Genomic DNA, 57,671 nt, shown 5'->3' with positions numbered 1-57,671 from the left:
TGCCGACAATCCGCCTCCATCAACCGGTCGGCCTGCGTAAGACCGGAATCTGGAGGACGAAAGTGCAACGCAAGACGAAGCCCCTTGTCGGGTCCGCCGCAGCCCTGCTCGCTGCCGGATCCCTGTTTATCGCCGCCCCGCCAGCCTTGGCAGCCAGCCTGGTATGCCACAAGGTCGTCTCCGACACCGTGACCGGCGAGGGTCGCAACACCGCCCAGGGCTCGCGGGTCAAATGCCCCCCCGGCGAAATGTTGACCGGCGGCTCCTGCTACCCCGAAGTACGTCCCGAAGACGACGGGAGTTGCCAGACATCGGCGATGGGGATCATCCAGCCGGTGGTCGAGCACGGCGGCACCAACGAGGAGGCGTTCTTCACGTGCATGCAGACCGGCGGCACCGACTGCCCGGTCAAGGCGCGCACCCGCGCGATGGCGGTCTGCTGCAAGATCGACGACTCGGCCCCGGGCGACGCCGCCAAGAAAAAGTAGCCGGCCTCGCGAGAAGGAAGAAAAAAAGGGCGGTCGCCGTGAAGCGACCGCCCTTTTTTTTCGATCCGCACCGCCGGCGCCGGGCCGGCGGTGCGCGGCGTCAGAATTGCCAGGTGAACTGGACGCTGGTCTCGGAGCGGCCCCTGCTGCCGCCACCGAGGAACCACGGATCGAAGATCTGTCCGTTGTCCACGTCGTTGGCGTTCTTGTGCCCGTCGTACGGGTTCCACGGGGCGCCCACCCAGATCAGCCTCGTCGTCAGGTTGAGCGCGAGGTCGGGCGTGTAGAACCAGTCGAAGCCGAGCGCCAGCTCCTGCGAATAGCTGTTGACGGGGTCCATCAGGTAGATCAGTGCCGGGACCAGGGTGCCGCCGCGGTAGAAGCCGAGGGCGGCGAACGTCATCAGCACTTCCCACTGGTGGATCGTGTCGCGGCCCTTGCCGGCCGGTGCATCCAGCTTCGGAAGATCGAGTGGTCCGATGAAGCCGGTCTGCTCGCCCGGCAACAGGAAGTTGTTGTCGTCACCGCAGTTCTCGGTGGGACTCGCGGTGTACCCGATGAAGTTCGGATTCTTCGCACCGTCGGCCACGCCGCTGCATCCCGCCCCGCCTGCGAAGCAGTACTCGGGAATGTCGTTGATCGCGCAACGACGGCTCTTCATGTCGATGATGTAGTGCCAGAACAGCTGGCCGGACAGGAAGAACGTCGTCTTCTTGTTGAGCCAGCGGATCCACGTCGGGCGGTCGAACGCGAGCATGCCCTTCCACATGTTCCGCTTGGTGATGCCGGGCAGGAGGATGGGGCCGTTGGGCGCGCGGCCGAACAGCGCGTTCTGCTTGTCGCCGTCGTAGAACGGAAGATCGAAGTCGACGATCGTCTCGACGCGCCACACCGTCTGCGTCCACTCGCCTTCGAACCAGTTGAACGACAGTCCGACCGTGTGGATGTACGGCGCGAAGTACTCGGCGCAGAACTGGTTCTTCGCCCACGGGATCTGCGCGGCAATGTTCGGGTCGTTACCGTTGAACGAAACGCCGTTGCAGAAGTCGGTCGAGCTGATCGACGTTCCGAGCTCGGGCACGAAGACGTTCTTGTCTTCGGGGATGCCGCGCACGATCGCCGTCGGCGAGCCGTCGGGCGCGAACCTCTGGTAAAGGTAGTTGACGGTCCATTCGGTGGAGCCCGCCAGGAAGTGGAAGCGAACGCCGAACTGCGAGTTTTCGGCCGGGTTCTTCTTGTAGTTGCCCTGGTTGAACAGCTTGGTGCCGTTCAGCAGCGAGTCGCAGGTCGAGTCCGACGCGTTGATGCAGAACGACGACTGGAACACGCCGGTTCCCTCGGCGTTGCTCAGGGGATCGAGAAGGCGCGCGCCCCACGGACGCGGCAGGAACGCGATCTTGCCGGGATTCCAGTCGAAGCCCGGATTCCAGTACGCCTCGAGGAAGGTCTGCGAAAGCGGTCCGACCTGCTTCAAGTCCCACAGGCCCTTCACCATGAAGAACGGCTGGCGCAATTCGTCGAAGCCGTAGCCCGGCGGCGGCAGTTCCTGGAAGAAGTGCCACGAAAGGTCGAGCGTGTTCGCGCGGTCGAGCATGCGGAAGCCGTCGCTCTCTCCCCAGACCACCTGCTGCTTACCGATGCGCATCGTCAGCGGGATGCTCTTGAAGTACACGTCGGCGTACGCCTCGCGGATGAGGTTGTTGAACTTCAACTCGTCGCGCGTGTGCTTGGGAATCGAATCGAGGCTGGCGAACTGCGCCGGAATCGGATCACCGGAGATGTCCTTGCGGTCGGACATGCCGGGCGTGTAGTCGTAGACCGAGTCGTAGACGCCGCGGTACAGGACGAACAGGTCGGAGCGCTCGATGAACGGCATGTTCCACGAGTTGAACGCCTTGCCGCGCTGCAGCCACTTGTACTCCAGGCGCAGCTTCAGCGTGTTGCGCTGCATGATGAAGTACCACTTGTCGATGTCCGGAGTGCGGAAGATGTTGGTCGTACGCAGGCTTCCGCCGAAGTCGACGTTCGCGTCGCGGTAGATGGCGTGAGCCGGTGTCGGCGCCAGGATCGCCAGACAGACTGCTACCTTCAGGAAGGTCGATAGCCTTTTCATTCCCAAAACCCCTCTCTTTCTGGTCCGGAACCGCCTCAGACCCTCTCCTCGGCGATCCACAACAATCGGAAGTGAAGGCATTAGAACATCCGGACCAAGGTTGGGCAACCCGTACGAAAGGACGCCAATCCGCCGACTTGCGCATGGCGGCGTTCGTTGGTGAATGGGATCCACGTGTGCGAGGGCGCTGTGCACAGGCGCCGCCGGCTCAGTCGGAGAGGGATCGGGTCCGGTGGCCCGGCCGGTCTTCAAAACCGTGATATCGGTCTCAACGGCCGATGGAGGGTTCGACTCCCTCCCTTCTCCGCCAGTCGCCGCCCTCTGCGAAACGTTCGGCGAGGCTTCCGCCGACGACGAGCACCTGTCCGTCGGCCGACCCCCAGGCCACGCTCATCCACGACGGCATCGGCTCCAGTCCGAGCTCCGGTAGAAATTTCGCCCTCGTGAGCAGCGCTGCGTCGTCGCCTGCGACGAGCTCCGGCACGGCCGACTCCGGATCGTCGGCACGCCGGACGTATCTTCCTGCGTAGAACGCCATCGCGTGCGGCGCGACCCTGTAGCTCGTCAGCGCCGCATGCGGCGGAAGCAGGACCTTGATGATTTCGGCCGCTCCTTTCTGGCTTTCGCGCGCATTTACCGCGTCGGCGGCGCTGCCGTAGACCATTGCGATCAGCGCCAGCGACGACAGCACCATCGCCGAAGGAACGGACTGGTCGTCGTGGGCATGGCGGTACGTCCATACCGCGACGGCGACGGCCGCCGCCGCCAACGGCGTATGGTGCCAGTCCGACGGTCTTGCGATGATCACCCACATGGCGCCGCCGACGGCCACGGCGGCGGCGACGAAAGTCCAGCCGACGGCGGCGAATTCCATCGCGCGAGGCAGTTCGACGCGTCGCGTCAGGCGATCGTCGATATAGACGGCGACGAGGGCGAGCAGCGGCGGGAATGCCCCGAGCACGTAGGTGGGAACCTTGGTCTGCGAGAAGCTGAAGAAACCGATGATGACGGTCGCCCACGCCAGTGCGTGGCGAACGCCGGCCGAAGGGTTCTTCCACGCTGCGGCGACAGCCGTCGGCACGAGGATGCTCCACGGCAGCATCACGATCGGCATCGCGAGAAGGTAGAAGTACCACGGCTCCTGGTGGGCGAGCGCGCCCGGCACGGCGTAGCGCGCGAAGTTGTGCTCCCAGAGGAAGGTGCGGATGTACGCGGGATCGATCGCGTACGCAGCCGCGTACCACGGGCCGGCAAGCGCAGCCATGAGCAGCAGGCCGCGCACCGGGTGCAGGCGCAGCAGCAGCGTCGGTCGCCGCTCGAAGACGGCAGCGACGACGGCGACTCCGCCGACGATGACGAGCGCTACGGGTCCCTTGGCGAGTACCCCGACGGCCGTGCAGGCGTACATCGGCCACATGGGGCGGCGCCGCGACGGGGGATCGGCAAGGACGACGCCGAGCCAGCACAGCGCGCCGGTCATCGCGGCCGTCAGCAGCATGTCGATGACGACGTAGCGACCGACGGCGACGAAGAAGAGCGTCGTACCGAGCAGAAGGACGACCCAGTGCGCGGCGCCGCTTCCCCAGGCTCTTCGCACCCACCACGACGTCATGCCGACCGAAAACAGCGCGCCGAGCACCGACGGAAGCCTTGCTGCCCACGCGGTGGTGCCGAAGGCCCAGATCGACGCTCCGGTCAGCCAGTAGAAGAGGGCCGGCTTGTCGTAGTAGCCCTCGCCGTAGATGCGGGGGGTCAGCCAGTGGCCCTCGAGGAACATCTCGCGGGCGATCTCGGCATGACGGGCTTCGTCGGGAGTCAGCAAGTCGACGCGCCCGAGCCACGCAACGAGCGCGAACAGCACGACGAGCCACGGCAGGATCGCCGCCCACGGTCTGTCGTCCCGCACCGCGAACACCGCGGCGCGATACCGCGCCCCGCCCGCGCTTGCCACTCATGCAATGGGTGTAATGGGGTCAGGCACCAGGGGAATGGGGTCAGGCACTAGAGGAATGGGGTCAGGCACCATTCCTCTGGCGCCTGACCCCAGGGCTACTCCCCGCGCTATTGCACGAAGGCTAGCGTGAATGGGGCCTGGCCGAGGGCGATCGGTTTGGCGGTCAGCTCGGCGTCTTCGCTCTGGCGGTCGTTGCCTGCGCGGAAGATCCGCACTCCGGCCGGATCGTCCTTCTTGCCGCGGTAAGCGACCCACACCTCACCCGTTTCGGTCATCTCGATGTCGGAGATCACCGCGGTGCTCGAGAGCACCGTGCGCCGCACCGTGCGAGTCGACAAGTCGATGTCGACGACGGAGTTCGACTTGTCGTCGGCGATGATCGCGAACGCGCGGCTGCTGCCGACGATGACGAAGTCGAAGATGTTGGCGCCGAGATCGGCGCCGGACAGCACCAATCCCCGTGACGTGAACGTCGCCGGATCGATGGCCTCGATACCGCCGTCGTGCAGCACATCCTCGCCTTGATGGGTCGGTACGATCTTGCCGGGGCCGCCGGTGAAGAGCAGCTTCTGGAACTCGTCGTACGGCAGCCCCTTCGTCATCGCGAACGGGTTCTCGAACGACAAAGGGATCGTGGTCTTGACGGTGTCCGTCGTCGTGTCGATCACGACGAGAAGGCCGTTCACGTCGGGCTGAAGATTGTCGAGGAGCTGCAGCGATACGAACAAGTCGCTCCCGACCAGCGCCATCTCGTCCATCTGCGGCACGTGGTTGGTCCCGTAGTCGCCGAGATAAATCTGGCCCGTGACGATGCCGTTGCAGGCCGGATCGGACGACGTGTCGAACAACACGGAAGGATCGATGGTCAAGAGGCTCGAGCCCGCGTATGCGGTGACGTAACCTTTCTGCGTCGACACGAACGCCACGTCCTGCGTGTTCGAGTCGAAACCGCCCGAGACGCTGCATTCCTTCTCGTTGGGAAGCAGCGGGTCGTCGACGTCGAGGTACTGCAGCGTGTCGTATCCGTTGCGGTTGACGACCACCGGAATGCCTTGCGGGGCGCGGATCACCGAATCGGTTTCGAGGGCGCCCGCGCGAAACGTGAACGACCGCGACGCAACGTCCATCACTGCCAGCCCCGCCGAGCTGAAGTCCGCCGCCGCCGTGGTCACGACGGCGCGGTGCGCATCGGCGCCGTGGCACGGCGGAATCGTGCCGGCAACGGCAGCCTTCAGCGTCACGAGCGCGTCCGTGGCCCCGAGCTTGCCGTCTCCGGCTCCGCTGCCGGTCACGGGAAACACGTCGCCGCGGCGGTCGTAAGCACCGGCGACAGCGAGTTGCAGCGTCTTCAGCGCATCGGTGGCGGTGAAGTAGCCGTCGCCGCTGGTGTCGCCGCAAAGCGCGGCGAACGCGCACGGCGCATGCGCGGCGAGGAGGATCGCAACGACGGCCGCCGCCCGGCACTTCGTTCGCACGATGGCTGCCGCCCCGGAAAGGAACGTCGCGGCCGCAGCCGCGACCAGAATGATGCGCATCGTCGTTCTCCTACCGGCCCGCGCCGGGGTTTCACGATTCGCCATCCGAAAGATGCAGGAGGTTCGGGATCGAAATCGTCGCGAAGAGCCACGACTCGATTCCCGGTCGCTCCTTCCCCGTCGGAAAGTTCAACCAAAGCGAGCCGCGTCGATATCCTGACTTTGGGATCGTCCGATTCGTCGCGCCTTCCCAGGCATTCGCCCAGTGGCTTCGTTGCGACGGTCGTCCCCCTTCACAGTTGCGGGGCAGTCGAGGAGTTTCACCTCGTTCCCGACACGGAGCGGAATCGCTGCGTTTCGGCTCGCGCGTCGGACCGTAGGGCCCGGCTCGCTAGTTGTCAATCGCGGCTTCGAGTTGCACGGAGACGCAGATCGTCTCAGCGCGCATCGCTGCCCTCTGGCTGCGTCGACCAACTCAGCGTCGCGAAGAACGATCTTCCCGGAAGAGGAAACCCGACTTCGTCCGGCACAAGGGAGTTGGCGAGATTGTCGCACTGGAGCGTCATGCGCAGTCCCTTCCAGAACGGTCCGTAGACGAGCGTCACGTCGTGCACCGTGCGTGTCGGGATCTTCCCGTTCTGGTTCTCGAGATCGTTGTAGTGGGCACTGGCCACGTCGATGGAGTACGCGATCACGAACAGGCCATGGGTCCAGCTCAGGCGGGAATAGACTTCGTGCGGAGGCAGGCTTGCCAGATCGTGGCCCTCGCCGAGAGTGGGGTCGGATTGGTTGATCGCTTTCTGGAACGTGTAGTTGGCAGACAATGCGAACCCCGCCGGACCCTGCCACTCGACGCGGGCTTCGTGCCCGTGAATCGACGCACGCGACACGTTCTGCGCCTGGGCCTGGCGCGAGAACGTCATCATCACGATGATCCCGTCGTCGATCCTGCTTCCGAAATACGCGTACCCGACGGCAAGCCGGCCCCAGCGCGGACTCTGGCCGTTCCATTCGAAGCCGGCATCCCAGGTGATGCCGGTCTCCGGTTGCAATCCGGGATTGGGCTCCGTGAACCCGTTCACACCGTAGAGCTCGTCGAATGTGGGCGGCCGGAAGTACGATGCGACGTTGCTCTTGATCACCAGGTCGTCGGCCGCCTGCCAGCGAAGGCCGAAGCGCGGGTCGGTGTGATTTTCGCTGTCGCTGCTGTCGGCGCGTACGGAATGGGCATCGTTCCACAGCAGCTGCTCGCGAAGCTGGAAGCTGAGCGTCACCGGCAGCGGATGGAGCGTCCAGTCGTCGCCACCTGCCAGCGCCAGCGTGGAGCGATGCGCGTTCTCGTCGCTCAGAACGCCGTCGTCGGCCTGCTGGTCGAAACCTTCCCACGTGTAGTCGCTGCTGAGCGAGAGCCAGTTGGACTTGCCGACGCCGTGGCTCCAGCGCGCGGCCGTCGTCGTCGCCGTGGTCTCTGCGGTGTTGTCGAAGATTGCGCTGCCCACTTCGTCGTTGCGCAACCGTTGCCGCTTCCAGCTGACGTTCTGCTCGATGCTCCACGGCTGAACCGGGCCACGCAGGGCTGCCACCGCGATCTCGCGAGTCGTCTCCAGCTCCGCCTTCGGATGAAAGAGGTGGAATCGCCCGAGCCCGGGCACTCCTTCGTTTTTCCAGAAGAAGAGGTCGCGAAGCTGGAGATCGGCCCAGTCCGTGATGTCGCGGTGCCAGCGCAAAAGAGACTCGGCGGTATCGCTCTGGTTGTTGCGGCGCTTGTGCGTGCTGTCGTCGTCGGGATTGTGCAGCGACCCGTTGTCGTCGACGAAATCGAAATCGCCGTTGGTACGGTGCCACGATGCGAACGCGGATCCCGCACCGCCGGCGACCGGTCCCGCACCGCCGGCATTGAGCTTGCCCGATCCGAAAGAACCGCCTCCCGCCGCGAACGTCGCCACCGGATTCTTCGGGTCGCGAGTCACGACGTTGACGACCCCGGCTGCCGATTGCGGCGAGAGGGCCACCGGTGCGAAGCCTCGATAGATGTCGATGCGTTCGACGGTATCGATCGGCAGGTCCGCGAGGTTGACGATGCCGGTCGACGCCTGTCCGAGCGAAATCCCGTCGAGCAGGATCCGCACCTGCCCGGGCGGCGCGCCGCGGATCGACAGCGTCGCGAAATCGTCGCGGCCTCCTTCGCGGCGCACCTGGGCTCCGACGCTTTCGCCGAGGATCTCGGCCATCGACTGGAAGCTGCGCCACGCCGGGCCGGTGTCGATCGATTCGCCGAATCCCGACAGATCGTCCGGAGCCTGGAAGCTGCGCTCGACGAGAGCGTTGTCGTGCGGCTGCTCGCCACTGACGACGACCGGCGGCAACTCAGGCGGCGCAGGCGTCGAGGGCGTCGAGGGCGTCGGAGGCGGCGCCGACGTCGCAGGTATCACCGTTCCGTCAGTCGAGTCGGGCGCCTGTGGTGTCGCAGCAGGCTCCTGCGCCGACACCGGCCAGGCACGAAAGCATGTCGTCGCGAGGACGACGGCCGCAATCGCGAGCGCCGCCATCGCCCGTCCCGGACGATGCGCCGTTCGTCCCGGAAATGGCCGTCGCGCGCGCAAAGCCGGCGAACGGTAGGGACGCGCAGTCAGGGAGTCAACATTGCTGCGGTGCCTGCAGCACGGCCCGCGATGTGCGCGCCGCGGGCCGTGCTTTGACAGCCATGCACCGGCAACCTAAGAGCCCGTCGTGGCTTCACCTGCCCGCAAGGGAGTCTCGATCCTCGGTTCCACCGGATCGATCGGCACCCAGACCATCGCACTGCTCCGGCGCTTTCCCGACCGTTTCCGCGTGACGGCGCTGGCGGCCGGGCGCCGGGTTCGCGAGCTCAAGCAGCAGGCGCTCGAGACCAGGCCCGACATCGTCGCCGTTTCGGCGTCCGCGGATGCCTCCGAGCTGGAGGCGGCGCTGCGCAGCGAGATGGGCGGCGCTGCGCCGCGCGTCGTCAGCGGCGACGACGGTCTCGTCGATGTCGCGTGTGCACCGGGCACCTCGGTCGTCGTCTCGGCACTGGTCGGAGCGGCAGGCCTGGCGCCAACCCTTGCGGCAATCGACCGCGGCATCGACGTCGCGCTGGCGAACAAGGAAGTGATGGTCGTTGCCGGCGAGCTCGTGCAGCGGCGCGCGCGCGCAGCCGGCAGCCGGCTGCTGCCGGTCGACAGCGAGCACAACGCGGTATTCCAGGCCCTGGCCGGGCGCGAGCGCAGCCACGTGCGCAAGATCGTGCTGACCGCTTCGGGCGGCCCGTTTCGTGAGCACACGCCCGAGCAGCTTCGCACCGTGACGCGCGCCGAAGCACTTCGCCATCCGACCTGGAACATGGGCGACAAGATCACGATCGATTCGGCGAGCCTGATGAACAAGGGGCTCGAGGTGATCGAAGCGCGCTGGCTGTTCGACGTCGATCCCGCCGACATCGAAGTGCTCGTGCATCCGCAAAGCATCGTGCACGCACTGGTGCGCTACCACGACGAATCGGTGATCGCGGTGCTCGCGCTTCCCGACATGACGATTCCGATCGGCTACGCGCTGGCGTGGCCCGACGTGCTCGAGCTCGGCCACCTGCCTCGCCTCGACCTTGCGCGCGCCGGTACGCTGACGTTCGCGGCACCGGACCTCGAGCGTTTTCCGTGTCTCGCGCTGGCGTATCGAGCGCTGGCGGCGGGCGGTGCAATGCCGGCTGTCCTCAATGCCGCCAACGAAATCGCGGTCGCGCGTTTCCTCGCCGGCGACATTTCGTTTCCGGACATCGCGGCAATCGTCGCAGCGGCAATGGACTCTTTTCCGGCGCGCCGCAGCGACACTCTCCAGGATCTGATGGCGGCGGACTCGTGGGCACGGGCGGCAGCGGCCGGCTGGGGCGCTGCGCGGCAGGCTTCGTGAGGAGCGACCGTCGTCCAGAGTCGAAGTCCGGGCGCCGTCGCGGCGGCCCGCGCGAAGAGCGCGGCGCTGGTACTGTCGCGTCCGGCCAGGGCACAACTGCGGCGCCGACGCCGCCCGCCGTTGCTCCAGTGGCCGATCGCGGATTTTTCGGCGCCCTGCAGCGGGTGATGCCCGTTCTCGGCCTCATCGTCGTCGCGCTGTTCGCGTTTCGGCGCCTCGACGACTTCGACACGTGGTGGCACCTGGCCTCCGGTCGCTGGATCGCGCTGCACCACGCGATTCCCCACACCGACGTGCTGTCGTTCACCGAGCCGAACAACGAGTGGGTCAACCTGCAGTGGCTCTACGACCTGTTCCTCTACGTCGCGTGGAACATCGGCGGGGCCAGCGGTCTCGTCCTGCTGTCGCTGGCAGCTTTCGTCGTGACGTTCGCGATCGTCGCGCGCAACCTCATCCGCCATGTCGGCCCCGTCGCGACCGGGCTTCTCGTCTGCTGGCTCGGCATGACGGTCAACGAGCGCTTCCTCATCCGTCCGGAAATGGTGTCGTTTCCGCTGCTCGCGGCCATCCAGCTCCTGCTCGTCGAAGGGCGCGACGAGCCGCGGCGCCTGCGCCTGCTCGTGCCGCTGATGGTGCTCTGGGCGAACCTGCATTCGCTGTTCATCCTCGGCGTCGGCGCGATCTTGTGCGCAATCGGCGGAGCCGTCGCGGCGATGCTGCCGGTCATGCCGGCCACGTGGCGCCGCGACAGCGGTTGGAGCGACCAGTCGCGGCGCGAGCTTTTCATCTGGGGATCGGCCGCGATCGCGGGCACTCTGCTCAATCCGTATTTCCTGCGCGCGCTGACGTTTCCCATCCAGCTCATGTCGCGCATCAACGGCACGAGCCCGGTGTACGGGGTGATCGGAGAATTCCGTCCGCCGTTTTCCGGCTACTTCCCGACCTTCGCGATCGGCTCCTACCAGGTTTTCGTCTTTACGGCGGCGGGCCTGGCCGTGGTGGCAGGGCTGCTGCGGGCCTTGTCGTCGAAAACGGAAGAGCGCGAGGGCTTCGACGTCGGGGTGCTGACGTTCGCGCTCGTGCTCGGGTACCTGTCGCTGCTCGCGCGTCGCAACGTCGGCGTCTTCGCCATCGGTGCAGTGCCCTTCGTCGCCGCCTGCCTCGGGATCGTGCTGCGCCGGCTGCCGTCGCCGTGGACCCGGCCCAACGGGCTCGCCGTACGCGTCTCGTCCGTCCTCGTTGCCATCGGCATGTCCGTCGTCTGCTGGGCGGTCGTCACCAACCGGTGGTATGCGATCTCGGGAGAGACCCACGAGTTCGGCCTCGGAATCCTCGACGTGAACTTCCAGGCCCGTGCGGTGCAGTTTTTCCGCGACCAGATGCTGCCGGGACCGCTGTACAACGACATGACGGCAGGCGGCTACCTGACGTGGGACGATCCGACGGGCAAGGGTGTCTACGTCGACGGACGCCTCGAAGTATACGATACGCCGTTCTTCTCGGCCTATCTCACCGGCATGAGCAACTTCGCGTCGTGGAAGAAGGACGTCGACGCGCGCGGCATCCAGAGCGTCATGGTGTTCCACCGCTGGTCGAACCGCCATCCTTTCATCCACATGCTGATGTCGTCGCCGGAGTGGCGCCTCGTGTATTTCGACGAGACCGTCGTGCTGTTCGTGCGCACGGGTGGTGCCAACGATGCGCTGATCGCCAGCGCACGCGGGGCTTTCCAGGACATCTGGAAGAAGCGGACGGAGCAGATCCTGCAGGGCGGTGATCGCACCTGGCCCTGGCAGTGGCACATCGAGCGCTACACCGGCCAACTGTCGTACGCGCGCATCCTCGAAGTGCTCGGAGCAGGCAGCGACTCGCAGCCTTGGTACGAGGCCGGCCTTGCCACCGGCCTGCCGGGAGAGTTCCAGATCGAACCGCTGCAGCGCTCGGCCGCCTACCTTGCGGCGTCGCACAACTTCGCACAGTCCCGCCAGCAACTGGAGAAAGCGCTGGCCCTCGAGCCCTCCGGCGAAGAGGGCGACGGGACGCGCGAGATGCTGAAGCGCCTCGATGCCGCCACGCACTGAGAAAAAGCGGTCGCGGGGCGCAGCGCCTTCGCGCGCCGCCGACAGCACCGATAGGGCGCGTGCGGACGTTCGCGCCCGCGCCGATGGCGATGCGCCGCCGCGCCGCAGCATGTCGCGGCGTGCGCTCCTTGCATGCGTGCTGCTCGGCGCGCTCTTCGCTGTCCAGGCTTCGGTGGCGGCCCGGCGCGATTCGGTGACGATCGACGAGTACGTCCACCTTCCGCTCGGGCTTCATGCGCTGACGACGGGCGACCTCACGCAGGACCCGATCAACTCCCACGTCCCGCGCATGCTCGCGGCGCTGCCGCTGCTCGTCGACCGGCCGGTGTTCTCTCCGCCGCCCGATGCGGTCGTCTGGGGACTCGGCGCCTACTTCATGCAGGCCAACGCGGAGCGCTACCAGGCCTTCTACGTCGAAGCGCGCACGGTGATCATCCTGCTCTCGCTGCTGGCTGCGGCGCTGACGGCGCGCTGGGCGTTCGAGCTCTACGGCGAAGGCGCGGCGGTCGCTGCGACGGCGCTGTTCGCGCTGTCTCCTTCGCTGCTCGCGCACGGGCACCTGGTGACTCTCGACATGGCCGGCACTCTCGGCTTCCTGCTCGCACTGCTGGCGAACTGGAAGTTCCTCGAGGCGCCGACGATGCGAAGAGCCGTGATCCTCGGCGTCGCCGTCGGCGTGACCAACCTGCTCAAGCTGTCGGGCTCGGTGCTGGCGGTCATGATCCTCGTGACACTGGCGATCCGCATCGTCGCCGACCGGCGCGACTCGCCGCCGCTGCTGCGCTGGCTCGCGATGCTGGCCGCCGCCGGCGTCGCGTCCGTCGTCGTGATCAACGCCGGCTACGCGTTCGACGGAACGTTCGGGCTGCTTCGCGATTGCACGCTGGCACCCGACGGAAAGCTCGCGCACCTCGCGCAGGCTGCGCCGTGGCTGCGTCTTCCGCTGCCGCGCCCTTTCCTCAACGGCATCGACATGGTGCTCGAAGTCGGCAAGGGCCACGAAGCGTCGTACTTTCTGAACGGGGAGCTGTCGGCCGACGGCTGGTGGTACTACCACCTGGCTGCCTTTGCGGCCAAGTGCCCGCTGCCGGTGCTGCTTGCGTCCGTCTTTTCGATTCTTGCGTGGGTCGCCGGCCGCAGCCGCGGGCGCCGCGACTACGCCGTGTTCGTTCCCGTCGTGCTGCTGTTCGCCGCGAATTCGGTGTTCAACTCCCTCGACATCGGCGAGCGTCACGTGCTGCCGGCCTATCCGCTGCTGACCATCGGCATCTCCCCGTGGATCGCGGATGCGCTCCGCGGATTTCCCACGCTCGTCGCGGCCGTTTCCGCGCGCGCGAGCGGCGGCGCCTCGCCGGCCGCGATTGCCCGCCGCGCGGCGGCGCCCGTGGCTGCGGTCGCTCTTCTGCTATGGAATGCAGCGGGCACTTTCGCGGTCGCGCCGCGCTACCTGCAGTACTTCAACGAAGCGGCCGGAGGTCCCGAGCGCGGGCACCGCGTACTGATCGACTCGAACATCGACTGGGGACAGGACCTCATTCGCCTTCGCGAGTACATGGACGCGAACAGCATCGACTCGATCGCGCTCGCCTATTTCGGGCGCGTGCACCCTGCAGTCTATGGAATCAAGTTCACGCCTCTCGAGCGCGGTGTCTCGCACGGCAAGGCCGTCGTCTCGGCGACGTTCCTGATGGGACGACCGTACTTCTGGTACCTCGGTGGGCACATGCGCTGGGTGCCGTCCCACACCTACGAATGGCTGCAGGGCTACAAGCCGGTGGCGCGAGTAGGATCGATGTTCGTGTTCGACCTTCCGTGATCCGGACAAGCTCGCAGAGGTTGCTGCAAGTCTCTCGGCAGCAGGCCTAGGGCCCGTCCAGCTCTTCGACCTCGATGCCGAGGCGGCGAGCGACTTCGCGGCGGTACAGTCGCTGCATTTCGATCGCGACGGGACCGGGTTTGCCGTTTCCGATGCGCCGGCCGCCGGCGCGCACGACCGGCACGACCTCGATCGACGATGCCGTGAGGAACACTTCGTCCGCCGCGAGAAGATCGGCAACCGTGAAGCGCTCCTCGCGCACCTGGGCGACCCGGCGCGCCAGCCGGAGCGTTTTCGCGCGGGTGACGCCAGGCAGCAGCCCCGCCGAAATTGGCGCCGTGAAGACCGTACCGCGGCGAACGGCGAACACGTTGCTCGTCGTGCCTTCGAGGACGGTGCTTCGCGGATCCGAGCGCTCGCCCGTGTGATAGACGGCTTCGAAGCAGCGGTGTTTCCTGGCCTCGATACGAGCCAGCACTGCCGGAAGGTAATTCAGCGATTTTACTTGCCGCCAGCGCTCGGAAACGCCGGATCCGACGCTGACGAGATGGATGGCGACGCCGCGGCTGCGCGCCTGCGCGAGAGTGGGCTCCAGCGGCCGGAACATCATCAGCGTCGTCGGCTCTTGCGTCTTCGCGGCGACCAGGCTCACGGGCCCGTGTCCGCGCGTAATCGTGAGGCGCACCGCACCGTCGCTGCGCAGCATCTGGCAGCGGCGCGCAAGCTCGACGCAGCGTTTGTCCCACGGCTCGTCGGGATCGAATGCAATGCCGATCCGTCGTGCGCTGCCCGCCATTCGCCGCAGGTGCTCGGCAATCGCGTACGGGCGGCCGCCGTAGGTGCGCCACGTCTCGAACAGCCCTTCGCCGAACAGGAACCCGCGATCGAGCGCCGAAATCTTCGCGCGAGCCGTCGGGACGAACGCGCCGTTGAGCCAGCAGATGTCCTTCATGGGTTGCATGGGTTGCATGGATTGCACGGGCTGCTGCCTTCCTTTGTCACAGCGCTTTCGCGGCCGCTGGCGCGTGGCCTGCGCGGCCGCCGGCTGCCAGTGCCGCGCGAAGAGCGCCGATCTTGATCTCGGTTTCTTCCCATTCCCGTTCCGCGTCCGAGTCGGCGACGATTCCGCCGCCGGCGGCATAGAGAAGCTGGTTGCCGGCCGTGACGGCGGTGCGGATCGCGATCGACAGCGAGAGGCGGTCGCTGCCGTTGAAGCAGCCGATCGCGCCGGTGTAGGGCCCGCGCTCGCCGTCTTCCACTTCGGCGAGGATCTCCATCGCACGAAGCTTCGGTGCGCCCGTGATCGAGCCTCCGGGAAACGTCGCCCTGAGCAGTGCAGCCAGGCCGATGCCGTGGCGCAACGTCGCTTCGACGTCCGACGCCATGTGATGCACGGTGGCGAAGCTTTCGACGGCGCCGTAGCGCGTGACCCGCACCGAGCCGGTCGTCGCGACGCGGCCGAGGTCGCTGCGCTCGAGATCGACGATCATCAGGTGCTCGGCCATTTCCTTCGGATCCGACGCCAGCGATGCTCTTTCTGCCGCATCGGCGGCAGGCTCGCCGCGCCGCGCGCGCGTGCCCTTGATCGGCCTCGTCGCGATCGCGTCACCGTCGCGCTCGAGGAAACATTCGGGCGAATTCGACAGCAGCGAGAATCCGCCGAAGCCGAGGAAGGCTCCCCACGGCACCGGCTGCACGTCGCGAAGGCGGCAATACGCAGAGATCGCGTCGCCATCGAACTCGAAGACGGCGCGCCTGGACAGGTTCGCCTGGTAAATGTCGCCGGCGCGGATCGCGGAAAGGATGCGCGCGAAGCCGCGACGGTACGCAGCCCGTGTCGTCGGCTGCCAGGATTGGACCGGCGCCTGGAGCGCCGGCGGAGGTGCCGCCGGCGACGAGTGCGCGAATCGCACGTGCCAGGTGCGCCCGCTTCGCGGGTCCCAGGCATCGACGTCATCGTAGACCGACAGCACGGCCAGCGGCGTGCCGATGCGGGTCTTGCCCGCCGCCGGCGGTGCTTGAACACGATCACACCGGGAGCCGAGCTCGTACGAAAGATAGCCGACGGTGCGCGGGAGGGTCACGCCGTCCAGCCACGAAGGCACGGCAACGGGATCGCTGCGGGAGCCGTCGACGAAAGCATCGATCGCATCGAGCGGGTCGATCGGATAGTGGCCGGCGTCATGCCAGGCCCCGTCGCGCCAGATCTGCGCGCGGCCTTCTGCGTCGACCACGAGCTGTTCGCGCGGGGCGCTGCCCGCGAACGAGGGTTTGTCGCCGAGCCCCCGGTCGATGAAAAACGGGAACGGCGCGCCGCGATGCGAACGGACCAGGTGCCCCGGAGCGGGCGAGGCAGGGCGCGACGCGTACGGCATCGCCGCCTTCTAGCAGTTGCGAATCGCAACACACATCGCGCGGGCGCCCGTCGCGGCTGTGCGTTCCACGACGGCCCCACGATGCGCCCGGCGGCGGCGACTGGACGAGAGACTTCGCCAGACCTAGCCTGTCTCGCGTGGATGCCCATGTCCGACTGCTTCAGCAGGTTGCTGCGTCGACGGTGACGGTCGCTGCGGAAATCCCCCAATCGCACCCGTCTGCCGCGGTGCTCGGGACTTCTCGCGCCGGAACCGGTGCCGTCGTCGATACCGAAGGCACCATCGTCACGGTCAACTACGTCGTGCTCGGAGCCCAGCGCGTGCTCGTCACCGATATCGAAGGCAAGCGCATGCCGGCACGCGTGATCGCCCAGGACTTCGCGTCCGGGATTGCGGTACTCGGCGTCGACTCCACGTCGCTCACGGCGCCGCCGCTGCGCCGCGGCAGCTCACACGACGTCACGCCCGGCCACGACCTCTTCCTCGTCTCCAGCGTCGGTGCGACCGAGCGCCGCAGCGCCAGTGGCTATCTCGTCGCCGTCGATTCCTTCGACGCGTACTGGGAATATTACCTCGACCGCGCGCTGTGGCTCAGCGCGATCAACCCCGGCCTCGGCGGCGCTCCGCTGTGCGACTGGCGCGGCCGCTTCGTCGGCGTCGTGTCGCTGAACCTCGGCGCCATCGGACGCGCGACTCTCGCGATCCCGTCGGAGAACTACTACGAGCATGCCGAGGAGCTGCTGCGCGAAGGGCGGCGCACGACGAGGCCGCAGCGCGCGTGGGTGGGGATGTTCTGCTACGCGCTGCCCGATCGTACGGTGGTTGCGGGGCTGATCCCCGGCGCGCCGGGCGAGCGGTCGGGCCTTGCCGTCGGCGACATCCTCGTGCGCGTCGGCGAAGAGCCGGTGACGGGCCGGCTGCAGCTCTACGAAGAGATCTGGAAGTGCAAGCCGGGCGATGACATCGACCTGAAGGTGTTGCGCGACGGGCACATCGAGAGCGTCGTCGTCACCAGCGGCGATGCGGAGAAGTTCTTCGGCGTCGGATGAGGAGCGCGTTTCCGTTTCATATTTCGCCGGTGCTGCTGCTGGTGTCGGCCAGCGACTCGTGGGCCGGTTCTCCCGGCAGGCTGCCGGGTCCCGTAATGAAGACGAGCATCCCGACCAGGGAGATTGCAGAAGCCACCAGGAACATCGTCGAGTAGCCGTAGCGCTCGACGATGGTGCCGAACAGGAACGCGCAGCTCGAGATGCCGAGGCTGTAGGAGCCGCTGAACAGGCTCTGGGTGCGGCCGATGTTCGACGCCGTGCTCCAGTCGGCCACCCATGCATTCATCGTCGGGTACAGCAGGCCGTGACCCATGCCGAAGATCGCGCCGATCGTGACGATGAGCATCATCGAACGAGTGATCGACAGCAGCGCCACGGCCAGCGTGAGCGCTGCCATCGCCGGAAGAATCACCCCGCGGCGTCCGATGCGGTCGGAAAGGGTGCCGAACACGGCCCGCACCGAGACCGCCGCCAGTGACCATGCGGTAAAGAAAGGGCCGACGCGCCCGATCTCGAGCTGCTTCATCAGCAGCGGCACGAACGTCTGCGTCGCGCCGAAGCCGAATCCGTAACACATCATCGCGACGGTCGCGGTTGCCACTGCGCGTCGCGCCAGGCGGGGCTCGATCTCGACGCTTCGCGGCAGCATCACGAAGGCCGGCGGCCGCGGCACGAAGCACGAAAGCACGAAGGCGCAGGACCCGAGCACCGCACCGACGCCGAACATCGTGCGGAAGCCCCACTGGTGCACGATGCTCTCGCCGATGGCCGGGCTGAGCGCATTGGTCAGGATCGTCGAGATCCCGAACCAGCCGATCGTCGCCGCGCGCCTCTCGACCGGCGCAAACAGCAGGGCCAGCGTCTGCGCGCCGGTGAATGCGCTGGTGGACGCGATGCCCTGCACGATGCGCAGCGCCCACAGCGCCGGCCCGAAATCGTCGACGAACATGAAGCACGCCGAGCACAGCGCGCTCACGCCGATGCCGGTGATCATGAATCGCCGCCGGCCGAAGCGGTCGAGCAGGTAGCCGATCAGCGGCAGCGCGGCCAGTCCGGCAAAACCGGAAAGCGCGCCGATGCGACCGGCTTTTTCGGGGCCGCCGCCGTGGGCATCCACCCACAGGGGCAGCAGGAAGAAGAACGCGATGTTCAGGAACGAGAGGAAATTGGCGGCCGACACGATCCAGAACGCGCGCGGGATCTGCGTTCGGGACGGCGGCATGGGACTCTGTAGCCAGAGCCCGGCCCGTGGGCAATGCGACGCGGTCGCGCGCGCGATCCAACGCCGCGAAGAGCGCGGCCGCCGCAAGGTTTGAAATGCAGCGTGCGCCGGGTGATGCTCGTCGTCCTTCATGTACGAGACGTTCTTCGGGCTCAGCGACCTGCCCTTCCGGCTGACCCCGGATCCCAGGTATCTGTTCATGAGCGCGAAGCACCGCGAGGCCTTCGCGCACCTCGTCTATGGGATTCGCGAGGGCAGCGGCTTCGTCGCGATCACCGGCGAGGTCGGCGCGGGCAAGACGACGCTGATCCGCACGCTGCTGGCCGAGCACGCGCAGGACGTCACGGTCGCCAACATCGTCAACCCGGTGCTGACGTCGACCGAGCTGCTGCAGACGATCAATGCCGAGCTCGGACTGCCGTCGCGCAGCACCAGCCGCAAGGAGCTGATCGAGGAGCTTGCAGCGTTCCTCAAGACCAACCGCGCGGCCGGTCGCCGCACGGTGATCATCGTGGACGAGGCCCAGAACCTGGACCCCGTGGTGCTCGAGCAGCTTCGCCTGTTGACCAACCTCGAAACCGAAACCGAAAAACTCCTCCAGGTGGTGCTCGTCGGCCAGCCCGAGCTTCACGGCATCCTGTCGCGCCACGATCTTCGCCAGCTCAACCAGCGCGTCACCGAGCGCTGGCACCTCGACAAGCTCGATCGCGACGAAGCCTGCGAATACGTGCGCCACCGCCTGCGCATCGCCGGCGCGCACACCGACCTCGTGGAGCCGCGCGCGCTCGAACTCATCTACCGTTTCACCGACGGCGTGCCGCGCCTTCTCAACATCCTCGCGCATCGCTCGATGCTCGTCGCGTTCACGCGCAGTCGCGGTCGTGTCGGGTCCGACGAAGTGTCCGCGGCGGCGCGAGAGCTCGGCTATGTTCCGCAGGTTGCTGCATCTCGCGGGCCGGCCTGGGGGCGCATCGGCGCGTTCCTCGCGGCCGCTGCCGCAGCTGCGGTGGTCGCTTTCTTCCTGCTTTCGTCGTCCGCGGTGGACGAAAGCCGGCCGGCGCCGCGCAAGGCGAAGGCCGCGATGACGTCCTTGCCGGCTGCGCCCGCAGCGAAACTCGCTGATCCGGGTGGCGATGCGCCGCGCAACGGCGATGCTCCTGTTTCATCGCCTTCGGCTCCTGCTTTGTCGCCTTCGGCTGCTGCGACGGCGCCTTCGGTCTCTGCACCGGCACCCGCGGCGGCTATCCCCGTTCCTGCAAGCGAGGTCGCGCCCCAGGTCGCCTCTGCTCCAGTCGTCGCGCCTGCGCCTGGCGTCGCCCCGGCATCGGCGTCTTCGGACGCGGCGGCGCTGGCGACGCTCTCGACGGGCGCCGTCTTCGACGCAGCGGTGGCCGATTACACGCGCCTGCTGCAGATGTGGGGAGCTGCACCGGTTGCCGAGGCGGATCTGGCCGGCGGGTCGCTGAACCTGCAGGCGATCGCCGAGTCGCGAGGGCTCCGTTACTTCGCCGTCGAGCTGAACGACGCATTGCTTTCGGTTCTCGATCTTCCCGCGATGGTCGAGATGACGACCGGCGGCGCTCCCGAGATCCGTTACGTGCTGCTGAGGGGGATCGATCGCACGGGCGGGGCGGTGCAGCTCGCGGGCAACGTCACGATGAGCCTTGCCGGGTTCGACGCGGCGTGGAACGGCAAGGCGCACATTCTGTTCAAGGATCCCGAGTCGCTGCGCTTCGACATCGGCCCGGGGGCCGGGGGCCCGGCCGTGAAAAAGCTGCAGACGATGCTGAGCTCTGCAGGGGTGCTCGACGCATCGACCCAGACCGGCCTTTACGACGACCTGACGGAAAACGCGGTGCGGCGTTTCCAGGAATCGCGCCACGTGACGGCCGACGGAGTCGCAGGACCGATCACCCAGGTTCTCCTGTACAACTCGCTCGCCCGCTTCGACCGGCCTACACTTGCTGCCGGCCGCGCGAGCGTCGCGGCGCGGGTTCAGGGCACGACGTGAGCAGCATTCTCGACGCTGTCAGCAAGGACTCCTCGCGATCGGGCGCGATTCCGCCGTCCGCGGGAGATCCACGTCTGCCCGGCGGCCCTCCGCCGCAAGGTCCCGGACGTGGACCGAATCGCAAGCGCCTCCTCTATGCGCTCGTGATCGTCGGAGGCATCGCAGCCGGCGCAGTCGCGTCGCGAATGTGGACGGGCACGACGGAACAGCCGGACGACATGCTGACCGACAAGGTGGCACGCCACAGCGCCCCGCAGGATTCGCCGAAGGCTGCATCGCCCGACCGGGCGCAGCATCCCGACAAAGTCGCAGCAGCGGGCGCGCACGGGCCGCATAACGCTCCGGGACAAGCGGCACGAAGCGGTCGCAAGGACGAGGAAGCGCACGGGCGTGGTCCCGAGAAACACAGCAGGGACATGGCCGGTGCACCGACGGCTGCGCCGCCTTTCGCCGCTTCGCCTCGGCCAGCGCCTGCAAACGAGCAACTCGCAGCTGCGGCCCCCGCTGCACCCGCACCGTCGGCCGCGGCTACCGCGCCGCCGTCGCCGTCGCCGGCCGGAGTTCCTCCGCCGTCGCCCGCGCCGCCGGGAGTGCCGCCGCCGTCCCCGATTCCGCCGGCTCCGGCCGCGCCGGGTATGCCCGCTCCGGTCGCACCGGGAATGCCGGCTCCGCTCGGCGGGAGCGCGATTCTCGGAGCTCCCGCCAATCCCATAGTGCCAGTGGTCCCCGCGCCGTCGATCAATCCGGCCGTGCCGGTCGCACCGGTTCCCGGAGTTCCGCCGACATTGCCGCCCGGCGCAGTGCCGCTTCCGACGGCGCCGGTGCAGCCGGTCATGCCGCCGGCCACGCTGCCGTCGCCTCGAGGCGCCGCACCTTCCACCGGCCCCGCCGTCGCTGCGGCGCAGGCTCCTGCCGTGATCGGCGGCGCGCCGGTCGCTGCGCGGCCGCCGGCACCCGCCGGCAACGCGGAAGCGACCGTCGCTGCCGCTGCCGCAAGGATTCCGCCGGCTGCGGCCGCGGGCGTCGTTGCCGTCCAGCCGCCTGTAGCGCCCGCCGCTGCAATCGCAGCGCCGAAACCCGTGGCCACGCCGACTCCCGGCATCGTCATTGCCGGGGCGGCCGCGCCCGCTTCGGCAGCGGCGGCCTCAGCGCCCGTCGTGGTTGCAGCGCCCGGTGCCGTCGCGAGCGCCCAACCTGCAGCGCCCGGTGCCGCTGGAGGCGACAACTCCGATGCGCCGCCTCCCGCTCCTGCCGGCGATACGACGGTCGACGAGAAACCATCGGGCGCGCCGGACGTTTCCATCCTTTTCGTCTCGTGGACGAATACTCCCACCGAGCGAATGGTTTCGGTGCGTGTCGGCACCGGCTCTCTCAGCGTCAAGCACGAAGGCGATTACGTCGAGGGACTTCAGATCGCCGAGATCCATCCCGAGGCAGTCGACTTCCGCTGGTCCGGCCAGCGCTATCGAGTGCCCGTGCGTGCGTTCTGATTGCCGCGACGCCGTTCGCCTCCTGCCGGGGAGCCCCCGTTTCCCCCACCTGGTCGGGCCCTTAGCGTATCGACGACGACGAGCAGCACCGACAGCCGGCGCCTGACGCGCCCACTGCGCGGCGTCGTGCCGCCGGCAGCGCGCCGGCACCAGCGCCGCGGCCATGGCGGGCGCCCACGCCTTTTTGCCGTGACAATGCAAGAGCCGGGTGGTAAACCCCCCGCGTGGGTGTGAGCACGGCATCAGTCGCTGCCGTCGGGCCGACGCTCCGCAAGCCTGATGGATTCCACCTTAGCTATTGGAATTACTCAAATTTTTCGAGATGCCGCACGGCAGGGGCGGCGACCTTCCGAGAGCTTTCCTTGACGGCCCCACGTCGCGTGCGTACGGTCCCGCCTCGTCCGCGGTCCGGGAGGTTCGAATGTACCGGCCGCTTTCTCGATCCGACGAAGAGATCGTAACCGCTGTGAGACCGGTGCCCGAGCCCGGTCTCCCAAGACCGTGCGCCCGGCGCACCCCGTTGGACCAGTGAAAGCAAGCGCCAAACACGCCCCCCACGCCTCAGACAAGGACATGACGGCAGCCGACAAGGCCGTGGTCCAGCTCATCGAGCTCGGCCGCGAGCAGGGCTACGTCACCTACGCCGACATCAATCGCCTCTTTCCCCCCGAGGATTCGTCGGCCGACGACCTCAAGACGATCATCAACCTCCTGACGGAGAACGACGTCGAGATCCTCCAGGGCGCCGCAGAAGAGGAGGAGGCCGAGGCCGAGTCCTCCGAAGAGGTCGACCCCGACACGTTCTTCTCCGACGACGACGACTGGGTGCTCGACACCAGCGACGACGAGCAGGACCAGAAGGAGCCCGAGCCCGAGCCGGCCCCCGCTCTCCAGGCCAAGACTCCGGCACCCGGCCGCGACTACAGCGCCGACAGCACCGATCCGGTGCGCATGTACCTCCAGGAGATGGGCAGCGTTCCGCTGCTGTCGCGCGAGCAGGAAGTCACGATCGCCAAGGAGATCGAGAGCGGCCTGCACGAGGTGCGCGACTGCGTCTACGGACTGCCGATCGCCTCGCTGTACGTGCTCGGCCTTGCCGACATGCTCAAGAGCGGCGAGATCGAGCCGCGCGACATCTTCGGAGACGAGAGCGACGAGGAGAGGGCGACGCCCGAGCGCGACGAGAAGCGCCTGAAGGCTTTCCTCCACGACATCGCGACGCTTCGCCGGCTTTACAAGAACTACGAGCAGTACATCCCGGCGCGCCTTTCGCCTCCGCTCCCGTCGCCCACGCAGAAAGCCCCGCGCAAGCCGACGCCGAAGGAAGAGAAGTTTGCCGGTGCGCGCGAGAAGGTGGCCCAGCACCTGATTGCGATGAGCCTCGGCGAGAAGCACGTCAACAACATCGTTGCCAAGCTCAAGGAAGCGCGCGAGAAGGCGCGCGACTACGAGCGCGTGATCCGCCGCGCCGAAAAACGCACCAAGCGCGACGCCAAGCAGATCCTCGAGGTCGTGCGCCAGGTGTCGACCGGCAACGCCAACGCCAAGCGAAAGGCCGCCGGCAACCTGAGGATGAGCGTCGATGCGGCCCAGGAGCTCGCTTCGGCGATCCGCGACTCCCGCAAGCACATCTCGGAGATCGAGAAGGCCGTGCACATGGCCTTCGAGGACCTCGACCACTTCCTGCGCGTGATCCGCCGCGGCGAAGAGCGCGCGATGCTCGGCAAGAAGGCGTTGATCGAGGCAAACCTTCGCCTCGTCGTCTCGATCGCCAAGCGCTACACCAACCGCGGGCTCGGCTTCCTCGACCTGATCCAGGAAGGAAACATCGGCCTGATGCGCGCGGTCGACAAGTTCGAGTACCAGCGCGGCTACAAGTTCTCGACGTACGCGACGTGGTGGATTCGCCAGTCGGTCAGTCGTGCGATCGCCGACCAGGCACGCACGATCCGTATCCCGGTCCACATGATCGAGACGATCAACAAGGTGCTGCGCACTTCGCGCTACCTCGTCCAGCAGCTCGGCCGCGAGCCCACGCCCGACGAGATCGCCGGCCAGATGGAAATGCCGGCGGACAAGATCCGCAAGGTGCTCAAGATCGTCAAGGAGCCGGTTTCGCTCGAAACGCCGATCGGCGACGACGAGGAGAGCTCGCTCGGCGACTTCGTCGAGGATCGCCAGTCGGTGTCTCCGTCGGACGCCGCGGTGGCGCTGAGCCTCGAGGAGCAGACGCGCAAGGTGCTGGCCACGCTCACTCCGCGCGAGGAGCAGATCCTGCGCATGCGCTTCGGCATCGGCGAGCGCACCGACTACACGCTCGAAGAGGTCGGCCAGAAGTTCGCGGTCACCCGCGAGCGCATTCGCCAGATCGAGGCCAAGGCGCTGCGCAAGCTGCGCAACCCGCAGCGGGCTCGCACGCTCGAGAACTTCGGCTGAGGTCGACGAGCGGCTTCGGGGTCAGCGGATTCGCCGGAGCGGGGCTCGGGCACCCGCCACAGGTGACATTGACGCCATTCACGGTCGGAGCGCTGCGAGCGTTCGCGCAGCTTCCACGCTAAGGTCGCCGACACGATGGAAGACGATCGCGCGCAGGCGCGGCTGCCGGAGCCGGCGACGACGCCTCCGGTGCGGGCGCCGTCGGCAACGTCTCCTGAAGGGGCCAGCCTTCGGCGTGGGGCGACCATCGTCGCGCTCGCGCTCGTCGTCGCCTACGCCGGAATGTCCCAGCTCACGGGGACCGGCGAGCTTCGCCAGGCGTGGAACCGCCTCGAGTGGCACTTCCTCGTGCTGCCGCTACTGGCCACGCTGATCAGCTACATCACGATGTCGCTCTCGTACGAAGGCATCGTGCGCGCCGCGGGCGCCAGCATCGGGTCGCGCGACATGCTGCGCATCACGCTGGTCGCCAACACCGCCAACTACATTTTCCCCAGCGGTGGGCTGACCGGATTCGCGCTGCGCCTGGTCTTCTTCACCAAGCGCGGCATCTCGGCCGGCACGTCGGTTGCGATCTCGTTCACGCAGACGCTGCTGACGAACCTGATGCTCGTGCTCTTCGTCGTCTTCGGCCTCGTCAACCTGCTGATGAGGGGACGCATTCACGGGGCAAGCCTGGTTGCGGCGGTCGTCGCGACCGGACTGCTCGGGACCGGCTTCACGCTGCTGCTCGTGATGATCTACTCGACGCCGTTTCGCCGGGGCGTGCTCGCGATCGGCGCGCGCCTTGCCGACCGGCTGATCCACCGCGTCGGGCGCGCGGCGACGCTCGGCGAGCGCGTGCAGCGCTTCTTCGGGAACATCGAGGAGGGAATGGCCCTTTTCGCCGGCCGCCCCGCCGAAATGCTGATGCCGAGCGTGTGGATCTTCTTCGACTGGCTGTTCATGATGGGTGCGCTCTGGTTCGCGTTCTACGCAACCGGCGCTCCCGTCAACTTCAGCCTGATCGCGATCGCGTTCTCGGTCTCGAGCGTTGCCTCGTTCGTGACTTTCGTCCCTGGCGGCGCGGGCGTGCTCGAAGGTGCGCTGGCCGCCACCCTGTCGGGGCTCGGCGTGCCGCTCGGGGATTCGCTGCTGCCGATCTTCCTCTACCGTTTCTGTTACTTCATCGTGCCTACGCTCGTCGCGTTCGTGCTCGCGCACGGTGCCTTCACCGGCGAGAAGTCCGCCGAAGAGGTCCTGTGAGCGAGGCCCTTCCCGCGTTCGGCTTCGATGTCGGGGGCCAGTCGGCCAAGGTCGCGCTCGTGTCGCCGTCGGGCGACGTCGTTGCGCAGACGACGATCGCTACGGGAGACGGGACGACGGCCGATTCCCTGGCGGATGCGATTTCCGCCACCCGCAAGGAACTTTGCGCCGCACATTCGGTGCCCGCCGGTGCTGCGGTCGGTGTCGGGATCGCCGGGGTGCTCGGCAGGGACGGAGCGCTGCGAGGCGCCCCGCACCTGCCACTGCTGGTCGGCTGCCGCCTGGCAGAGCTCATCGGTGCGCGCACCGGCGCCGCGGCGGTGGTGCACAACGACGTCGATTGCGCGGCCGTCGCCGAGGGATGGGGCGGGGCGGCCGACGGACTGGACGATTACCTGATGATCGCGATCGGCACCGGCGTGGGATCCGGTCTGGTGCTCGGCGGGCGCCTTCGCGTCGGCCGCAGCAACTTCGGATGCGAATTCGGTCACGCAATGGTCGTCCACCAAGGCCGTCGCTGCGGCTGCGGCAACCTCGGATGCCTCGAGGCCTACATCTGCGAGACCGCCGCCCGCGCCTTTGCCGACGAGGCTCCGAACGAAGTTCGCGAGAGGATCGCGGCGAGACGCGAAAAAGCCGGAGGCGGCTTTGCCCAGGCGATTTTCGAGCTCGGCGCCGCCGGCGATGCCGATGCGGAGGCGATCGCCGCGATCATGGTCGACATGCTCGGCGCAGCGATCGGCTCGGTGGTCAACGTGCTCGACCTCGAGACCATCGTGCTCGGAGGGGGCATCGCCCCCGGCGTGCTCGCGCGGCTGGCGAGGCTGCGCGCCGCGATGGCCGGCACCCTGTTCGTCCGCGCAGAGTCGGAGATCACGATTCTCGCGGCAGCGCGGGGTTCTCTTGCCGGCGCCATCGGCGCCGCGCGGCTGGGCATGCTCGCGCGTTGAGCGCGCTGCGCGTTTCGGCCTAGAATCGCCCCTTACCCGAGGAGGTTTGCCTTGATCCAACGCAGATTCCCGCTCGCGGCGCTCGTCCTTGTTCCGCTGCTCGTCGCTTCGTGCGAGCAGAAGACGGCACCGACGACGCCCGCCGCCGCGCCCGCGGCTGCTCCCGCTGCTCCCGCTGCTTCCGCCGCGCCGGCCGCACCCGCTGCCGCCGCGAAGCCGGCGACCGCCGGCCGCACCATCGGCATCGAGCTGACATCGCCGGCTCCCGTCGGCGCGCTGCAGGTCGACATCACGTACACGGGATCGGGTCGCTTCATCGGCGACGCCGACGCCGTTGCGTGCGAGAGCAAGGTCGACGGCGCGCTGAGCACGTTCAATCACATCGCCGCCGACAAGAGGCTTCGCGCCGCGTTCGTCAAGGTGCAGGGTTTTGCCGGGCCGGTGCGCATCAGCGAGTGCAAGTTCGACGGCAATCCGAAGGCGGAGGACTTCACGGTCCAGGTCATGGATTCGTCGAGTCCCGAGCTGGCGCCGCTCGACCCGCCGCCGTCCGTCAAGGTCGTCGTCGACTGATGACGACGAGGCGAAAGAGCCGGCAGATCTTCGTCGGCAACGTGCCGGTCGGCGGCGATGCGCCCGTCGCCGTGCAGTCGATGACGACGACGAAGACCGAGGACGTCGAGGCCACGCTCGAGGAGATCTCGCGCCTCGAAGAAGCCGGCTGCGAGATCGTCCGCGTCGCCGTCCCGCGCGAGCGCGATGCCCGCGTGCTCGGAAAAATCCGCTCGCGGATGAAAATACCGCTCATCGCCGACATCCATTTCGACTATCGGCTTGCGCTGATGGCGCTGGAGCAGGGCGTCGACTGCATCCGGCTCAATCCGGGCAATATCGGCTCGAAAGAACGCGTGCGCGAGGTCACCATGGCGGCGCAGGCACGCCGCGTGCCGATCCGCATCGGCGTCAATGCCGGCTCCCTCGAAGAAGACCTGCTCGACAGCTACGGCTACCCGACCGCCGAAGCGATGGTCGAGAGCGCGATGCGCCACGTGCGCATCCTCGAGGAGCTGGATTTCTTCGACATCAAGATCTCGATCAAGGCTTCCAGCGTGCCGCTGATGGTCGAGGCCTACCGCAAGCTCGCCGTCGCCTGCGACTACCCGCTGCACGTCGGAGTCACCGAGGCCGGACTGCCGCCGGGCGCGCTGGTCAAGTCGGCGATCGGCATCGGCATGCTGCTCGCCGAAGGAATCGGCGACACGATCCGCGTCTCGCTGACGGCCGATCCCGTCGAGGAAGTCGTCGCCGGGTTCGACATCCTGCGTGCGCTCAACATCCGCGCCAAAGGCGCGCTGATCATCGCGTGCCCTACTTGCGGGCGCATCGAAGTCGACCTGTTCAAGCTCGTCGACGAGGCCAAGGCGCGGCTTGCGCACATCGAGAAGCCGATCACGGTGTCCATCCTCGGATGCGCCGTCAACGGTCCCGGTGAGGCGCGCGAAGCCGATATCGGCATCGCCGGCGGCAAGAACGGGGGCCTGCTGATCCGCGCGGGCAAGATCGTCGGCAAGTTCAAGGAAGGGGAGCTCGTCGACGCGCTCGTGGAAGCCGTCGAGAAGCTCGTGGCCGAAGACGACAAAGGGAAAGACGAAGGCACCTTGCACGCCGCAGGCTGAGCGGCGGCACGTTGCGGCGCGCGGGGTCAGGCACCAGCGCGCATCATCCGGGTTTCTGCGCATGATCGATGCGCTCTGGTGCCTGACCCCACATCATCATGCGATATTCCCGCCTCCTCATTCCGACGCTGAAGGAAGACCCGGCCGACGCCGAGGTCGCGAGCCACCGCCTGATGGTGCGCTCGGGAATGATCCGCCAGGTCGCACGCGGCATTTACGATTTCCTGCCGCTCGGGCGCCGTACGCTGGCCAAGGTCGAACGCATCATCCGCGAAGAGCTCGACCGCGTCGGCTGCCAGGAAGTGATGCTGCCGATGGTCAGCCCTGCCGAGCTCTGGCAGGAAAGCGGCCGCTGGGATTTCTACGGCAAGGAGCTGCTGAGGATCAAGGACCGTCACGATCGCGAGTTCTGCCTCGGACCCACGCACGAGGAAGTGATGACCGACCTCGTGCGCCGCGACGTACGCTCGTACCGGGCACTGCCGCTGAATCTCTACCAGATCCAGACCAAGTTCCGTGACGAGATCCGTCCGCGTTTCGGCCTCATGCGCGGCCGCGAGTTCGTGATGAAGGACGGCTACTCGTTCCACGCCAGCCGCGAGGACACGATCCGCGAGTACGGCGTGATGCGCGAGGCGTATTCGCGGATCTTCCGCCGCTGCGGGCTGCGCTTTCGCGCCGTCGAGGCCGACACCGGCAACATCGGCGGCAGCCTCAGCCACGAATTCCAGGTGCTCGCCGAAACCGGCGAGGACACCATCGTGAGCTGCAGCCAGTGCGACTACGCGGCCAACGTCGAAAAGGCCGAGATCCGCAGCGCCGCCGAAGCTGCCGCGCGCCGCGACCAGGAACGTGCCGAGGTCGCGACCCCGGGGGCGCGCACCATCGAGGAAGTTTCGGCATTTCTCGGGCGGCCCGCCGAGCATTTCCTGAAGACACTGATCCTCGTCGCCGACGAGAGAGCGGTCGCGGTCGTCGTGCGCGGCGACGACGTACTGAGCGAGACCAAGCTGAAGAGCCTGCTCGGTGCGACGGCGCTCCGGATGGCCGAGGCCGAGGAGATCGAGCGCCTGACCGGTGCGCCCCAGGGTTTTGCCGGTCCGGTGGGGATGAAGCTGCCGCTGTACGCCGACCATCGCGTCGCCGGCTCCCGCGGCATGGTCACCGGCGCCAACCGCGCCGACACGCACGTCACCGGCGTCAGTCAGCAGCGCGACTTCCCGAACGTGATCTTCGCGAGCCTGAGGGCCGCTCGCGCGGGCGATTCCTGCGCGCGCTGCGAAGGCGGAGTCTTCGAGCAGCACCGCGGCATCGAGGTCGGCCACATTTTCTACCTCGGTCGCAAGTATTCGGAGAAGCTGCGCGCGATCTTCCTCGACACCGACGGCAACGAGCAGGTCATGGAGATGGGCACCTACGGCATCGGCGTCACGCGCACGATGGCCGCCGCCGTCGAGCAGAACCACGACGACAAGGGGATCCTCTGGCCGGTGTCGATCGCACCGTTCGAGGTGCTCGTCGTCGCCGTCAAATGGGACGACGAGGCGGGACGAAATGCCGCGATTGCGCTCGAGCGGGAGCTCGAGGCGGCCGGCATCGACGTGCTCGTCGACGACCGTGACGAGCGCGCCGGCGTCAAGTTCAACGACGCCGATCTGCTCGGTATTCCGCTGCGCGTGACGATCGGCCCTCGCGGCCTGGCCTCCGGCAAACTCGAGCTGAAGGCGCGCGGCAGCGCGACGGCCGAGGAGATTGCGGTGGACGGTGCGGCCGCCGCGATCGTTGCGCGCATCCGCGCCGCGCACGCGGAGCTTGCCGCGTGACGGTGCGTTCGGCTGGGCTGCGCGAGCGCGCACGGGAGCGCCTGATCTTCGCGCTCGACGTCTCGACGGCGCGCGAAGCCGGATCGCTGGTGCGCGCGCTGCGCGACAGCGTCGGCATGTTCAAGATCGGCAAGCAGCTTTTTCTTCGCGAAGGCCCGCGCGTGATCTCGTACATTCGCGAGCGCGGCGGCGAGGTCTTCCTCGACCTCAAGTTCCACGACATCCCGCAGACCGTCGCGCGCGCGTCGGTCGAGGCGACACGGCTCGGCGTCGCGATGTTCAACGTGCACGCTTCCGGCAGCACGCCGATGATGCGCGAGGCCGTGCGCCAGGTGCGCCGCGCTTGCCGCACCGAGCACCTGCGCCGTCCTCGCATGCTCGCCGTCACGGTGCTGACGAGCCTTTCGGCCAGCGATCTTACGACGATCGGCGTGACGGCCGCGGTCGAGGACCAGGTGCTGCGCCTGGCGCTGTTGGCGATGGAGTCCGGAATGGACGGCGTCGTCGCTTCCCCGCACGAGATCCGCGTGATCCGCGAGGCCTGCGGACCGCGCTTCCTCATCGTGACGCCCGGCATTCGTCGTGAGAACGACGACACCGGTGACCAGAGCCGCGTCACGGGGCCTGCCGAAGCCGTGGCTGCCGGCGCCGACTACGTCGTCGTCGGCCGGCCGATCCGCGAAGCCGCCGACCCGCGCGGCGAGGCCGAGCTCATCATCGACGAAATCGCCGAGGCACTGCTGCACCGGCGGCGAATCTGAACGAGGCGGTGCTTCGCACGTGCTGAAGCTGCTGCGCGAGCGAAGCCGCCGCAGGCTTCGCGCCCTTCCGGCCGACCCCGCGTGGGACGCCATCCTCGAGCGCCGTTTCGTGCTCTATCGCCGCCTCGCGGCGGTCGACCGCGACGAGCTTCTTGCGCACTCGCGCGTGCTCGTTCACGAGAAACGTTTCGAAGGCTGCGGAGGCCTCGACTTGACCGACGAAGTGCGCGTGCTGATCGCGGCCCAGGCCTCGCTGCTGCTGCTGCATCGCGACAGCGACTACTATCCGCGCCTGATGAGCATTCTCGTCTATCCCGACGCCTACGTCGTGCCGGTCGAGTACGATGCCGGGGGAGGGATGGTGCTCAGCGAGAACGTCGATCACATCGGCGAGAGCTGGGAGACCGGCAGCCTGATCGTTTCCTGGAACGACGTGCTCGCCGGCGCGTCGGGACGCGATCACGGCTGCAACGTCGTGCTGCACGAATTCGCCCACCAGGTGGACGCCGAAACCGGTGGCACCGACGGCACCCCGCGCATCGACGACCCGGAGCTGCGCGAGCGCTGGCAGAAGGTATTCGAGCGCGAATACGAGCGCCTCTGCGAAATGGCCGACCGCCGCCGCCGCACCTTCATCGACGAATACGGCGCCGAACATCCTTCCGAATTCTTTGCGGTCGCCACCGAGCACTTCTTCATGGAGCCGCGCACGTTCGCGAAGCGCCATCCCGAGCTGTACCGCGTGCTCGCGGAATTCTGGCGCCAGGACCCCGCGGCGTACGCTCGCAGCGGCTGAACGCGCACGCGGCCGCGTACAGATCGTGACGTCGCCGGCGAATCGAGAGCGGCCGGCGCAGCGCTTGCCGCCGGGAGATCGGCGTCGTGCTACGCGGCTGCGGCGGCCGCGCGCCGGTGCAGGTCGGGTACCGCATCGGCCGCCGTCGCAGCGACGATGACGGTGATCTGGTCGCCCGCTGCAAGCCGCGTCGTCGCGACGGGCACCTCTTCCGACGAGCCACGTCGCAGCAGGACGACGATGCAGCCGGGCGCAAGTGCCAGCGAACCGACGGCGGCTCCGTCGAACGCCGAGCCGGGTGCGATGGAGAGGTCGACGAGAAGCGTGCCCGAAGCGCTGTCGCTCTCCTGGCCGCGCACGATATCGCGCTCGAGCAGCGCCTCGTAGACCGGGCGATCCTTGAGAAAATCGGCGATACCGTACGCTGCCAGGCTGGCGGCAAGCAGGGGAAGGACGAGGCCGTAGTTGCCGGTCATCTCCACCATCAGCACGACGCCGGTCAGCGGAGCGCGCACGATCGCGGCGAAATAGGCAGCCATCCCCACGACGGCGAACGATTCCGGGTGTTCCATCGCAGTGGGAAACCACGCGGCGAAAGCCTGGCCGATGGCGAGCCCGATGGCGGAGCCGAGCATCAGCAGCGGCGCGAAGATGCCGCCCGGCGCGCCACAGCCGTAGCTCAGCATGGTCAGGATGAAGCGCACGACGAAAAGCGTCGACAGCGTGGCGATCGGGATGTTGCCGGCGAGAATCCGTTCGACGAGAGGATCTCCGCCGCCGAGCGCAATCGGCAGGACGAGGCCCACGGCCGCCACGGCGATCCCGACGACCGCACCGATCGTCCACGGCTTCCAGCGGCTCAGTCGGGCGAAGAGGTCGAGGCTTGCGACGAGCGAACGATTGAACGCGACGCCCAGCAACGCAGCCACGGTGCCGACCACGAGAGCGATCGGCACCGACGTCAGCGCAGGAATCGCGTCGGATGCCACGTGAAAGACCGGAAGCTGGCCGAGCAGCGAGCGGGTGGTGACGTCGGCGACGACCGATGCGACCAGCGTCGCGGTGAAGACCGCCGGTGAGAAATCGCGCTGCAGCTCCTCGAGCACGAAGACGAGCCCGGCCAGCGGTGCGTTGAACGCAGCGGCCAGCCCCGCCCCGGCGCCGGCGGCGATCAGCGTGCGCTTCTCGCGCGTCGTGCACGAGAACCAGCCGCTCACCATGTACCCGACCGAAGCGCCCATCTGAATCGTCGGGCCTTCGCGGCCCATCACGAGGCCGCCGCCGATGCCCGCGATGCCGCCGAGGAACTTGACCGGCAGCACCCGGCGCCGCATCTGGCGCGTCCCGTGGATCACGGCCTTGACGTGGGGAATCCCGCTGCCCGAGGCTTCCGGCGCGACTCGACGAACGAGAAAGACCGCGAAGGCGGCCCCGGCGCCGCCAAGGAGCAGCGCGAGCGCCGGCGCCCACAGCGGGTGGACGCGAGCCTCTCCCGCGAGGAACCCGCGCAGCGATTCGGCGCGCAGCAGCGACTCGCGAAATGCTACCGCGACCAGGCCGACGATGAACCCGACGACGATCGAGCGCGGAAGCTGGCGGCGCCTCTGCTCGTGTGCGCGCAGCGCATCACCAAGCTCGCGACGCAGCTCGCTGGAGACCCTTTCCGTCTCCGCGGTGGAAAGGTCCGTGTGCGAGGAAATCGTCATCGATTCGCTACGATGCGTTGACCGCCGCCGTGTCTCCGAGCGAGAAGCGAAACGTCGCGCCGCGGTCGATCTCGCTTTCTGCCCACACCTTACCACCGTGCCGGCGCACGATGCGAGCGACCGTCGCAAGGCCGACGCCCGTCCCCTCGTATTCTTCCGCGGCGTGAAGCCGCTGGAACGGCTGGAACAGCTTTCCGACGAAGCGCATGTCGAAGCCGCAGCCGTTGTCGCGGACGAAGAACGCCGATTCGCCGTCGTGGATCTCGCTCCCGACCTGGATGTGCGCGTTGCTGCGCTGGCCCGTGTACTTCCACGCGTTGCCGACGAGGTTGTTCCACACGATGCGCAGCAACTGGGGGTCGGCGTTGGCGAAAAGACCGCTTTCGACTTCGACGCTGACGTCGCGGCCGGGGACGGAGCTGCGGTGCTCCGCGACGAGGCCGCGCACCAGCATCGTCACGTCGACCGGCTCGCGCCGCAGCTCGGAGCGCGACGCGCGCGAGAGCATCAGCATGTCGTCGATCAGGCGCGACATGTGGCGGCTGGCGCCGCGGATGCGCTCGAGCTGGGCACGGGCCTTCGGCGAGAGCTCCGAGCCGTGATCGTCATCGAGCAGTGCCGCAAAACCCTCGATCGTTCGAAGCGGCGTGCGAAGGTCGTGGGAAACCGAGTACGCGAACGACTCGAGATCCTTGTTGGCGGCCTCGAGCATCGCCGTTCTTTCGCGCACCTGCGCCTCGAGGTCAAGATTCAGGCGCTGCGCGGCCTCCGACGCCTGGCGCCGGTCGGTGATGTCCACGCCCACCCCGCAGAACCGATGCGCACTGCCCTGTTCGCCGCGGATGGCCGAGAAGCTGATGTGGTACCAGCGCTCGGGCCGCACCAGCCGGAGGCAATATTCGGGAACCTGGATCGATCCCTGCTCGGCGCAGCGCGAAAGGACCTCCCTCCATTCGCGCACCTCTTCCTCGTTGAAGCCGCTCTCGCGCCCGGTGCGGCCACGCATGGTTTCGACAGTCCAGCCGAACAGGTTTGCCAGCGCGGGATTGACGTCGGCGTAGATGAAATCGTCGTGGGTGAGGTCGAGCAGGGCGAGCAGGACGTTGGACGAGCGGAAGACACCCTCGAAATCCGCCCGGCTCTCGGCAAGCGCCCGGCTTGCCGCGCTCGCGCGGTATTCCGAGAGCGTGTCCCTCTCGACTTCCGAAGCGATGTAGATCGAGATCGCGAAGGTGACGACCATCGCGACCAGGTCGTACCACACGTCATGGTAGACCTCGGTGCCGAACACCGGCAACAAAGCGGCACCCATCGCGCTGCAGACCACGAGGGCCTGGGCACCCGCGCCCCACGGGATGAAACTGGCTGTGGCCAGCGTCGTCGCGACGAGCAGCACCGTGTTGGTGTGGACGTTGCCGATGATGACGCCGGTCAGCGCGGTGACGAGATGGATCGTGACCGCGAGCGTCACGAGCGCAGCGATGATCGTGGAGCGCGACGGATGCCTCGTCGCGATCCGCAGGCCTCCAGCCGATGCCGTAGCCTGCAGCACCTTCAGTGCGAGCAGTAGCGCAAGCTGCGGCTCGCGGAACCAGACGTGCATTACCGCGAAGGCCGCGGTGCCCATGAGGATCGGCGTATTGATCAGCTGGAAGCGACGCAGCAGCAGCGGCGCCAGGTCCTCGCGAGTGGGCTCGCGGTAGGACGGCACCGACGGTGCGGCGGTGGAAGCGGGGGAGGACACAGGCGGAAAAAGCATGGACCCGCGGCTAGGCGTAAGTCGCCGGCGCGGTCGCGGCGGCGAATCCGGCGGCGAAGTGCCGCCGGCGTTATTCGCTCAGTGTCCGCACCTCGTCGGTCAGTCGGCGAACGCGGATCGAAAGGCTGCGCGCGAAGTTTTCGAGCAGCTTGACCTTGAGGTCGGGATGGGTGCCGGTCAGGTGCTCGAAATCGCGGATTGCCAGCTCCCAGCACTCGACGGGCGTATCGGCGCGCACGACCGCGGAGCGCGGCCGTCTCTCGAGGATCGCCATCTCGCCGAAGATCATGCCCGGAGTGCACGTGGTCAGGCGTCGCGTGCCGCCGCCGGCAAGGCCAATCGTGACGCTGACCTGGCCGCTGGCCAGGAAGAACAGCGAGTCGGCCGGATCGCCGATCGCGACGATCGAGTCCCCCGCCTTGAAACGCCGCGTCTTGAGCACGCTGCGCAGCACCGCGATGCTGACGTCGTCGAGGCCCTCGCAGAGATCGAAATTCTCGAGGGAAACGGGGATGCCGCCGGGCGCCGAGACGCGGATGTCGTAAAGCAGCTGGTCTTCGCAGAGTTCCAGCGCGGTGTCGGCCTCTTCCATTGCCAGAAGCAGCGCGGCCGGTTTTCGTGCCAGCGCTGCCGAGAAGTACTGCTGCAGCCCCGCATCGGCATCGAGGCCGGTAATGATCACTTCGCGGAACCTCTGGCGGTTGCGCTCCCAGAACGACATCCAGAGGTCGAGGGCCGGCCAGTCGGCCGTCGCGATGCGCTTGAAGTCGAAAACGAGCCAGTCCGAATTCGGCGGCAGCGCCAGGATGTCGCGGATGACGCGCTCGATCGAAAACAGCGTCAGCTCGCCCTGCAGCTCGAAGACGACGATCCTCTGGCCGTGCTCGGAAAGCGCCTTGCTCTCGAGCGAGCGCCGCATGCGCTTGGAGCTGACGCTCGAAGCGTCGTAGCGCCGTCTCACCAGCGATTTGCCCGAGCGCGTCGCCTGGAACAGGTGCAGCCCGAAATCCTCGGAAAGATCGTGGAAGACGCGAACGCCGCGCACGCTGTTGCCGCGCGTGTCCAGCGGCGGCGAATAGACCGCGATGCCCACCTGGCCCGGAAGTACGCCGATCACGCCGCCGCCGATGCCGCTCTTGGAAGGCATCCCTGCGCGCGCGACCCATTCGCCGGCGTAGTCGTACATGCCGCAGGTGGCCATCACGCCGAGCACGTTGGAGACGATGTTCGGATCGAGCACGCTCTCGTGCGTCGTAGGACAGATGCCGCCGCCGGCCAGGGTCGCGGCCATCACCGCCAGGTCGCGGCAGGTCACGAGCGTCGAGCACTGCTGCGAGTAGCACTCGAGCACCGGCTCGAGCACCGAGCCGATGATGCCGGAGTTGCGCAGCATGTAGTCGATCGCGAAGTTGCCGATGCCGCTGTGCCTCTCGGAGGCGACCATCGACTCGTCGATCTGGAGTGGACGGCCGGCGCAGCGCGACATCAGGTCGAGGATGCGCGTGACGCGGGGCTTGCCCGCCTCGTCGCGGATCAGGCTGGTCGCGGCGATCGCGCCGGCATTGATCATCGGGTTGAAGGGACGGCCGCTCTCCTGGAACAGGCTGATGCGGTCGGACCCGTTGCCGGTAGGGACGAGGCCTACCTTCTCCAGCACGCCGTCCAGGCCGTTGTCCTGGAGCGCCAGAGCGTAGGCGAACGGCTTGGAAATCGACTGGATCGAGAACGGCTTGTCGGTGTTACCGACCGTGTAGACGCGGCCGTCGGTCGTCGCGATCGCAATGCCGAAGCCGGCCGGATCCGCCTTGGCAAGCTCGGGGATGTAGCTTGCGACCTCGCCGGCGGTGCAGCCCGCGTGGCGGTCGTACAGCTCGTCGAGATACGTCGCCAGCGGATGATCGGTCTGGTCCGGGGACTCGCTGATCGTCTTTCTGGTGGCGGTCTCGGGCACGGCGGATCTCCTGACTGAACAATGACAGTGGCGCGCGACCTCGCCAAGGCCCCACGCCCTGTGAAAAGCCGCAGGACAGCAAAGCCACAGCTTTTGCGCGGATCAAACCCGCGGCAGGCGCCGGCGCCGCCGCGGCAGGCGGATGACCTCGGTCGTCAACGCGCGGGCGCCGGGCCGGCCCGGCGGCAGACCTCGGCGACTCGCGCCGGCGCCAGGGCGGCCGGAAGCGGCTCTACCCGTCGATGGCGCAGCAGCCCGGCGGCATTGAGGTCGCCGGGGCCGGTTTCCACCGGCCAGGCCCGCAGCGGACGGCAGTGCGTCAAACCGGCGTTTGCCGACAGCGCCTCGGCCTCGTCGCAGCGGCCGGCCAGTGCCAGGGCGAGAGGGCGAAGCGAGGAGGCTTCGGTGAACGCGGGATCCAGTGCCAGGCTCGCGTCGAGGCGAGAGACGGCATCGCGGGTCGAAGGCCCCGGATCGGCGTTTGCGCCGTCTGCCACGGCCAGCTCTGCAACGGCCAGGTTGTACGCGCTTTCGGGAATCGTCGGATCTTCGGCAATCGAGCGTCTGAGCGCTGCCTGCGCGTCGTCGCTGCGGCCTCGCGCCATCAGGACGGCGCCGAGTGCGTTGTCGTATTCGGCCTGCGTCGTTGCGATGCCTCGTCGTCTCTCTTCCATGTTGCCTGGAAGCTGGCCGGGCATGCGACGCGCCGCCTCGCGAAGAAAATATTCGGCTGCCTCGGTATCTCCGCTCGCGAGGCGGCACGCGGCGAGGTTCTCGTACCCGAGATGCCATCCGGCTGCGGCGGCCGCCCCGAACTTTTCGGCAGCGGCATCGCGATGGCCTGCAGCCCAGTCGAGGATCCCGTAAAGATTGCGCACGCGCGCAGTCTCCAGCGCCTGGCGGAACCACGCGTCGTCGATGAAAGCGGCATGGCAGAATACGGCCGAGCTCACCGCGGCAAGCGTCGTGCAGGTGACGATGGCGGCCATCGCCATGCGACCGCTGCGCTCTGCGAGCGCGACGAAGCCGCGTGCGAAAAAGAAAGCGAATGCGACCGAGATCACCATCAGGTAGGTCGCCTTGACCGCTGCCTGGGTGGGAACCGAAAGGGTGCCGGCGACGAGCACCGCGGCCATTGTCGCCGACATCGCGAGCATCACCGCGCGATCGTCCCGCCATCCCTCGCGCCGCAGGTCCGTCACCGATGCCAGCAAACCGACAGCGATCAAGAGCGTCGGCACCAGCGCGAGCGTCAACAACAGCTGTCCGGCCCTGCGCGAAGCTTCGCTGTGCGTGACCGGCGGCAGTACGAATCCGCCGGAGCCGTCGAACCACGCATTGGCGTAGAGCCCCGTCGGAATCGACTCCCGCATCGCGCTGTATTCGGCACCCGGCGGCCGCGGCGAATGCATCGAAAGGCCGCGCGGCCACTGCGGCCGGTACAGGATCAGCGGATCGAAGAGCACGTATTCGAGCGGGCGGCGAAACGCCTGCAGCTGTCCGTTCTCGACGCGCGCCAGGAACAGCTCGTCGCGCGACAGCGGGAAGGGAGTGCCGTAGTTGCGCACGTTGCGCGCATAGTGCCAGCCGCAGACCGCGAGCATCGAGGCGCTGACGATCGCGAGCGTACGCACAGCGGCAAAGGTGCGATCGGCAAACAGGCGCTTTGCTGCAATCGTCGCGAGCGCCGCGGCAACGAGCACGACGGCGGTGTATTTCGCGAGCATCGCAAGGCCGAGAACGACGCCGAGGCTGAGCGCTCGAAACATCGTCGCGCGATCGAGAACGGCAAGCAGCGCGAGCGCGGCGACGCTGCAGAGCACGCAGGCCAGGCCTTCGTTGCCAAGGAAAGCTGCGCTGTAGAGATGAACCGGAATGAACAGCAGCAGTCCGCCTGCGAGCAGCCACGTGACGGGCCGGGCGGGGAAACTGCACGACGCGATCCGCGCGGCGACGGCGGCCGGTACGAGCGACAGCAGCGCGAACGCCGTGGTGCCGATCCTCAGCCTCTGCTCCGCGCCGAGCCCGTCGAACGCCCGCCACAGCGCGGCCATCGCCGCGTAGTACAGCGGAGGCTGGAAGAACTCCCAGCCCGAGCGCGCCAGCGGGACGCGCCCGGTTTCGGCGACGAACCAGACGTAGGTGAAGTGCGCGAACGCGTCGTATCCGCCAAGAATCGGAAACGTGAGCGCATTGTGGACGCGGACTGCTACGGCGACCGCCGTCATCGCGACGGCGATGGCGACGAGGGAGCGGGACGACATGAGTGCCCAGAGTTCCCTCCCGACTGGCCGAGGTCAATTCGCGTGCTGCGCGTGGCGCCGGGCCCGGTGCGCCGCTATGCTTTGCGCCGCTGCACGAAGCCCGCTCCGGAGGCTGCTCTCGGTCGCCAGTTCGGTCGCAAGTCCGGCAGGACGAGGAAGCGCGCCGGCCGCGCGGACGTGCCAACCGGCGGCTGCTCGAGCAGGGCTGCGGCGCCATTCCATGGAAGATCGCGCATCATCGCAGGACCGCCGCGGCTACGCGGCCTGGCGCCTTGCGGTCGCGATCCTCGTCGCCGGCGGCGTGGCGGCCAGGCTCTCCAACGGCTGGAGCTTCCCTGTCCTTGGAAGCTACGATGCGTTCAGCCACTTCACGTACATCTGGTACCTCGCCCAGACCTGGCAGGTGCCGGTGGCCTCCCAGGGCTGGTCGTATTTTCATCCGCCACTGTACTACGCGCTGATGGCCGCCATCTGGCGGGCGGCCGCCGCGCTCGACCCGGTGACGAGGCTGCAGATCGGAAAGCTGCTCGTTGCCGCGCTCGGCCTGCTGCATCCGTGGCTTGCGTGGAAGGTCCTGCGTCCGCGGTTTTCCGCCGCGATCGCCACCTGTGGTGCGCTGCTCCCGCTGCTGGCGCCGGTGTTCCTCTACAGCGCGGGATTCCTCGGCAACGAAGGGCTCGGAGCCGTGCTCTGCTCCCTCAGTTTCTTCGCGCTGCTGGCCGTGCTCGCGCGGCCGACGCCGCTGCGTGCATCGCTGCTCGGGATTCTCGTCGGCCTGGCGCTGCTGACAAAATTCTCGTCGATCGCCGTCGCCGTTGCCGTTTTCGCGACGCTGGCGTTTCGCATGCTCGTGCGGCCGGAGCCCTCGGGGATACGACGCGCCCTCGCGATCGCGATCACGCTGGCCGCGCTGATCAGCGGCTCCTGGTATGCACGCAACGTCCGGCTTTACGGCAATCCGTTCCAGCTCGCGCGCGGGATCACGTTCTTCACGACGTACGTCGAGGAGAACCAGCCCCAGGCTGCACGAGGGCTGGCCGACTACCTGACGTTCGATCCGCTGATCTTCTGGAGACCGGCCTGGCCGCGCGGCCAGACGCCGACGGGAGATCCGTCGCCATACGGCCTGGAGCGCTCGATGCGCGAATCGGTGTGGACCGGTCTTTACGCCAACACCTGGTTCGACGGGTTCGGGGGCTGGGTGCTGCCGCCTGTGACAATGAGCGAGGCTGCGCGAAGGGCGGGACAGATCCTGCTCGTTCTCGGGCTCGCGCCCACCACGCTCGTCATCATGGGCGCATTCTCCGGCCTGGCTTCGCTGAGGCGCAAAGGCTGGGACGACGCGACGGTTGCGTTCGGCTCGGCGACTGCCGCGATGTTCGCACTGTTCGTGTACGGCACGCACGAGGCGCCCATTGCCGCCGCCGTCAAGGCTACGTACCTGACTCCTCTGGCGCTCGCGTTCGCGTTCTGGTTCGCATCGGGACTCGACATGGTGGCGCGTCGCGCTGCGCGGGCGCTTCCCGCGGTGTTCACGCTCTGCGCGGCGCTCGCGACGGTAAGCCTCGTCGTCTTCTGGCAGGGGTTCGTCTTCACTCCCGGAAGCTGGACCAGCGACATTCCCCACTACGACGACGGCATCCGCAATGAGCTCGGAGTCGTGTACTGGTCCGGTGGACGCGACGATCGTGCGCGCGAGCTTTTCACGCAGTCGGCTGCTTCCGGTTATCCGCTTGCGCTCGAAAATCTCGCGTTGATGGACGCCGATGCGGGGCATCTCCGTCAAGCCGGCCGCCGGCTCAAAAAGGCCGAACAGAATGTTGCCGCCGGCCTGGACGCAGGGCCGATCGAACACGACCGGCTCGTCGCCCGCACTACTGCCGAGCTGGGGCATTCGATGGCGCTGGTCCTGCACCGTCTCGGCCGCGTCGAGAATGCTGAGCGGATGTGGCGCCACGTCGTCGGCATCATGCCGGATGATGCGGAGGCGATGTTCTGCGTCGGCCTCTCCCGCCTCGAGCGCAACTACGCTGCGGCGACGACGCCCGAGGCGCGCAGTCTCGCGCTCTCCGAAGCGCGCATCACGTTCGCCGACGTGCGACGCATCGACCCCGGCTTCATCCCCGGCTGGCAGGCGGCTGCGCTGGTCGAAACGCTGGCCGGCAACTGCGCCGCCGCGCGCGACCTCGCGAAGCAGGCGCATGCGTCGTGCTGGACCCCGCGGCATTTCCCGGCCGAAGCGGGAAACGGTGCGGGCCTGGCGGCATCGATCGGTCGCCGAAGGATTCTCGAGGTGCCGGCGCTTCCCGCTTGCGAGGATTCGCCCGCGTCGACGCCCGTATCAACGCCCGCGTCAACGCCCGCGTCAACGCCCGCGTCGACGCCCGCGTCAAAAGGATGAGCGCGTCAGCTCCGGTGGAACGACGGCAGGCGCCGCAATCGCGCGGTCGACCGCTGCGCGAAGCTCGTCCCGTCGCGGGGATTCCGGCACCGGAGCCACCTGCGGAAGGCCGCCTTCGAGTGCAGCGTGCGCTCCGTCGACTGCATCGCGAAGGTGATCCGCGCCGGTCGACAGCAACGCGAGAGTCAGATGCGAAGACGGGGCGTCCTTTCGTCTGGTCGCAAAAATGTACGCGTAACTGAAACCGACGCCGCGATACGCGCGTGCGCGAAGGTTCTCGGGAAGCGCGTCGATGATCGTGGGAATCAGCGGGTCGGTGCCATGGCGGAACACGACGAGGTGTCCCATCACTTCGGCGCCCATCCCGAGTGCATCTTCGTCCAGCGCCGCGCGGCTTGTGTTTCCATCCCACGCGACTTGCACGGTGCCGATGGTGCCGAGCAATACACAGGCTCCGAGCAGCACTGCGCGCATCGGCCGCGACACGAGCGCAGCCGCGATCGCGATCGTCGCCAGTGCGCCGGCGAGCGCCGGTACGACGAGCCGGAACGTGAAGAAGCGCACGACTCCGTAGTCGTTGAATTGCTGGTTGCTCGCGGCGAGCACGACGAGGAACAGCGGAAAGATCAACGCGACCGCAAGCTCGGCATGCCCGGCGGCGCGTGCCGCCAGCAGTTTCATGGAACGTGCGCCTCGCGCCAGTGTCCGCCACGACGAAGCCACCACGATCGCGAACGCCGTCGCGTAGACTGCAAGCCACGGGTACTCGAGCCACGCGCGGCCGAGCTTGACGTCACCGGGAATGCCGATGTCGCGAAAATACAGCGCGACCGGCATGCCGTGGATCACCAGGTCCCACAGCCGCGCGAAATATCCGGGTCCGGCGCCGGCCGCCGCCGGCGACGCGAAGGTTTCGCCGACGATGCCGAGCGACGCACCCGGCGCGGCGCCGGGCGAAGCCTGGTAGGCGAGCCACGGTGCGAGCCCGATCGCAAAGCCGGCCGTTGCAAGAGGCCAGTATTGCGGAGAGAGAGCACCGGCTGCGACGGCGAAAACCAGCATCACGGCAAGAGCAACCGCGGAGGTGTAGCAGAACCACACGCCGAGGCCGCCGACGATCGTCCACAACAGCAGCCTCGACGTCGACGGTACTTCGAGCCAGCGCAGCATCAGCAGCAGCTCGAGTCCCGTCACCGTCACTGTATCGCCGTGAAAGCCGAGACCGATCGTGTTGAAGACCACGAAGACCGGCGGTGCCGCGACCCACAGAAGTCCGAGCGCGTGAGCAGCCGCATGCCCGGCAATGCGGCGCAGCGCGAGCATCCAGCACCACAGTCCCGCTGCGTTCCACGCGATCGCAACGATCTTCACTGCCAGCAGCGTGATCCCGGTGAACGACGTGACGATTGCCGTCAGCGCCGCAAAGACGAGGCTCCCGCCGGCATACGGATCGGCCTGCAGCTCGCGAAGCGGAATGTCCCAGCCGGACTTCCACGCGACGGCCGCCAGCAGCCGGTAGCTCTCTTCCCAGAAAAAGGTGCCGTCGAAACCGAGGGCGACGATTACGGCTCGATGCAGGACGAACGCGACGACCCACCAGGCGAGCGGAACTACCGGATCGCGTGAATCCGCGGGGAAAAGGCTGGAAACGCCTTGCCGCTGCGCCGCGCCGGTCAACGGCCGACTCCGGCCGGCCCATCGTCAAGATGTACGAGCATGCGCTCGCCGCTCGAACCGGCGAGCACGAGCATCGGATGCGCGACTGCGGCGACGGCGAGTTCGCGAAGCGGCGCGGCCGCCGCGCTGCCACCGTCGACAAATGCCCCGTGGGCTTCGCCGCGCGCTACCGCACCCGGCGCATCGGCCGGGCCCGCGCGCAGATAGTGCACGCGCGCACGCGGGTTCCTCCGGCGAAGCAGGCGCTCCAGGCATGCGCCTTCGTCGCAGGCCTCGCCGGCGAGCACGAACGCCGCGTCGACGTCTTCGCGAGAGACGAGAAGCTCGACGTCGACTTCGATCCCGTCATCGAGGCCTTCGGCAGCAGCGTCGATGCGAAGCCATCCGTGGGCCCCGCTGACGGTGGCGATCGATCCCGCGCCGGCCGCAAGAGGCGCGACCACGTAGGATGCGTCGTCCTGCCGCGCAAGGCAGACGCGACGGAACTCTTCCATGCCGAGCCGCGACGGAATCTTGCGCGCGAGCCTGGCACGAAGCGACGGAGCGACAGCCGCCGTGCTGCCGAGCAGCGCCGCAACCAGCGGTCTCAGCAGCTCGTTGCAGACCACGATGGCCGAAACCGGGTACCCCGGCACGGCAATCACCGGCGTAACCGCCGCGTCGTCGCCGCACGCGCCGATGCGCGCGAGCGCGACCGGCCTGCCCGGAGCGATGTCGACGCCGTGCACGAAGACTTCGCCGAGGGAGGCGAGCACGGCGATCGTGAAATCCTTGCGGCCGGCCGAGCTGCCGGCAATCACGCAGACGGCGTCGAATCGGGCGGCGGCATCCGCGAGCGCCGCGCGAAGGCGGTTCTCGTCGTCGGCGACGATGCCGAGCCGGTGCGGTGAGCCTCCCCACTGGCCGACGAGCGCGGCGATCAGCCGTGAATTCGAATCGATAACCTGGCCCGGACCGGCCGGGGCGCCCGGTTCGACGACTTCGCTTCCCGTCGCGAGAATCGCGATGCGCGGACGGCGTCGAACGTCGATCGTGCGCGTCCCGGTCGCCAGCAGCGCGCCGATGTCCCACGGTCGAATGCGCGCGCCTTCAGGCAGCAGCACCGTTGCCTGCTCGATGTCTTCTCCGATGCGGCGCACGTCACGGCCGGGCGGTACGACCGCCTTGATGCGAAATCCGGCGCCGTCCGCAGTGACATCCTCGATGCGGATCACCGCGTCGGTCCACTCGGGAAGCGCCGATCCGGTGTCGACCGGAACGCAGGCCGGCTCCTCATCCTGCGGAGCCGGCAACGATGCATCCCGGGCCGTGAGCACGACGGGGCCGTCGGCCGCGTTCCACGTGTCGCGCGACCGAACGGCAATGCCGTCCATTGCCGATGCGCGATAGTGCGGGGACGGACGAGCAGCGCGCACCTCTTCGGCACTGACGCGGTCGCAGGCATCGCCCACGTCGACACGCTCGGCGCCGACGGCGCGAACGCCGTCCAGCAGTGCGCGGCGCGCGGCGTCCAGGGGCCGGCGCTGGAGGAAACTGGCCGGGCGGTTCATTGCAGCAGCAACACGTCGACTTCGCTGCCGGCCGCGAGTCCTTCGCTCGAACGCGGAATTCGCAGCAACCCGTCGGCCCTTGCGATCGTCGAGATCGTCACGGATTTGCCGCGCAGGGGAACCGCGCGTGCCAGGGCGTCGTCCCCGTCGCTGACGAGTCGCACGCGAATCCAGTCTTCGCGACCCGGCGTCGACGACAGCGATTCTGCGAGCCGCGCACGTACGCGAGGCCGCGTCGCGAGAATACGCGGCAGGCTCTCGCCCTCGCGAAGGCGGATCAGCACACTGGCGAACAACAAAAACACGACGGCGGCCGCCGAAGGATTGCCCGGCACACCGAGGATCGACAGATTGCCCGCCTCGGCGAACATCGTCGGCTTGCCGGGCGCGATCGCGATTCCGTGGAAACGCACGCGGGCACCCGGCACGGCGAGCAGCGACGACATCACCAGGTCCTTGCTGCCCTTGGAGCTGCCGCCCGACAGCAGCAGCACGTCGCATTCGGCGACGGCGCCGGCGAACAGCCGGCCGAGCGCTTGTTCGTCGTCGCGCACGACCCCGTAGTCCACGACGCGAGCACCGAGCGAGCGCGCCATCGACCCGAGCAGGTACTGGTTGACGTTGCGCACACGCCCCGGCGCAAGCTCGTCTTCCGGCTCGACGATCTCGTCGCCGGTGGCGGCGATGCCGACGCGCGGAACTGCGTGAACGCAGATCTCGCTGCGTCCGACCCCGGTCACCGCGCCGATGTCGCTGCCGCGAAGGCGGTGGCCGGCCTCGAGCACGACCTCGCCTTGGCGAAGATCCTCGGCGATCGCGATCGTGTTCTGCCCTGGCACCACGGAGTGACGCACGAGCACGCTGCCGCCTTGCTCTTCGGTGTGCTCGACGATCACGACGGCATCGGCGCCCGGCGGCATCATCGCGCCGGTCGAGACGCGGATCGCTTCGGATGCGCCGAGCGGACGCCGCGCCTCCTCGCCCATGAAGACCTCGCCGGCGATACGCAGCGACACCGAACGCTGCTCGCTCGCTTCGAACGTATCGGCGGCGTGCACGGCGAATCCGTCCATGTTCGAGCGGAAAAAGTGCGGGATGTCCTCGCGCGCGGTCACCGGCTCGGCCAGCACGCGGCCCAGTGCCGTGCGCACCGCAGTGCGCTCGTGCGCAAGCGGCGCCGTGGTGGCGAGCTCCGCGAGCGCTTCCTCGGTCGATCTCAGCTTGAGAAATGGTTTCATGCCAGCCGCCGGTGCATCAGGCTCGGGAGCTCGCGGCGCACGCGCTCGAGAAGCTCACCGTCGAGAGTTGCGCGGATGACGGCGGCCTCGTCGTCGGGACCGCGTCCGAGCACGGCGCCCCACGGATCGATCACGAGGGAGTTGCCGTAATCGTGGAACCCGAGGGCACCGGCACCGTACTGGTTCGGCGCAATCACGAACGCCTGGTTTTCGATTGCCCGGGCTCGCAGCAGCGGCTCCCAGTGGGCCTGGCCGGTGGGCCTGGTGAAGGCGGACGGAATCACGATGATTTCGGTGCCGGCATCGGCCAGGCGCCGGAACAACTCCGGGAAGCGAAGGTCGTAGCACACCGCGAGGCCGATGCGGCCAAGTGCAGTTTTCACACTGACGACCTCGGAGCCGGGAGTCCTCAGCGCCGATTCGCGCACCGTCACCCGGCCGGGAAGGTCCACATCGAACAGATGGATCTTGCGGTACAGCGCCAGCAGGCTGCCGTCGGGGCCGAACAGCGTCGTCGTATTGAAGGGCAACTGGTCGGACCCCCCCGGTCGGGTCTCCAGGAGGGACCCGGCTACGAGGTGGATTTGGAGGCGACGGGCCAGCGCGGCCATCGCGTCGGTGGTCGGACCGGGCACCGGTTCGGCCTCCAGACGTTCGCGGGCGTGAGGTCCGCGCCAGGCAAATACCTCCGGCAGGGCAACCAGTTGCGCCCCCTGACGGGCGGCTTCGGTGATCCTCGCCCCCGCTTGCGCGACATTTGCCGCCTTGTCCGGGCCCGATTGGATCTGCACGGCGGCGGCGACGAAGGTCTGCATGGCTTCGGGCGCGGACGCTACGTGCCTCGGCGGCGACGGTCAATCCGGACGGCGGCCCGGCCCCCCAGTGGAAACTGGGTTGCGGAACCCGCCTGCGGCGAATGACGATACGCCCCGAACCGTCGAACGGTCGGTCGGTCAAGGGGACGAGTGTGGCGCTGCCCACCCTTTTTGTCACGGTGCGGCAATTTGCGAGCGTCGCCCCCCTTTGATACCGCAGCGAGTCATCGAGGAGAACGGCATGGGCTCGGAACGGGTTATCAAGCGCTACACGAACCGGAAACTCTACGACACGGACCAGTCGCGTTACGTCACGCTGGACGATATCGCGAAGCTGATCCGGGAGAACGAAGAGGTCCGGGTCATCGACAACGAGTCCCAAGACGACCTTACCGCCGTCACCTTCGCCCAGATCATCCTCGAGGAGGAGAAGCGCAAGACGAACCTCGTCTCGGTGCCTTTCCTGCGAAAGCTGATTCATTCGGGCGAGGCGGCCGTCCAGGACATCAGCGATTCGGCCAAGCGTGCCATCGACCAGATCGGCGACCTGACCGGCCGCGCCAGCGGGCGCGTGCGCGAAGTCGTCGAGGAGAGCGGCCGCGCCACGCGCGAAGCCCTCGACGAAAGCCGCACCTTCTTCGACGAGTTGCTCGGTCTTCCCCAGCGCCGCATCGAAGAGATGCGCGATCTCGCGCGAAAGCAGGTCGATCGCATCCGTCTTTCCCCGGCTCTCCAGCGCGAGCTCGAGAGGCTCGAAAAGAGCATCCACAGCATCGAGCAGATGCTGACGCGGCTGCGCGAAGAGCAGCAGCAGCCCGAGGGCGATGAGGAGCGAGAGGTCGAGGGTGGCCCCGCCCCGACACCCGACGAGCACGACGACATCCCCGAGGAGCCGCGCGCTCGCGGCGGCGGCCGTCGCGGCTGATTCTCTGAGCCGCTGCACGCACTGCGGCGCCAATCTTGCGCTGAACTGGCTGCGTCGGTAGAACCGACAGACCAATGGCCAGGCGTTCGCGCAAATCCACCGCTCGCCAGGTCGAGGAACCGAGCCCTCTGCTCGAGCGCCTCAAGGAGATCGCTGCTGCCAGCGGCCTCGAAGTCCGCGAGGAGAGGCTGCTGAGGGAAGTCGGCTACTCGGTCCGCAGCGGGGTCTGCCGCCTCGACGACCGCGAGGTGCTGCTCCTCGACCGCAACGCGACTCCGGCCGACCGCATCGAAGTCCTCTGCAGCGTGCTGTCCTCCCGCGACCTCGACGCCGTGTTCATCGAGCCGGAGCTGCGACGCACGATCGGAGGGAGCGCGCTCGTTCGCGACGATCCGCCTTCGGACGAGGTACCGGCGGCCGGACGCGCCTGACGGGGCCCTCGCCGTGGCCCCGATCAACGAAAAGGCCGAGAAGTTCCGCGACTTCATTCGCGAGCACGGGCTGAAGTCGACGCGCCAGCGCGACGAGATCGCGCACTGGTTCTTCCATCACAAGGGCCACCTCAGCGCCGACCAGATCTATCGCCAAGTCAAGGAATCGGTTCCCGGGATCGGTTTCTCGACCGTTTACCGCACGATGAAGCTGCTCGTCGAGGCGGGGCTGGTTTCCGAGCGCCACTTCGGTGACGGCGAAGCGCTTTACGAGAATGTCGCGGGCCACCACGACCATTGCATCTGCACTCGGTGCGGACGGATCACGGAATTCGAGGATGAGCGCATCGAGGCGCTGCAGCGCAGCGTCGCCGAGCAGCAGGGATTTCTGCTGACCAGCCACAAGATGGAGCTCTACGGTCTCTGCTCCGCTTGCCGCGCCGAGATCAAGACTGTGGCTGAGAGTGGGGCCGGACGCCGATAAGGGGCCATCTGCTGCGTTGGCTCCGCTTCGTTCGCTACAGCGTACAGGAAGTACGCTTCCGCTCACTCACGCGTCGCCGCCTTGCATCTGGCCCCTTCTCGGCGCCCGGCTCGCAGATACGCGCTTCGAGAGTTGGGCCATCGGCGGTGAGCGTCGCTTCGCTCGCTCACGCGGATGTTGATTTAGTTTGAGTTGAGTCGCGGGCGCTGCAGCTTAGGGCTGCTGCGGGCATTCCATTTTTACGCTTTGGCCTACGGCGCGTTTGAGGACTCGCAGGGAGTCGCTTGCGCGGACGTGCTGGTCGCCGTCGGCGTCGCAGCGCCAGAGTGGGCAGGAGATTGGCTGGCCTGTGGCGGCGCGCAGGACTGTCAGCGCGTCGCCCGAGGAGACCCTGTCGTTGTCGTTGGCGTCGCCGCAGATCACGAGCGTGGTGCAGTCGCTGCTGCAGCCGTCGCCGTCGATCGTGTTGCCGTCGTCGCACTGCTCGGTGCCTTCGACGAAGCCGTCGCCGCAGAACGGGATCGTCGTGGTCGTCGTCGGTGCTTCGGTCGTGGTCGTCGGCTCGTCGCTCGTCGTGGTCGGCTCGGCTGTGCTGGTCGTGCTGGTCGACATCGACGTGGTCGTGGTCGCGCCCGGAAGCGTGGTCGTCGGCGCCGCCAGCGTGGTCGTCGTCGTCGGCTTCACCGTCGTAGTCGTGACCGTCAAGGTGGTCGTCGTCACGGTGATCGTCGTGGTGGTGGTCGTCGTCGTCGCGGTCGGGCCGCAGTCGGGCAGGCTGACGACGATGCGGGGAGGAGTCACCGAGCGGCCGTCTTCGCGCGTCGCGTCGCTGATGTAGACGACGAAGTCGGACGGAACCAGCGTGTCTCCCGCGCTGGTGTCGACGAAGAAGCACTGGGCAAGCGGACCCGGGCCCGGGATTCCGGTCAGGCTGATGAAACTCGCGGCGACGCTGCGCGTGACGGGGTCGTCGACGAAGGGCGCCAGCGTATTCGGTGCGGCGTCGTAGCAGGCGATTCCGCCGCCGGCCTTGGGAAGCCAGGAGCCGGTGGCGATCGAGTAGTCGATCGTCATCTGGATGGAGCCGAGGGTGACCTTGTCTGCCAGCGCGAGGTCGACTTCACAGGTGCGGGCAGCGGCTCCCGCCGTGCCGGCGGCCCCGCACAAGCCGAAAAAGACCGCTGCAAAAATTGCTGAAACCGCCGCCCGCATCACGCCCCACCTGCGCAGACGCCGAAGATGGGGGAACAATCGGAAATGTGCCAGCAGATTCTGTCATCGGCGCTGAAGAAATACTTTCAGGGCGTACTCAGGAAAGATCGAACAGATCCGCGGCGTTGCGGCCGGTGACCTCGTGGACGCGCTCGATGGCCACCGCCTGCACTTCGGCCAGGGTCTCGGCGACACGCACAACCAGTGCCGGCTCGTTGCGCTTGCCGCGGTGCGGCGCAGGCGCGAGGTACGGCGAGTCGGTCTCCACCATGAGGCGATCCAGCGGCAGGCGCGCGGCAGTCTCGCGCATCGCCACCGACTTCGGGAACGTCAGGATCCCCGAGAACGACACGAGCAGGCCGAACTCGATGTACCAGCGCGCATCGTCGTAGCTGCCGGTGAAGCAGTGCACGACGCCGCGGATGCCCCCGGGCGCTTCGCTCGACAACACGTCGCGAAGATCGGTCTCGGCGTCACGGCAGTGCAGCACGATCGGCTTGTCCGTGCGCCTGGCCAGCGCGATGTGGCGTGCGAGCGCGTCGCGCTGGGTGTGGCGCGGGCTGTGATCGTAATAGTAGTCGAGGCCGGTCTCGCCGACCGCGACGCACTCGGGCGCGTCGAGCAGCGCGGCGATCCTCTCTTCGGTTGCCGCGTCGAGACTTTTCGCATCGTGAGGATGGATTCCGGCCGTCGAGCGCAGGAACGGATGGGCGCGCGCGAGCTCGAGTGCCTGCTCGCTCGCTTCGATCGGCCCGCCTCCTCCGACCGCGACCATGTGCGTCAGGCCGGCGGCTCTTGCCCTTGCGATCACTTCGCCGCGGTCCTCGTCGAACGCGGCATCGGTCAGGTGGCAGTGCGTGTCGACGAGCCCGACGATCACGGCTTTGGAATCTCGACACGCGGAAACAGCGGCTCCGGCGGACGTACGCGGTGGCCTGGCGCGAACGAGACGAGCCAGCGCGGCGCGGGATCGGCAAGGCGGCCGGGATCGGTATCGAGCAGCGCTGCGATTCGCTGCGACGTCTCCGGCATCGGCGCTGCGATCAGGCGCGCGAGGTGGCGCAGGGCATCGCAGAGCGCGTGCAGGATCGCACCGACGCGAGGCCGCGCCTGTTCGTCCTTCCACAGCTTGAACGGCGCCGTCTCGACGATGTACTTGTCGCAAGCCGCCACTGCGCGCCAGATTTCTTCCAGCGCGACGTGGAACTGGCTGGCCTCGAACGCTTCCACCGCGCGCTTTTCGGCCTGGACGAACGCCGCTTCGAGCGCAGCTTCCATTTCGCCTGCCTGCGGTGCGGCGGCCGGTTGCACGACGCCGTCGAAATAGCGTTGCTGCATCGCCAGCACGCGACTGGCCAGGTTGCCGATGCCGTTGGACAAGTCGGCATTGAAGCGCGTCACGAACGCATCTTCGGTGAACGCGGCGTCGCTGCCGAACGCCATCTCGCGCAGCAGGAAGTAGCGAAAGCCGTCCATCCCGAAACGCTCGCGCATCTCGAGAGGGCGGATCACGTTGCCGAGCGACTTCGACATCTTCGACTCGCCCATGTTCCAGTAGCCGTGCACGTGCAGCGACTTGTAGACGGGCAGTCCGGCGGCCATCAGCATCGTCGGCCAGAATACCGAGTGCGGCTTGAGGATGTCCTTGGCCACGTAGTGGTGGGCGTTCTCCCAGTACGCCTTCCAGTCGCCGACGCGCACGTGGGCCAGCGCGCTGACGTAGTTGACGAGCGCGTCGAACCACACGTACGTCACGTAGTCGCTGTCGAAGGGAAGCTCGATGCCCCACGTCAGACGGGACTTCGGGCGCGAGATGCAAAGGTCTTCGAGCGGCTCGCGCAGCAGGCCCATCACCTCGTTGCGGTAGCCGGCCGGCGTGATCATCTCCGGGTTGGCCGCGAGGTGGTCGAGAAGCTGCTGCTGGTAGCGGCTCATGCGGAAGAAGTAGTTCTTCTCGCTGATCCATGCCGGCTCGGTCTCGTGGTCGGGACACTTGCCGCCCACGAGCTCGCGGTCGGCGTAGAAGCGCTCGCAGCCATAGCAGTATTTCCCGCCGTATTCGCCGAAATAGATGTCGCCGGCGTCGTGGATCTTCTGCAGCATCTGCTGCACGAAGCGCACGTGGTAGTCGTCGGTGGTGCGAACGAACCAGTCGTACGAGATCCCGCACTGGTCCCACGTGGAGCGGAACAGTCCGGAGACGCGGTCGGCATATTCGCGCGGCTGCGTGCCGCCGGCGGCGGCGGCCTGCGCGATCTTGTCGCCGTGCTCGTCGGTGCCCGTGAGGAAGAACACTTCGCGCCCCATCGAGCGGTGGAAGCGTGCGGCCGTATCGACGACGACGGTCGTATAGGTGTGACCGAGGTGAGGCTCGGCATTGACGTAGTACAGCGGCGTGGTCAGGTGAACGCGCGAGGTCACAGGCGAAAAGCTCGCACATTCAGCAGCAGGTCGCGAATGACCAGGCGAGCGTTCGCGTTGCGCGACAATGCAACGATGGTGCGCTCGATCGTCTCCGCTTCGCCGATCAGCACGGCGGGATCGGCCGCCGCCGCCTCGTCGAGCGCGCGGCCGAGTGGCTCGGAAGGCTCGGGAGGTCGGCGTCCGAGACTGGCGCGCACCTTGGCGAGCTGCCACTCGAGAATGTCGGACATCGCGTAACCGGATTCCTTTCGCTCGACAAGCGCATGCACCAGCGGCTCGATCGCGAGCGGATCGCGGCGCGCCGCTTCGTATGCGAGCAGCACGAGCTCGCGCCCGGCCAGGCCTTCGTCGTCGTAATCGAGCGCGCGCGCGACGCTGCCGTGCGAGCAGGCTGCGGCGGTGCGCGCTTCGGCCTCGCTCCTGCCGAGATCGACCAGCACGGCGGCGACTTCGTCTTCGGACAGCGTGCCGAACACGAGGTGGCGGCAGCGCGAGCGCACGGTCGGGAGCATCGCGCCCGGATTATCGGTGACGAGGATGATCACCGCGAATCCGAGCGGTTCTTCGAGGATTTTCAGCAGCGCGTTCTGCGCTTCGGGGGTCATCATGCCGGCCTCGCGCATGATCGCGATGCGCGGGCCGGGCCGTGTCGGCCGCAGCGTCAGGCGCTGGATCAGCGCGCGGCTCTGGTCGATGCCGACCAGGCGCTTGCGTTCGATCTCTTCGTCGGCGCTCTGCACCGCGTTCTTGTCCTTGGGTGCGGGGCCGGTCTCGAACACGTCGGGATGGACGGCGCCGGCGACGAGGCGGCACGACGCGCACGTGCCGCCGCAGGCACCGAGCTCAGGGCACTTCAGGATCGAGGCCCACCACCTGGCCGTGAGGAACTTGCCGACCCCCGCAGGTCCCGCGAATAGCCACGCGTGATGCAGCTGCGAGCTCCCGCCCGATGCGGCGAACGCAGCGGCGGATTTCAGCCCCGCGCGGATTGCGTCGTGACCGACGGGCTCGCGAAGGCTCACTGCGCCGCCTCCCTCGCCTGCAGTCGCGACTGGACTGCCGCGATGCAGTCCGAAGCGACCTCCTCTTCGCCGCGATTGCCGTCGATGCGGACGATGCGCGACGCGAAGCGCGTCGCCAGCGCAGCGAACCCGCGCCGGATCTTGTCGTGGAACGCGAGCGGCTCGATCTCGAACCGGTCGCCGGGACCGCCGGCGCGCTGCTTGGCGCGCCTGAGCCCCGTCTCGATCGCACAGTCGATCCACAGCGTCAGGTCGGGCACGACGCCGTGGGAGGCACGGCGGTTGAGATCTTCGAGCCACGCGAGATCGTGGCCGCGCCCGTAGCCCTGGTAGGCAAGCGTCGAATCGCAGTAGCGGTCGCAGACGACGATGCTGCCCGCGGCGAGCGCCGGCTGGATGACCGTGGCCACGTGCTGGGCGCGGTCGGCGAGGAACAGCATCAATTCCGCAGTGGGATCGAGCTGGCTGGCCGGATCGGCAAGAAGCGCGCGGATCGGCGCAGTCGTCGCGGTTCCGCCGGGCTCGCGTGTCAGTACGACGTGCCTGCCGGGCCCGGCCAGGCGCGACTGCAGGCGCCGGGCTTGCGTCGATTTTCCGCAGCCTTCGATGCCTTCGAGAGTGATGAAGAATCCCATCGGGTCGCGGAATCTTGCCGCGATGGCGCGGCAGAGCAACCCTTACGCGGACGCGTGCGCGCCGTCAGGTCCCGCAGTCGGTCGCGGCCAGCGTGCGGTCGGCCGAGCGGCTCGCGCCGGCGCAAGTCGCAGTGGCTCGCAGTACGCACCACGTCGCGCTGAGCCTCACCTTCGTGATCGCCAGCGACGTGAGGTCGGGGCCGACGAGCGCTGCGGCGGCGGCCGGATCGGCGGTCACGGCTCCCAGCGCGAGGCCGGAAATCGCACCGTAGCGCGCGCAGAGCACCCTGCGCCGTGCGCCGAGCTCGGTCGCGAGAGATCCGGCCCGGTGCAGCAAGGACGCCGACATCGCGGCTGCAGCCGTGGCAAGGATCACCACCACCAGCAGCACGCTGCCGCGTTCCGCGCGACGTCCGGCGCCGCGGGATCCGGTGGCCCTCGGTGGTGCATCGTTCATGGCAGCACTCGCGCCGGCAGCGCGAACAGCAGCGTTCGAGCGCGCCCGTCCGTGCCGGTGCGCGGCCTGACGTCGAGCTCCACCCACGATGCAGTGGACGGCGTGGCCGCGGATCCGCGTGAGTCGAACGCGGAGAGCAGCGCATCGCTGCCGTCCGCGTTGACGACGGTCATCGTCTGCTTGCCGAGGCGGATTCTTACCTGGGCCTGGCTGCCGGACTGGCGCACTTCCAGGGCTGTCGTCTCGGCGCCCGAGCTGCTGACGCTGCCGTCGCCGTTCTGGTCCGACGCGAACACGACGTCTGCAGCATCGAGGCTCGAGAGCGGCGCAGGCTTCTTCGGCCCCGCGCCGGCGAGCACCGTCGCATGGTCGATGAGCTGCTCGAGCTGGCGGTCGGTGAAAAGGTCGGCAGCGAGAAGGTCGCAACGGCCCTGGATGCGGGCCTGCCCGACGAGCGATGCGGAGACCAGCGCGAGCAGCGCTCCGGCGATGCCGATCGAAGCGACGGCTTCGAGAACGCCTGGCATGCTCAGCCTCCACAACTTCGGGGCGGAGCGAGCACGTGGATCTCTTCGGCGTCGCTCGAATCCGCTCGCGATGCGCGCACGACGATGCGATCGGCGGACACCGTCACGGCGGATCTTGTCAGCGAGCAGCGAAAACCGTCGGGGCAGCTCATCGCCGCTGCGCACGCTGCTCCGAGCTCGTGCTCGACGAGATTTCGCACGACGTCCAGAGTCTGGGACTCCTGAGTCGCGCTTCGCATCAGGCCCGCCGCGGCGCCGCTGGCCTGGACCGTGGCATCCACCACCAGGGCGCCCAGCGCCAGTGCTGCCGCGCACTCGAGCAGCGTGAACCCGCGTTGGAGTTTCGGCCGGTCGTGCGTCACCGGATCACCCCGCGCTGGTTGACGACGACGGACGCCGTCGCGTCGGTGCAGGCCAGTACCAGCGTGGCATTGTCGGCCAGTCCGCTGGCCTGGAACGAAACCGTTCCATCGGCCGGCACCGACTGGAGCGCGACTCCGTCTCCCAAGGAATAATTCTTGCCGGACGGACGCACCGCCACGCTCGAGGATCCGGCGCGCGCTTCGACCCACGCCTTCGCCTCCATTTCGTAGGCGCTGCGGCGGGCTTCGAGCAGTGAATCGATCAGCGTGGAGCGTGCCGTTTCCACCCGTATCGCGCATGCCATCGGTTTTGCGCCGCGAACCATTACCACAGCAGCGATCGACGACAGTGCCAGGGCCGCGCAGGCATCGAGCAGCGAGATTCCCGAGCGATCGTGACGCCAGGTTCGTGAGACAAGGGGCCCGAGCGACATGGAAGCGATATCGCTCCGCAGGGCCGGGTTGGGCAATTCCACGCCAGTCATAAGCCGCGGAATTCTTGCGGCGATACTCGCCGCCACGGCGACATTTGCGCGCCAGGCGTTCCGGGACGCCGCGTACGGAACCGCGGGCACGCGCGAGACGAGGCCGGTATCCTCGCGCGCAGGCCATGGCACGGCAGGCGTGCGATGGCTCGGCCTTGCCATCTGCGCTAGAACCCCGCGCCGATGCGTGATCCCCGTCTCGTCGATCTGCTGAGCGACCGTAACATCAGCCTGACCGCCGGTGTCTACGATGCACTGTCGGCGCGACTTGCCGAGCGCGCGGGCCTGGCTGCCGCGATGCTCAGCGGCTATTCGGTCGCCGGCTCCCTGCTGGGCGAGCCCGATTTCGGGATCCTTACCCAGACCGAGATGCTCGAGACCGCCCGTCGCGTCGTGCGCGCCGTGGACATGCCGATTTTCGTCGACGGTGACACCGGCGGCGGCGGAGTCGTCAACGTGCAACGGCTCGTCTCCGAGCTCGTCGCCATCGGTGCTGCCGGGGTTTTCCTCGAAGACCAGGTCTGGCCCAAGCGCTGCGGCCACATGCGCGGCAAGGCGATCGTTTCACTGGAAGAGCACGTCGAGAAAATCGCCGCCGCACGGGATGCGCGCGGGGACAGCGATTTCGTGATCGTCGGTCGCACCGACGCCAGGGCCGTTTGCGGCCTCGACGAAGCCGTTCGCCGCGGCATCGCCATGCGGGAGGCCGGGGCCGACCTCGTCTTCGTCGAGGCTCCGCAAAGCGTCGACGAAATGCGTCGCATCACGACGGAAATTCCGCCGCCGCTGCTCGTCAACATGGTCGAGGGCGGCCACACGCCGCTGTTGCCGCTGCGCGAGCTCGAGAAGATCGGGTTCGAGGTTGCCGTCTATCCCGTGACCGGGATTCTCTCGGCTGCAAGAGCGCTGGAGCGCGCCTATTCGCGCCTGGCCGCCGATGGCGAGACGACGGCGCTGGCGTCGGACCTGATGGGCTTCGACGAATTCGGCACGCTCGTCGGTCTCGACGAAAAATACGCGCTCGCGGAAAAGTACCGACGCTGATCCGGCGCGAGCTGCCGCGAAAAAAAGCCCGGCCTTCCTCGCAAGAGGAAGACCGGGCCACTTCGAAGCGGCGCTTTCGCGACGCGCACTACTTCTTCGGTTCGCTGAACTTGCCGCCCTTGGCTTCGCACTCGGATTTGGTCGCCTTGACCCAGCCCTGGCCCTTGCACGAGTTCTTGCCGGCGCAGGCATTGGACGCGCCCTTGCAGGCGCCGGTGCCCTTGCACGAGTTGACGCCCGCGCATTCGCCGGACTTCGCCGCCGCGCCGTGAGTTGCTTTCTTCGTCGCCGCCGATGCCGGTGAGAGCGTCGCTGCGATCATCAGGCCGCCGATGGCCGCCGTCATCAGGGTCTTCCCGGTTCGAGTCATTGTCGTCTCCTTGTCGTTGGTACGGAACGCAGTGTGATCGGACGGAGCGCCGCGAATTCTATCCCCCGGCCGCACCCGCGTCGACGGGGTGAGGCGGTCCGGCGCCCAGGTTTGTGCTGATTCACACGGCGGTGGGGGGCAAAACGACACGGGCCCGGCCATTCCTGTCGAGGGAAAGACCGGGCCCGCCAACGCTGCCGCCGGCAGTTGGCCGTGCCGGGACGTTCCCTGCACGGCCAACGGCCGG

At 67.8% G+C, this 57,671-nt stretch carries 45 protein-coding genes, 1 tRNA gene and 1 riboswitch; of the genes, 21 read left to right on the top strand and 25 right to left on the bottom strand.

Translation table 11 applies throughout. The annotated features are described in order from the left end of the window. Window positions 1-146 precede the first annotated feature (146 nt). Entirely contained in the window at window positions 147-488 is a 342-nt protein-coding gene (locus tag VGK20_18725) for a hypothetical protein (GenBank protein ID HEY2776082.1), read from the top strand. A gap of 100 nt (window positions 489-588) precedes the next feature. Here VGK20_18725 and VGK20_18720 read toward each other — a convergent pair whose 3' ends face one another. After that, window positions 589-2,601: a DUF1302 family protein gene (locus tag VGK20_18720; GenBank protein HEY2776081.1), complete on the bottom strand. Its 2,013-nt coding sequence runs from the start codon at window positions 2,599-2,601 to the stop codon at window positions 589-591. Window positions 2,602-2,815: 214 nt separating this feature from the next. On the opposite strand from VGK20_18720, the gene VGK20_18715 reads away from it, so the two are divergent. Further along, a tRNA-Sec gene (locus VGK20_18715) sits at window positions 2,816-2,911 on the top strand. On the opposite strand, the gene VGK20_18710 is transcribed toward VGK20_18715, so the two are convergent. The 3 genes from VGK20_18710 to VGK20_18700 all read right to left on the bottom strand — a co-directional run bounded on the left by VGK20_18710 (window position 2,870) and on the right by VGK20_18700 (window position 8,396). Then, on the bottom strand, window positions 2,870-4,507 hold the full coding sequence (locus VGK20_18710; protein ID HEY2776080.1) for a glycosyltransferase family 39 protein: 1,638 nt from the start codon (window positions 4,505-4,507) through the stop codon (window positions 2,870-2,872). The genes VGK20_18715 and VGK20_18710 overlap by 42 nt on opposite strands. Before the next feature lie 155 nt (window positions 4,508-4,662). Then, window positions 4,663-6,090: a hypothetical protein gene (locus VGK20_18705; GenBank protein ID HEY2776079.1), complete on the bottom strand. Its 1,428-nt coding sequence runs from the start codon at window positions 6,088-6,090 to the stop codon at window positions 4,663-4,665. A 149-nt stretch (window positions 6,091-6,239) separates the two neighbouring features. After that, window positions 6,240-6,364: riboswitch (cobalamin riboswitch) on the bottom strand. Between the two features lie 103 nt (window positions 6,365-6,467). Beyond that, the gene (locus tag VGK20_18700) at window positions 6,468-8,396 is read right to left on the bottom strand and encodes a TonB-dependent receptor (protein ID HEY2776078.1); all 1,929 of its coding nucleotides are present in this window, start codon (window positions 8,394-8,396) and stop codon (window positions 6,468-6,470) included. Window positions 8,397-8,760: 364 nt separating this feature from the next. Here VGK20_18700 and VGK20_18695 point away from each other — a divergent pair, with 364 nt between their 5' ends. The 3 genes from VGK20_18695 to VGK20_18685 all read left to right on the top strand — a co-directional run bounded on the left by VGK20_18695 (window position 8,761) and on the right by VGK20_18685 (window position 13,851). Continuing rightward, window positions 8,761-9,954 (top strand): 1-deoxy-D-xylulose-5-phosphate reductoisomerase, encoded by a 1,194-nt coding sequence (locus tag VGK20_18695; protein ID HEY2776077.1) that lies wholly within the window; start codon window positions 8,761-8,763, stop codon window positions 9,952-9,954. A 128-nt stretch (window positions 9,955-10,082) separates the two neighbouring features. Then, window positions 10,083-12,035, top strand: a complete 1,953-nt coding sequence (locus VGK20_18690; protein ID HEY2776076.1) for a hypothetical protein — start codon at window positions 10,083-10,085, stop codon at window positions 12,033-12,035. A gap of 109 nt (window positions 12,036-12,144) precedes the next feature. Next, window positions 12,145-13,851, top strand: a complete 1,707-nt coding sequence (locus VGK20_18685; protein HEY2776075.1) for a phospholipid carrier-dependent glycosyltransferase — start codon at window positions 12,145-12,147, stop codon at window positions 13,849-13,851. Window positions 13,852-13,897: 46 nt separating this feature from the next. Here VGK20_18685 and VGK20_18680 read toward each other — a convergent pair whose 3' ends face one another. After that, window positions 13,898-14,812, bottom strand: coding sequence for an aminotransferase class IV (locus VGK20_18680; protein HEY2776074.1), 915 nt, complete (start codon window positions 14,810-14,812; stop codon window positions 13,898-13,900). Window positions 14,813-14,849: 37 nt separating this feature from the next. Further along, window positions 14,850-16,226: an aminodeoxychorismate synthase component I gene (gene pabB / locus VGK20_18675; GenBank protein ID HEY2776073.1), complete on the bottom strand. Its 1,377-nt coding sequence runs from the start codon at window positions 16,224-16,226 to the stop codon at window positions 14,850-14,852. A 137-nt stretch (window positions 16,227-16,363) separates the two neighbouring features. On the opposite strand from pabB, the gene VGK20_18670 reads away from it, so the two are divergent. Beyond that, the gene (locus tag VGK20_18670; GenBank protein HEY2776072.1) at window positions 16,364-17,275 is read left to right on the top strand and encodes a S1C family serine protease; all 912 of its coding nucleotides are present in this window, start codon (window positions 16,364-16,366) and stop codon (window positions 17,273-17,275) included. Window positions 17,276-17,291: 16 nt separating this feature from the next. Here VGK20_18670 and VGK20_18665 read toward each other — a convergent pair whose 3' ends face one another. Beyond that, window positions 17,292-18,497, bottom strand: coding sequence for an MFS transporter (locus VGK20_18665; protein HEY2776071.1), 1,206 nt, complete (start codon window positions 18,495-18,497; stop codon window positions 17,292-17,294). Between the two features lie 199 nt (window positions 18,498-18,696). On the opposite strand from VGK20_18665, the gene VGK20_18660 reads away from it, so the two are divergent. The 10 genes from VGK20_18660 to VGK20_18615 all read left to right on the top strand — a co-directional run bounded on the left by VGK20_18660 (window position 18,697) and on the right by VGK20_18615 (window position 31,685). Further along, entirely contained in the window at window positions 18,697-20,508 is a 1,812-nt protein-coding gene (locus VGK20_18660) for an AAA family ATPase (protein HEY2776070.1), read from the top strand. Continuing rightward, a complete protein-coding gene (locus VGK20_18655; GenBank protein ID HEY2776069.1) occupies window positions 20,505-21,998 on the top strand; it encodes a hypothetical protein in 1,494 nt (497 codons plus the stop codon). Before VGK20_18660 ends, VGK20_18655 begins: the two co-directional genes overlap by 4 nt. Before the next feature lie 501 nt (window positions 21,999-22,499). Next, complete coding sequence (gene rpoD / locus VGK20_18650; GenBank protein ID HEY2776068.1) at window positions 22,500-24,434, top strand: RNA polymerase sigma factor RpoD; 1,935 nt, start codon at window positions 22,500-22,502, stop codon at window positions 24,432-24,434. Between the two features lie 135 nt (window positions 24,435-24,569). Continuing rightward, window positions 24,570-25,679 carry a flippase-like domain-containing protein gene (locus VGK20_18645; GenBank protein HEY2776067.1) on the top strand — a complete coding sequence of 370 codons (1,110 nt, stop codon included), beginning with the start codon at window positions 24,570-24,572 and terminating at the stop codon, window positions 25,677-25,679. Beyond that, window positions 25,676-26,629, top strand: a complete 954-nt coding sequence (locus VGK20_18640) for an ROK family protein (protein ID HEY2776066.1) — start codon at window positions 25,676-25,678, stop codon at window positions 26,627-26,629. The genes VGK20_18645 and VGK20_18640 overlap by 4 nt, the downstream gene beginning before the upstream one ends. A gap of 51 nt (window positions 26,630-26,680) precedes the next feature. Continuing rightward, on the top strand, window positions 26,681-27,202 hold the full coding sequence (locus tag VGK20_18635) for a hypothetical protein (protein ID HEY2776065.1): 522 nt from the start codon (window positions 26,681-26,683) through the stop codon (window positions 27,200-27,202). After that, complete coding sequence (ispG, locus tag VGK20_18630) at window positions 27,202-28,305, top strand: flavodoxin-dependent (E)-4-hydroxy-3-methylbut-2-enyl-diphosphate synthase (protein HEY2776064.1); 1,104 nt, start codon at window positions 27,202-27,204, stop codon at window positions 28,303-28,305. Before VGK20_18635 ends, ispG begins: the two co-directional genes overlap by 1 nt. 98 nt (window positions 28,306-28,403) lie before the next feature. Then, the gene (locus VGK20_18625; GenBank protein ID HEY2776063.1) at window positions 28,404-30,128 is read left to right on the top strand and encodes a proline--tRNA ligase; all 1,725 of its coding nucleotides are present in this window, start codon (window positions 28,404-28,406) and stop codon (window positions 30,126-30,128) included. A gap of 2 nt (window positions 30,129-30,130) precedes the next feature. Next, window positions 30,131-30,889, top strand: coding sequence for an orotidine-5'-phosphate decarboxylase (gene pyrF / locus VGK20_18620; GenBank protein HEY2776062.1), 759 nt, complete (start codon window positions 30,131-30,133; stop codon window positions 30,887-30,889). 19 nt (window positions 30,890-30,908) lie between these two features. Then, window positions 30,909-31,685: a M90 family metallopeptidase gene (locus VGK20_18615; protein ID HEY2776061.1), complete on the top strand. Its 777-nt coding sequence runs from the start codon at window positions 30,909-30,911 to the stop codon at window positions 31,683-31,685. 89 nt (window positions 31,686-31,774) lie between these two features. On the opposite strand, the gene clcA is transcribed toward VGK20_18615, so the two are convergent. The 4 genes from clcA to VGK20_18595 form a co-directional block, all read right to left on the bottom strand. Continuing rightward, window positions 31,775-33,391 (bottom strand): H(+)/Cl(-) exchange transporter ClcA, encoded by a 1,617-nt coding sequence (gene clcA, locus VGK20_18610; protein ID HEY2776060.1) that lies wholly within the window; start codon window positions 33,389-33,391, stop codon window positions 31,775-31,777. A 7-nt stretch (window positions 33,392-33,398) separates the two neighbouring features. Further along, window positions 33,399-35,102, bottom strand: a complete 1,704-nt coding sequence (locus VGK20_18605; protein HEY2776059.1) for an ATP-binding protein — start codon at window positions 35,100-35,102, stop codon at window positions 33,399-33,401. A 118-nt stretch (window positions 35,103-35,220) separates the two neighbouring features. Further along, the gene (gene glsA, locus VGK20_18600) at window positions 35,221-37,101 is read right to left on the bottom strand and encodes a glutaminase A (protein HEY2776058.1); all 1,881 of its coding nucleotides are present in this window, start codon (window positions 37,099-37,101) and stop codon (window positions 35,221-35,223) included. A 155-nt stretch (window positions 37,102-37,256) separates the two neighbouring features. Beyond that, a complete protein-coding gene (locus VGK20_18595; GenBank protein HEY2776057.1) occupies window positions 37,257-39,365 on the bottom strand; it encodes a hypothetical protein in 2,109 nt (702 codons plus the stop codon). A gap of 220 nt (window positions 39,366-39,585) precedes the next feature. On the opposite strand from VGK20_18595, the gene VGK20_18590 reads away from it, so the two are divergent. Next, a complete protein-coding gene (locus VGK20_18590) occupies window positions 39,586-41,766 on the top strand; it encodes a glycosyltransferase family 39 protein (protein ID HEY2776056.1) in 2,181 nt (726 codons plus the stop codon). Here the strand turns inward: VGK20_18590 and VGK20_18585 are convergent. From VGK20_18585 to VGK20_18570, 4 genes are read right to left on the bottom strand one after another with little or no spacing between them, the layout of a single operon-like run. Continuing rightward, window positions 41,755-43,443, bottom strand: coding sequence for a hypothetical protein (locus tag VGK20_18585; protein ID HEY2776055.1), 1,689 nt, complete (start codon window positions 43,441-43,443; stop codon window positions 41,755-41,757). The genes VGK20_18590 and VGK20_18585 overlap by 12 nt on opposite strands. Then, window positions 43,440-44,993, bottom strand: a complete 1,554-nt coding sequence (gene glp / locus VGK20_18580) for a gephyrin-like molybdotransferase Glp (GenBank protein ID HEY2776054.1) — start codon at window positions 44,991-44,993, stop codon at window positions 43,440-43,442. Before glp (VGK20_18580) ends, VGK20_18585 begins: the two co-directional genes overlap by 4 nt. Next, window positions 44,990-46,231, bottom strand: a complete 1,242-nt coding sequence (gene glp / locus VGK20_18575; GenBank protein HEY2776053.1) for a gephyrin-like molybdotransferase Glp — start codon at window positions 46,229-46,231, stop codon at window positions 44,990-44,992. Before glp (VGK20_18575) ends, glp (VGK20_18580) begins: the two co-directional genes overlap by 4 nt. Beyond that, window positions 46,228-47,046, bottom strand: coding sequence for a carbon-nitrogen hydrolase family protein (locus VGK20_18570; GenBank protein HEY2776052.1), 819 nt, complete (start codon window positions 47,044-47,046; stop codon window positions 46,228-46,230). The genes glp (VGK20_18575) and VGK20_18570 overlap by 4 nt, the downstream gene beginning before the upstream one ends. Window positions 47,047-47,287: 241 nt before the next feature. On the opposite strand from VGK20_18570, the gene VGK20_18565 reads away from it, so the two are divergent. The 3 genes from VGK20_18565 (at window position 47,288) to VGK20_18555 (ending at window position 48,886) form a co-directional block, all read left to right on the top strand. Beyond that, window positions 47,288-47,971, top strand: a complete 684-nt coding sequence (locus tag VGK20_18565) for a polyhydroxyalkanoate synthesis regulator DNA-binding domain-containing protein (protein ID HEY2776051.1) — start codon at window positions 47,288-47,290, stop codon at window positions 47,969-47,971. A 74-nt stretch (window positions 47,972-48,045) separates the two neighbouring features. After that, window positions 48,046-48,402 carry a hypothetical protein gene (locus VGK20_18560; protein HEY2776050.1) on the top strand — a complete coding sequence of 119 codons (357 nt, stop codon included), beginning with the start codon at window positions 48,046-48,048 and terminating at the stop codon, window positions 48,400-48,402. Window positions 48,403-48,415: 13 nt separating this feature from the next. Continuing rightward, window positions 48,416-48,886, top strand: coding sequence for a Fur family transcriptional regulator (locus VGK20_18555; protein ID HEY2776049.1), 471 nt, complete (start codon window positions 48,416-48,418; stop codon window positions 48,884-48,886). Between the two features lie 213 nt (window positions 48,887-49,099). On the opposite strand, the gene VGK20_18550 is transcribed toward VGK20_18555, so the two are convergent. The 9 genes from VGK20_18550 to VGK20_18510 all read right to left on the bottom strand — a co-directional run bounded on the left by VGK20_18550 (window position 49,100) and on the right by VGK20_18510 (window position 55,959). Next, window positions 49,100-50,053 (bottom strand): myxococcus cysteine-rich repeat containing protein, encoded by a 954-nt coding sequence (locus VGK20_18550; protein ID HEY2776048.1) that lies wholly within the window; start codon window positions 50,051-50,053, stop codon window positions 49,100-49,102. A 142-nt stretch (window positions 50,054-50,195) separates the two neighbouring features. Then, on the bottom strand, window positions 50,196-50,978 hold the full coding sequence (locus VGK20_18545) for a TatD family hydrolase (GenBank protein ID HEY2776047.1): 783 nt from the start codon (window positions 50,976-50,978) through the stop codon (window positions 50,196-50,198). Then, window positions 50,975-52,519 carry a methionine--tRNA ligase gene (metG, locus tag VGK20_18540; GenBank protein HEY2776046.1) on the bottom strand — a complete coding sequence of 515 codons (1,545 nt, stop codon included), beginning with the start codon at window positions 52,517-52,519 and terminating at the stop codon, window positions 50,975-50,977. The genes VGK20_18545 and metG overlap by 4 nt, the downstream gene beginning before the upstream one ends. Then, window positions 52,516-53,544: a hypothetical protein gene (locus VGK20_18535; protein HEY2776045.1), complete on the bottom strand. Its 1,029-nt coding sequence runs from the start codon at window positions 53,542-53,544 to the stop codon at window positions 52,516-52,518. Before VGK20_18535 ends, metG begins: the two co-directional genes overlap by 4 nt. Next, on the bottom strand, window positions 53,541-54,179 hold the full coding sequence (gene tmk, locus VGK20_18530) for a dTMP kinase (protein ID HEY2776044.1): 639 nt from the start codon (window positions 54,177-54,179) through the stop codon (window positions 53,541-53,543). The genes VGK20_18535 and tmk overlap by 4 nt, the downstream gene beginning before the upstream one ends. A 64-nt stretch (window positions 54,180-54,243) precedes the next feature. Beyond that, window positions 54,244-54,636 carry a hypothetical protein gene (locus tag VGK20_18525; protein HEY2776043.1) on the bottom strand — a complete coding sequence of 131 codons (393 nt, stop codon included), beginning with the start codon at window positions 54,634-54,636 and terminating at the stop codon, window positions 54,244-54,246. After that, the gene (locus tag VGK20_18520; protein ID HEY2776042.1) at window positions 54,633-55,163 is read right to left on the bottom strand and encodes a hypothetical protein; all 531 of its coding nucleotides are present in this window, start codon (window positions 55,161-55,163) and stop codon (window positions 54,633-54,635) included. Before VGK20_18520 ends, VGK20_18525 begins: the two co-directional genes overlap by 4 nt. 2 nt (window positions 55,164-55,165) lie before the next feature. Next, window positions 55,166-55,525, bottom strand: coding sequence for a prepilin-type N-terminal cleavage/methylation domain-containing protein (locus tag VGK20_18515; GenBank protein HEY2776041.1), 360 nt, complete (start codon window positions 55,523-55,525; stop codon window positions 55,166-55,168). Further along, entirely contained in the window at window positions 55,522-55,959 is a 438-nt protein-coding gene (locus VGK20_18510; protein HEY2776040.1) for a hypothetical protein, read from the bottom strand. The genes VGK20_18515 and VGK20_18510 overlap by 4 nt, the downstream gene beginning before the upstream one ends. Before the next feature lie 234 nt (window positions 55,960-56,193). On the opposite strand from VGK20_18510, the gene VGK20_18505 reads away from it, so the two are divergent. Then, entirely contained in the window at window positions 56,194-57,054 is an 861-nt protein-coding gene (locus VGK20_18505; GenBank protein HEY2776039.1) for an oxaloacetate decarboxylase, read from the top strand. Between the two features lie 88 nt (window positions 57,055-57,142). On the opposite strand, the gene VGK20_18500 is transcribed toward VGK20_18505, so the two are convergent. Continuing rightward, window positions 57,143-57,424 (bottom strand): hypothetical protein, encoded by a 282-nt coding sequence (locus VGK20_18500; protein ID HEY2776038.1) that lies wholly within the window; start codon window positions 57,422-57,424, stop codon window positions 57,143-57,145. Between the last annotated feature and the right edge of the window lie 247 nt (window positions 57,425-57,671).

The organism is Candidatus Binatia bacterium, assembly GCA_036493895.1.
GTDB lineage: Bacteria > Desulfobacterota > Binatia > UBA1149 > CAITLU01 > DATNBU01.
The sequence above is the reverse complement of the archived record's forward strand: the minus strand, read 5'-3'. Positions and strand labels throughout refer to the sequence as shown.

Bases quoted from the DNA above. Each gene is read 5' to 3' on its own strand.
- VGK20_18665 (HEY2776071.1), bottom strand. From the start codon at position 18,497: ATGCCGCCGTCCCGAACGCAGATCCCGCGCGCGTTCTGGATCGTGTCG.
- VGK20_18625 (HEY2776063.1), top strand. From the start codon at position 28,404: ATGCGATATTCCCGCCTCCTCATTCCGACGCTGAAGGAAGACCCGGCC.
- VGK20_18525 (HEY2776043.1), bottom strand. From the start codon at position 54,636: ATGAACGATGCACCACCGAGGGCCACCGGATCCCGCGGCGCCGGACGT.
- VGK20_18720 (HEY2776081.1), bottom strand. From the start codon at position 2,601: ATGAAAAGGCTATCGACCTTCCTGAAGGTAGCAGTCTGTCTGGCGATC.
- VGK20_18680 (HEY2776074.1), bottom strand. From the start codon at position 14,812: ATGCAACCCATGAAGGACATCTGCTGGCTCAACGGCGCGTTCGTCCCG.
- VGK20_18565 (HEY2776051.1), top strand. From the start codon at position 47,288: ATGGGCTCGGAACGGGTTATCAAGCGCTACACGAACCGGAAACTCTAC.
- pabB (HEY2776073.1), bottom strand. From the start codon at position 16,226: ATGCCGTACGCGTCGCGCCCTGCCTCGCCCGCTCCGGGGCACCTGGTC.
- VGK20_18560 (HEY2776050.1), top strand. From the start codon at position 48,046: ATGGCCAGGCGTTCGCGCAAATCCACCGCTCGCCAGGTCGAGGAACCG.
- glp (HEY2776053.1), bottom strand. From the start codon at position 46,231: ATGAAACCATTTCTCAAGCTGAGATCGACCGAGGAAGCGCTCGCGGAG.
- VGK20_18705 (HEY2776079.1), bottom strand. From the start codon at position 6,090: ATGCGCATCATTCTGGTCGCGGCTGCGGCCGCGACGTTCCTTTCCGGG.
- VGK20_18520 (HEY2776042.1), bottom strand. From the start codon at position 55,163: ATGCCAGGCGTTCTCGAAGCCGTCGCTTCGATCGGCATCGCCGGAGCG.
- clcA (HEY2776060.1), bottom strand. From the start codon at position 33,391: ATGACGATTTCCTCGCACACGGACCTTTCCACCGCGGAGACGGAAAGG.
- glp (HEY2776054.1), bottom strand. From the start codon at position 44,993: ATGAACCGCCCGGCCAGTTTCCTCCAGCGCCGGCCCCTGGACGCCGCG.
- VGK20_18645 (HEY2776067.1), top strand. From the start codon at position 24,570: ATGGAAGACGATCGCGCGCAGGCGCGGCTGCCGGAGCCGGCGACGACG.
- VGK20_18685 (HEY2776075.1), top strand. From the start codon at position 12,145: ATGTCGCGGCGTGCGCTCCTTGCATGCGTGCTGCTCGGCGCGCTCTTC.
- tmk (HEY2776044.1), bottom strand. From the start codon at position 54,179: ATGGGATTCTTCATCACTCTCGAAGGCATCGAAGGCTGCGGAAAATCG.
- VGK20_18570 (HEY2776052.1), bottom strand. From the start codon at position 47,046: ATGCAGACCTTCGTCGCCGCCGCCGTGCAGATCCAATCGGGCCCGGAC.
- VGK20_18505 (HEY2776039.1), top strand. From the start codon at position 56,194: ATGCGTGATCCCCGTCTCGTCGATCTGCTGAGCGACCGTAACATCAGC.
- VGK20_18595 (HEY2776057.1), bottom strand. From the start codon at position 39,365: ATGTCGTCCCGCTCCCTCGTCGCCATCGCCGTCGCGATGACGGCGGTC.
- VGK20_18510 (HEY2776040.1), bottom strand. From the start codon at position 55,959: ATGTCGCTCGGGCCCCTTGTCTCACGAACCTGGCGTCACGATCGCTCG.
- VGK20_18500 (HEY2776038.1), bottom strand. From the start codon at position 57,424: ATGACTCGAACCGGGAAGACCCTGATGACGGCGGCCATCGGCGGCCTG.
- ispG (HEY2776064.1), top strand. From the start codon at position 27,202: ATGACGACGAGGCGAAAGAGCCGGCAGATCTTCGTCGGCAACGTGCCG.
- VGK20_18590 (HEY2776056.1), top strand. From the start codon at position 39,586: ATGGAAGATCGCGCATCATCGCAGGACCGCCGCGGCTACGCGGCCTGG.
- VGK20_18660 (HEY2776070.1), top strand. From the start codon at position 18,697: ATGAGCGCGAAGCACCGCGAGGCCTTCGCGCACCTCGTCTATGGGATT.